The organism is Agromyces indicus (assembly GCF_031432295.1).
Taxonomy (GTDB): Bacteria; Actinomycetota; Actinomycetes; order Actinomycetales; family Microbacteriaceae; genus Agromyces; species Agromyces indicus.
Genome location: NZ_JAVKGS010000001.1, coordinates 1014946 through 1072616, shown reverse-complemented (window position 1 = coordinate 1072616; position 57671 = coordinate 1014946). Strand labels below are relative to the sequence as shown.

The window sequence follows — 57671 nt, the reverse complement described above, 5'->3', positions numbered from 1 at the left end:
GTGGGGTCTCGTCGCGCTCGGCATCGGGCTGCCGGGCCTCGTCGACTGGGCCACGCCGTTCGCCGACGGCTGGGACGAGTTCTGGCGCAACGCCTTCCGCGCGCTCGTCGCCGTGGTGGTCTTCGCCGCGGCCGCGGTGCTCGCGTTCGTGACGTTCACGGCGCTCACCCTCATCGTCGGGGACCCGTTCTACGAGCGGATCTGGAAGCGGGTCGAATCGCACGTCGGCGGCGACGTGCCCGCCGAGGGCCCGAGCTTCTGGAGCGGCGTGCGCGGCGGGCTCGTCCTCATGCTGCAGGGCCTGGTCTCCGCGGCGGCGGTCGCCGCGGTCGGCTTCCTCCCCGTCGTCGGCGGCGTGGCGGCCGCGGTGCTCGGCGCCGTGCTCACCGGCCGGATCCTCGCCCGCGAGCTCGCGGCGCGCGCGCTCGACTCGCGCGGGCTCACCTTCGCGGACCGCCGCGCCCTGTACCGGCGGCACCGCTGGCGCCTGCTCGGCTTCGGCGTCGCCACGCAGCTGTGCTTCCTGGTGCCGCTCGGTGCCGTCGCGACCATGCCGGCCGCGGTCGCGGGCGCGACGATGCTGGCTCGGCGGATGCTCGCCGAGCCCTGATCCGCGGCGCTCGACGGAAAATCTCGGTCGGGGTGCATCCGATCGGGCGGTCCGGTCGGAAGTAGGTGGTGACGGGGTCCCGGTCCTGTCGGGGGATCGGACCGGGAACCCCGTCCACGGCGTCGCCCTGATGGGGCTGCGCGGGGGTGAGCGAGACCGCGGATGCCGCGGGCCGAGACGAGCGGCCCGCGGCATCCGCTCGTCGGTCCCCCCTTGCTTGACAGCCGGTGCGACTCCGCGGCAGGCTCCGAACGAGCCATCCGTCGAGGACCACGTCTGCAGGGGGCCGGATGCCGCATCGTGAACGCGCCCGACCCGGTCGAGGCCTACCAAGCCCTCGCGCCCGCCACGAGACGCGGTGGATCGTCGCGGCGCTGTGCACGGGCACGATCCTGAGCGCGCTCAACTCGGGCATGGTCGCGGTGTCCCTGAGCACGCTGCGCCGGGTGTTCGCCGTCGACGTCGCGACCGTGACCTGGGTGATCTCGGCGTTCTACGTCGCCTCTGCGGTGCTGCAGCCGCTCATGGGCCGGCTCGCCGACCGGTACGGCCCGCGACGCGTGTTCGGGTTCGGCATGGGCGCGGTGATCCTCGCGGGTGCAGTCGGCCCGTTCGCACCCGACCTCGTCGCGCTGTGCGCGGTCCGCGTGCTGCTCGCCGTCGGGACGGCGGCGGCATTCCCGTCCGCCGCTGCCATGCTCCGCGCGATCGCCGCGACCGAGGGCGGCGACGGCCGCCGGCTGATCGCGCGCGTCCAGCTCATCGACACGAGCGCCGCCGCGGTCGGACCGGTGCTCGGCGGGCTGCTCATCGTCACGTCCGGCTGGGAGGCGATCTTCTGGATCAACGTGCCGCTCGCCGCGCTCGCCCTCGTCAGCACGGCCCTGCTCGCCCCCGCCGACCCGCCCCGGGAACGCGTCCCGTTCTCGCAGACGCTGCGGGAGGCGGACGTGCCGGGCGTGGTGCTCTTCATCGCGACGGTGGTGGCGCTGCTGCTCTTCGTGCTCGGCCTGCCGCAGGGGCCGTCGTGGCCGCTGCTCGCGGGGACGCTCCTCGCCGGCGTGCTGTTCGCGTGGCGGGAACTCCGTGCGGCGACGCCGTTCCTCGACCTGCGGCTCCTCGCCCGTGACGTTCCGCTGTTGCGGGTCTACGCCCTGTTCGTCCTCGCCAACCTCGTGCTCTACAGCGCGCTGTTCGGCCTGCCGCAGTACCTCGAGGACCACGCCGGATACCGCGCCGACGTGGTGGGCCTGCTCCTGCTGCCGCTCGCGGCGTTCAACGCGGTCATGGCGCCGGTCGCCGAGCGCCTCATCGACCGGCGAGGGCTCCGCACCGCGATGGTCGTCGGCACGGCCGCGCTCGGAGGCGGCACGCTGATGCTGCCGCTCCTCGCCGTCACGACCACGCCCGTCGCGGTGCTCGCCGCGACGGCGGCGATCGGCATCCCCTACGTGATCGTCCTCGTCTCGATCACCCAGTCGCTCACCGCTGCGTCGCCGCCCGGTCACGCCGGACAGGCGGCGGGGCTGTTCCAGACCGCCCGATCGCTCGGCAGCACCGCGGCCGGCGTCATCGTCGCGCTCGCGTTCACGGGCGGGACCGACCCCGCCGAGTGGTCGCTGCTCGCCACGGTCACCGCGGCGCTTGCGGTGGTGCTGCTGGTGGTCGTGCTGGTGTGGCGCGGCGCCGAGGCGCCCCGCCGCCGAGCACCTCGTCGACCCAGCTCGGCACGAGCTCCCCGGCCCGACCGAGACGCGTCTCGTCGAAGAACTCGGTGATCTCGCTCACCGCCAGGTTCAATTCGAGGGTGGCCGCGCCGAACGCGGCCGCCGTGAGCACGAAGCCCGCCGCCGGATGCACGGCGCCCGACGTGCCGATCGCGACGAACCGCTCGCACCCGACGAGGGCCGCGTCGATCTCGTCGAGGCCGTAGGGCATCTCGCCGAACCAGACCACGTCGGGGCGCAGCATCCGCTCGCCGCACGCAGGACACGGGGGCTCTTCGATCAGGTCACCCGTCGCCTCGGAGCGCTGCTCGCAGGCCAGGCAGCGCGCCCGCAGGAGCTCACCGTGCATGTGCAGCACGCGCCGCGACCCCGCGCGCTCGTGCAGGTCGTCGACGTTCTGGGTGACGAGCAGCAGCTCGTCGCCGAGCGCCGCCTCGAGCCGCGCGAGCGCCTCGTGCGCCGGGTTCGGGGCGACGGATGCCACGGCGCGCCGCCGCCCGTCGTAGAACCGGTGCACGGTCTCGGGGTCGCGCTCGAACGCCTCGGGCGTCGCCACGTCCTCGACGAGGTGCCCCTCCCAGAGCCCGTCCGCGTCGCGGAACGTCGGGACGCCGGACTCCGCGGAGATCCCGGCGCCCGTGAGCACGACGATGCGCGGGGTCGCGGTCACGGGCGCTCCCCCGTCGCGGACGAGCCGGCGGCGTCCGTCACGTGCCCGCCGAAGACGAGCACGCGGGTCGGCCCGAGCGGGAACGACGGCACGCGCACGAGGCGGACGTGGTCGCCCGCGAACCCGGCATCGGCGAGCGCCCGACCCGTGTCGCGGTCCCAGTGGCAGTTGTGGCAGAAGCGCGCGCTGATCGGCGTGACCGCACGCTGCACCGCCCGCTTGAACGTGCGCGGCGGGGCGACGACGTGATCGACGAACACGACGCGACCGCCCGGGCGGAGCACGCGTCGCACCTCGGCGAGCGCCGCAGCCTGGTCGTCGACCGAGCAGAGCACGTAGGTGCCGACGACCGCGTCGACCGAGGCGTCGGGCAGCGGGATGCGCTCGGCGACCGCGTCGAGCACCTCGCTGCGGTGGCCCCAGCCGCGCGCGCGGACGGCGAGCTCGGCGCGGCGGCCGGCGTCGGGTTCGAGGCCGATCCACTCGACGTCGTGGTCGAAGGCGCCGAAGTTCTCGCCTTCGCCCGCCCCGATCTCGAGCACGCGGCCGCGCACCCGCCCGATGGCCTCGCGCTCGAGGTCGTCGAGCGCGTCGTCGGAGATGAGCTCGGGCCGCGCGGCATCCACCCGGCCATGCGACCACGCGCGGGCCCGGCCGTCAAGGCCGCGCGGACCCCGGGGTCGGTGACCGGCCGGGGTCCGCGCGGGGCTCGGTCAGCGGCGCAGCCAGGCCGTCGTCTCGCCGGGGATCGCGCCGTCCGCGAGCGGGCCGCTCGCCACGAGCACCTCGCCGTCGGGGAGCGGCACCGGGTCCGCGCCGAAGTTCATGACGACCTCCCAGCCGCCGGGTCGGCGGAAGCGGACGACGTCGACGGGGCCGCCGGGGATCCACTCGAGCCGTTCGGCGGTCCGCAGCTCGGCGCGGAGGTCGAGGGCTCGCCGGTACAGCGACAGCGTCGAGTCGGGGTCGTGCTCCTGCGCCTCGGCGGCGTGGTCGCCGAACCACGCGGGCTGCGGCAGGTGGGCGCCGCCCAGCCCGAAGCCGAGCGAGGCGCCGGTGGTCGCCCAGGGCAGCGGCACGCGGCATCCGTCACGGCCGAGGTCGACCCCCGGGTTGCGGAAGTACGCCGGGTCCTGGCGGTCCTCCGCGGGGATGTCGGGCACCTCGTGCAGGCCGAGTTCCTCGCCCTGGTAGAGGTAGGCCGAGCCGGGCAGCGCCAGCATGAACAGCGTGGCGGCCCGGGCGCGACGGATGCCGCGCTCGCGGTCGAGCTCGGGCTCGGTGCCGCCCGTCCGCAGCCAGGCCGCGCCGTGCTTCTCGCCCGGCTCGGGTTCCGGCAGCCCGTAGCGCGTGGCGTGGCGGACGACGTCGTGGTTGGAGAGCACCCAGGTCGTCGACGAGCCCGACTGGGCGGCGAGTTCGAGGTTCGCGTCGACGATGGTGCGGAACGCGCGCGCGTCGAACGGCGCCTCGAGGAGGTCGAAGTTGAACGCCTGCCCGAGCCCCTCGACGCTCGCGTAGCGAGGGCGGCGCGACGAGTCGACCCACGCCTCGGCCACGGCGGTGCGCGGCGGCGTGTACTCGTTGAAGACGCGGCGCCACGCGGCGTAGATGTCGTGGACCTCGTCGCGGTCCCAGAGCGGGTGGCCGCCGTCGCGCGGCAGCGCATCGAGCGTCGCCTGATCGGGCAGGACGTCGTCGAGCCGCTTGGCGAGGCCGTGCGCCACGTCGATGCGGAATCCGTCGACGCCGCGGTCGGACCAGAACCGGAGGGTGCGCAGGAAGTCCTCGCGGACCTCGGGGTGCTCCCAGTTGAGGTCCGGCTGCTCGGTCGCGAAGTAGTGCAGGTACCACTGGCCGTCGCCGACGGGCTCCCAGGCGGGACCGCCGAACGCGCTCGTCCAGTCGGCGGGCGGCAGCGACCCGTCGGGCCCGAGGCCGTCGCGGAAGATGTAGCGTTCGCGCGCCGGCGATCCCTTCGGCGAGGCGAGCGCCTCGACGAACCACTCGTGCCGGTTCGACGTGTGGTTCGGCACGATGTCGACGATGATGCGGATGCCGGCGGCGTGGAGGTCGGCGACGAGGTCGTCGAAGTCGTCGAGCGTGCCGAGCCGCGGGTCGACGTCGCGGTAGTCGTCGACGTCGTACCCGCCGTCGGCGAGGGCGGACGGGTAGAACGGGCTCAGCCAGATCGCGTCGATGCCGAGTCGGCGCAGGTACGGCACGCGCGAGCGGATGCCGCGGAGGTCGCCGATCCCGTCGCCGTCGGTGTCGGCGAAGCTGCGCGGGTACACCTGGTACACCGCGGCGTGCCGCCACCAGTCGGGGTCGTCCCGGAGCAGGGTCCGGTCGGCGCGGGCGAGGAGGTCGGTCATCGGGGTCCTTTCGGCGGATGGTTCGGAGGTGGAAACCGGGTCTTGACGTGTCGGCACGGTCGGGTCAGCCCTTGACGGCGCCCTGCGTCACGCCCTCCATCACCCAGCGCTGCGTGAACAGGTAGACGATGATGGCGGGCGCCATGGCCATGAGGTACGACGCGAACGAGACGTTGTAGTTGTTGCTGAACTGGGTCTGGAAGATGGACTGCACGACGGGCAGCGTCTGCTGCGCGGAGTCGGCGATGATCAGCGACGGCATCATGAAGTCGTTCCACGACGCGAGGAAGGCGAAGATCGCGACGGTCGCGCTCATCGGCGCGAGGAGCGGGAAGATCAGCTGCCGGAACGTCTGCCACGTGGTCGCGCCGTCGATGCGGGCGCTCTCCTCGAGCTCGAGCGGGATCGAGCGCAGGAACGCCGTGAACAGCAGGATGCTGAACGACAGCTGGAACATGATGTGCAGGATGGTGACGCCCACCGGGTTGGCGAGCCCGGCGAGGCCCGTGAGCTGGATCTGCGGCAGCGCCACGACCGGGAACGGCAGGAACATCGCCGCGAGCAGGTAGAAGAACGACCAGCGGAAGAATCGGCGCTCCCAGTTGCGGACGATCGCGTACGACGCGAGTGCGGCGAGCAGCACGGTGCCGATCACCGTGCCGGCGGTCACCAGCAGCGAGATCGTGAAGGCGACCGGGAAGTTCGTGAGCTCCCACGCCTGCGCGAACCCGGAGAGGTCGATGGGGTTCGGCAGCGAGAAGGCGTTGCCGTCGACCGCCTGCGAGGTCGACTTCATCGACATCGTCACGGTGACGTACAGCGGCAGGAGGACGGTGAGCGCGCAGAGGAGGAGGATCACCATGGTGGTCCAATTGGTGCGCTCCTGGCCGACGCGGCCCCGGCGGCGGCGCACCGTCGTCGCGGTCGCCTCCGGACGGGCGGGGGTCGTGACGGAAGCGGCGGGCCGCTTCACTGCTGCCTGGGTCATCGGATCGCCGCCTTTCCGCGGGTGAGTCGGAGCTGGAGCACCGAGATGGTCACGGCGATGACGAAGAAGATGGTCGCGTTGGCCATCTGGTACGCGTAGTCGCCGCCGGTGAAGCCGGTGAAGATCGTCATCGCGATGCTGCGGGTGGCGGTGCCCGGGCCGCCGTTGGTGAGGCCGACGATCACGTCGTACACGTTCAGGTAGTTCTTGAAGCCGATAATCATGTTGATCACGACGTAGCCCGCCACGAGCGGGAGCGTGACCGACCAGAGTCGGCGTGCGGCACCGGCCCCATCGATGTCGGCCGCCTCGTACACCTCGCCGGGGATCGAGAGGAGCCCGGCGATGTAGATGAGCAGCGTCGCCGGGATCGACTGCCAGGCGGCGACGATCACGATCGCGAGCCACGCGAGGTCGGGGTTCGCGAGGATCGACTCGGACAGCCACGGGATGCCGGCGTCGGCGCCGAGCGACGGCAGCGAGTTCGAGAACAGGAAGTTGAAGACGTAGGCGATGATGATGCCGGAGATCACCATGGGGATCACGAAGATCGCCCGCAGCGGCGCCTTCAGCCGGATCCGGGAGGTCAGGCCGACGGCGAGGAGGAAGGCTATCGCGTTCACGAGCAGCACCGTCACGATCGCGAACCCGAAGGTGAAGCCGTAGCTGGCGAGGATCGCGGGATCGGAGAACACGGCGATGTAGTTGGTCAGCCCGATGAACTGCCACTCGCCGAACCCGATGAAGTCGGTGAACGAGTAGAAGATGCCGAGCACCGCCGGGACGGTGATCGCGAGCGTGAACAGCGCCAGCGTGGGTACCAGGAACCAGTAGTAGACCGGGTCGACCCTGGCCCCGCCGCGGCGGTCGTGCCTGCCGCCGGCCGGGTGGTCGACGCGGCCGTGCTCGGCCTCGTCGACGAGTGAGCCTGCCGCTGCGGCGGCCGGCGAGATCGGCGTCGTCATGTCGGAGTCCTCTCGGTTCGCCGGGTCAGCCGCGCAGCGCGAGGCGGGCCCAGTCGGCGTCCAGGGTGGCGAGGATCCGCTGCGGGTCGCCGCCGGTCACCATGGACTGGATGTAGTTGTCGGTCGGGATGGTGAGTGGGATGGCGCGCGAGGGGCCCTGGTAGAACCGGCCGTCGTCGTAGTACTCCTGCATGCCGATGATCCGCTCGTCGGTCACGGGCGCGGCATCCGTCGTCGTGCCGAAGCCGAGGAAGGCGGCGTTGTAGTCGTCCATGACGTCCTTCTGCATCAGGTACGAGACGAACGTGCGCGCGGCCTCCTGGTCGGTGCCGGACTCGGGGATCCACAGGGCGAGGTCGAGGTTCACCCGCACCTCGAGGTCGTCGGGGTCGTCGGTCACGGGCAGCGGGAAGGTGCCGAGCTCGAGGTCGGGGTTGGTCTTGGCGATCTCGCCGAGCGCCCACGGCCCCTGGAAGTACATGGCCGCCTCTTCGTTCGCGAAGGCGACGTTGCCGTCGCCGTAGCCGCGGCTCTCGGCGCCGGGCTGCGAGTAGTCGGCGATCTGCAGCATCCGCTCGACCGGTTCGGCGAGGGTCTTCTGGAACGACACCGGCGAGTCCGGCCCGACCTCGGTGCCGAGCTCGTTCATCTGCTCGTAGAACCCGGCGACGTCGATGCTGCCGCCGACGGTGTAGTCGAAGAGCCCCTGCCCCACCGTCCACGGATCCTTGTACGTGCTGTAGATCGGCGTGATGCCGGCCGCCTCGAGGGTCTCGCACACCTCGACGAACTCGTCCCAGGTCTTGGGCACCTCGAGGCCCTGCTCCTCGAACATGGCGACGTTGTAGATGACGGATGCCGCGGCGACCGAGTACGGCAGGACGCTCGTGCGGCCGGGGTAGGTCGCGTACTGGTCGACGAGCTCCTGCACGTCGGGCCGGATGCGGTCGGCCTCGGGCATGTCGGACAGGTCGCTCAGCGCGCCGCGCTCCATGAAGCGCGCCATCTCCATGTTGTAGTTCAGGAGCCCGACGTCGGGCGGGTTGCCGCGGAGGAATCCCGCCGAGAGGTTCGAGGCCGTGTCGAGGGTGACGCGCACGTCGGACTGCTCACTGTTGAACTGGCGGACGAGGTCGCGGAAGTAGGGGATGGCCTCGGGCTTGGACATGTGGAACGTGATCTCGGCGGGCCCGGTCGAGCCGGGGCCGGCGCATGCCGACATGGCGAGCGTCGTGGCGAGGACGCCGGCGAGCGCGACCGCGATACGGGTGCGGCGCCGCGGGCGGCGGCCGGTGGCGGGGCGGGATGCTGGCACGTCGTCTCCTTCGAGTCCGTGGGACCGCCCGGTGCCCTCGCAGCGCGTCGACCCTGACGGAAGTAAATTTAGAGTGTAGATTTACTTGTTGTCGTAAATAATGACGGAGACTCGAGGAAAGGTCAAGCAGTGGATCGGATCGAAGCGGCGACGTCGCCGCAGGTACTCCGTCGGGTGAACGCCCGACGCGTCCTCGAGCACGCCTGGCGCGCCGGCGCCTTCACCGCGACCGACGTCATGGCCGCGACGGGCCTCACGCGCTCCACGACGATCGGCGTGTGCGACGAGCTCGTGCAGCAGGGCTGGCTCGAGGAACTCGGCGACGCCCGGGCCGTCGGCGCGTACACCAAGGGCCGCCCCGCCCGGCGGTACGCCCTCCGCGAGCGCGCCGCCCTCGTCGCCGGGATCGACGCGGGCTACGACCACGTCTCGACCACCGTCGCCGACCTCCGCGGGAACGTCGTCGGCCGCAGCGCCGCCGCCATCCCGGCCGCCGGCCCGGGCCGCATCGAACGGCTCGCGGATGCCGCAGAACGTCGCGAGCTCGCCCGCCGCACGCTGCACGAGGCGCTGCAGGACGCGGGCGCCTCGGAGTCGGAACTCCTCGCGCTCACCGTCGCGGTCCCCGCCCCGGTCGATGCGGACGGCGTCTCCCCCGCCGAGAACCCGTTCTGGAGCCTCACCAATCCCGGTTACGCCGACGAGTTCCGCGGCACGGCGGCGATCGTCGTGGTCGAGAACGACGCCAACCTCGCGGCCATCGCCGAAGCCTCGGTGCCGCTCGGCGGCGGGCTCGACGTCGACTCGTTCATCGCGCTCATCGTCGGCGAGGGCATGGGCGCCGGCCTCATGATCGACCGCCGACTCGTCCGCGGCCGCCGCGGCGGTGCGGGCGAGCTCCGCTTCCTCGACCACGTCGACGGCGTCGGCTCGGCCGACGGCCTCGCCCTGCTCGCCCGCCGCTGGGCGGTCGACGCGATCCGCGACGGGCTGCCGGCCGACGGCCCGCTCGGCAGCCTCGACCCCGACGCCCTCACCGAGGCCGACGTCGCGCGCGCCGCCGACGCCGGCGACCCGGCGGCCGTGGAGATCGTCGACCGCCTCGCCGCCCGCCTCGCCCGGATCTGCCTCGTGCTGAGCGACCTGCTCGACGTCGACCGGGTCATCGTGAGCGGCGCCGCGGCCACCGCCATGCCGATCGTGGTCGACCGGACCGCGGCGCTCCTCGCGGCGAGCGACGACCCCGCCGCACCCGAGCTGCGGCCGTCGCGCCTGGGCGACGCGTGCGTGGCGACCGGAGCCATCCAGCACGCGCTCGACCTGCTCCGCGACCAGGCGCTCGACCTCTCGCCGACGGCCCGCGGCGCCGCGTGACCTAGGCCGGCGGCTCCAGGCCCACCCGATCGGGCACGGCCGTGACGACGCCCGGCAGCCACTCGTGCACGTCGGGCCAGGCTCGCGCGGTCGGCAGTCCCCGGATCAGCGCGGCGAGCGACGCGTCGCCCGGCGCCCACGGGATCACCCGGTTGGGCGACGCCGACGCGAGCACGCCGAGCCACCAGTGCAGCCACGTGCCGCGGATGGACTCGGGCTCGAGCACGACGTAGTAGTCGGGCACGCGGATCTCGTGCCGATCGACCGCACGCACGAGCTGCTCGATCTCGAGCTCCAGCACGCCGAGCGTGGACCGCTCGTCGTAGAACTCGACCCACGCGGAGGCCACGTGCCCGAGCGGATCGCGGTCGTGGACGACATACGGCGCGTGCGACGTCGTGGTCCAGGTGACGACCTCCGCGTCGGTGGCATCCGTCATCGCGGCGAACGACGCGGACTCGACGTTCGGCAGGCCGGCGAGGGACGTGATCGCGGTCGTCGCCTCCTCGCCGACGACGACCAGGGTGGTGCTTCCCGGTGCCTCCATTTTCGGATTGTACGTCCGTTCGGAGAACGGACGGCATCGGTCCGACGCGCGTCGGTGCGGCGGCTCACCGGCACTGCGCCGCCAGCGCGATGACGTCGTCGCCCGGGCGGCCGTAGATCCACTCGCCGCTCCCGTCGCCGGTGTACCCCCGACTGATCGCCCACGCCGTCGCCCACGCCTCGTTGCCGTCGCCGTACGCGAGCTCGTCGGGCACGATCTCGCCGAGGCACCGGCCCGTCATGGCGTGGCCGACCTCGTGCGCGACGAGCGCCCGCACGCCCGGGGCGTCCCAGAGCTCCGCGACGCTGTGGCTGAACGTGAGGGAGGCGATGCCCCCGCCCGCGACGTCCCAGGTCGCCCGCCCGGCGTACGTTCCGTCGGTGCCGTAGCCGAGGACGATCGTCTCCCAGTCGAACTCGAGCGGCAGGCCGCCGGAGAGCTCCCGCGCGAAGGCCTCGACCTGCTTCCTGCGGTCGTAGAGCGGGCCCGCCTTCTCGGCCTCCTCGGCGTCGTGCGAGGCGATCAGCGCCTCGGCGGCGGCGACGTACCGGGCGATGGCGTCGGCGGCGCCGGAATCCCAGCGGGCGGCTTCGACGATCGCGGTGGCCTCGCGCAGCGCGAGTCGCTCGAGGTTCCGCGCCGACTCGTGCGCCGCCTCGAGCGCGCCCGCGGCCGACGGGACGGCGGCGAGCAGGTCGGCCCCGGTCGCGTCGACGTCAGCGACCGCGGTGACGAGGCCGTCTTGCGCCGTGCCGAGGTCGGCCGCATGCTCGGCCAGTCCCGCGGTCTCGGCCTCGAGCAGCCGGGTCGTCGCGTCGAGGTCGCCGGCCGACTCCGCCTCACCCTCGCGCACCGCGGCCGGCACCTCCGGCTCCACGCGGGGCAGTGCCTCGGCCGCGTCGATCCGCGCCGCCAGTTCGGCGACGGCCGCGGCGAACGACGCCTCCGGTTCGGGTCCGACGTGCGCGACAGGCACCTCGGCGACCTCGGCGGCGAGGGAGGCGGCGGTCGTCGCGGCGTCCAGCGCCTCGTCCAGGTCGTCACGTGCCCGCTCGACCTCGCCCGCGGCGGCGGCATGCGCGGCACCGGCCCGCGCGAGCCGCTCCGCCGCCCCGGACTCCGACTCCTGCCGGGCGAGCAGGATGGCCGCGACGACCGCGATCGCGACCAGCACCGCCGCGGCGGCCGCTGCCACCACGGCGCGCGCGCTCGGGCGTCCCGGTCCTCCCGGGCGCCGCGGACGAGGGCCGGCGTCGATCGTCGACACCCGAGCAGTATCGCCCCGGAGGGGGCGGGGCGGAACCTCAGCCGGCGAGCCGCACCAGGTCGGCGGCCGCGTCGAGCGCCTCGCGCACCTCGGCGAACGACCTGCCGCCGACCGTCACGACCTGCCACGCGGCATCCGTTCGCCGCACCTCGGAGACGGAGAGGTTGTCGAGCCGCGGGTAGTGCCGGGCGTCGTGGCCGCTCATCTCGGCGAGCACATGACGGATGAGCGTGCCGTGCGCGACGGCGAGCACGCGCGCACCGGCGTGCTCGTCGGCGATGCGCTCCAGCGCGCGGATGCCGCGGGGTCCGACGTGCTCGTCGGCCTCCTTGCGCGGGAACGCGCGGCCCGGCCAGCGGGCGTCGATCTCGGCGACGAGCGTGCCCTCGGCGGCGCCGAAGTCCTGCTCGACGAGGTCGTCGTACGCACCGGCGACGGGGAGCCCGAGCCGGCGCGCGAGGAGTTCGGCGGTCTCGCGGGCACGCCCGAGGGTGGAGCTCACGACCACGTCCCACTCGGCGGCGTCGAGGAGCGCCGCGGCGGCCTCGGCCTGCGCACGACCCGTGTCGTTCAGCGGGATGTCGGTGCGCCCCTGCATGAGCCCGTTCAGGTTCCAGTCGGTCTGTCCGTGGCGGATGAGGGCGAGGCGCATGGGTTCCAGCCTACGGCGGGGAGACTGAGCGGATGCCGCGCGGCCGGACCGTCGGGGGCCGCGGCATCCGTTCTCGCGGACTCGGGACAGGAGTCCCGTGACAGCGGGACACGGCGGCTGCGACGATGAGCGGATGACGCTCCGCTCGAGTCGCATCGCGACCGTCGTCGCGTTCGTCGTGGCCGCGGTGGCGGCGATCGCGGCGATCGCGATCGACCTGCGGGTGCTGCCCGAGCATCCGGACCCGCCGATGTCGCCGGGCTGGTCGGGCGTGCTGCCGGGCGTGGCGATGCTCGTGCCCGGAGCCCTGCTGCTGTGGCGGTTGCCGTGGCATCCGATCGCCGTCGTGCTCACCGGATTCGGCACGTTGTGGGTCGTCGACGGGCTCGCCTCGGCGGCCGTCAATCTCGCCTGGTACACCGACCGCGACGCGTGGTGGGCGCCGCCGGCCTTCTGGTTCTTCACCCGGCTCGGGTCGGTGCTGCTCCTGCCGATCGTGCTCCTGCTCGTGCTGTTCCCCGACGGCCGGCTGCGCCGCGGCGCATGGCGGGTCGTCTCGGTCGTCGCGATCGGCCTGGCCCTCGTCATGCCGTTCGCGTTCCTGTTCGCGCCCGCCGCGGCACTGGTCGCCGACGAGCTGGAGCGCGCGGCGCTGCTCGGCGCGTTCGGGTCGTGGTCGACCGACCTCCCGCTCCCGGACGCCGCGTGGTCGGTGATCCTCGGCGCCGCCCTCCCGTGCCTGGCGGCGAGCCTCGTGCTCTCGCTCGTCGTCTGCGTCGGTCGACGGTCCCGCGCGAGCGCCGAGGAGCGGGCGCAGCTGCGCTGGCTGGTGTGGTCGGGCGTCGTGTTCGTCGGCTCGCTGCTCATCTACCCGCTCGTGCCGACCGTCGTCGTCGACGTGCTGCTCGCGGTGACGATCGGGCTCATGAGCGCGGCGGTGGTCGTCGCGGTGGCGCGCTACCGCCTCTACGAGATCGACCGACTGCTGTCGTGGACGCTCGTCTACGCGATGCTCATCGCCGCCATCGTCGCGGTGGACGTGCTGGTCGTCCTGCTGGTGGGCAGCGCGATCGACGACCGGGTGGCGATGCTGCTCGCGGTCGTCGCGGTCACGATCGCGTACGCGCCGCTGCGCGGTCGGCTGTTCGCGTTCGCGAACCGGCTCGTCAACGGGCGCCGCGCCGACCCGTACGCCGTGGTCTCCTCGCTCGGCGACCGCCTCGATCGGTCGCCCCACGCGCGGGCGCAGCTCGACGACCTCGCGTCGGCCGTCGCCGAGGCGTTCGCGTCGCCCTACGTGCGGGTCGAGCTCGATCGACCGGCGGGCACGGCGACGGATGCCGTGCCCCTCGTCGCGGAGCACGGGACGCCGACCGCGCGGCCCGTCGAGATCCCGATCGACCACGGCGGGCAGGTGATCGGCCGCATCCGGATGGAGCCGGGCCGGCGGCCCGTGGGATCCGAGCGCGACCGTCGGCTGCTCGGCGACCTCGTCCGGCTCGCCGCGGCGGCGATCCGGAACGCCGAGCTGGGCCGCGAACTGCAGGCGATCCGCGAGCGGCTGGTGGTCGCCCGCGAGGAGGAGCGGTCGCGGCTGCGCCGTGACCTGCACGACGGGCTCGGGCCCCTGCTCGGCGGGGTCAAGCTGCGGCTCGAGGCGGCCCGCAACCTCGCCGGGCGAGATCCGTCGCGGTCGCTCGCGCTCGTCGACGCCGCGATCGACGACCAGTCCGCGGTGATCGACGAGATCCGTCGGATCGTCCATGACCTCCGCCCACCGGCACTCGACGACGTCGGGCTGGTCCGGGCCCTCCGGCAGCAGGCCGACCGCCTCACCGGGCCGGGCTTCGTCGTCCGGGTCGAGGGCGACCTGCTCCGCGACCTGCCGCCCGCGGCCGAGGTCGCCGCCTACCGCATCGTCTCGGAGGCACTGACCAACGCGCGCCGCCACTCGGGCGCCGCGCTCGTCGAGGTCCGCCTCGAACACGACGACCGGATGCTGCGCCTCACCGTGCGCGACGACGGCTCCGGCATCCCCTCCGACGCCGTGCCCGGCGTGGGCCTGCGTTCGCTGCGCGAGCGCGCGGACGAGCTCGGCGGCACGCTCGAGATCGTCGCGGCCGACGGCGGCGGCACCGAGATCCGGGCCGCGCTGCCGCTCACATCGCAGCCCGTCGCCGAGTCGAGCGCCGACCCCGAGCCCCGCCCCGAGCCGGGCGCCGGCCTCGGCTCCGACCCGCGCCGCGCAGGGCGCCCCGCGACCACCCCCGAGCACCTGGAGGCCCCCGCTGATGCCTGACGAGCCCATCCGCGTCATCCTCGTCGACGACCACCCCGTCTACCGGGACGGCCTCGCCATGCTGCTCGAGTCGCTGGACGGCGTCGACGTCGTCGCGACCGCCGCCGACGGCGAGGAGGCGCTCGCGGTCGTCGAGTCCTCCGAGGCGGACGTCGTCGTGATGGACGTGCAGATGCCGAAGCTCGACGGCATCGCGGCGACCCGCGAGATCGCCGCGCGGCATCCGCATTTGGCCGTCGTCGTGCTCACGATGTCGGAGGACGACGAGACGGTGTTCGCCGCGATGCGCGCCGGTGCGCGCGGGTACCTCGTGAAGGGCGCGAGCCAGCACGAGATCCGCTCGGCGATCGATGCCGCCGCGCGCGGCGAGCTCGTGTTCGGCGCGGCGATCGCCCGGCGCGTGATGGAGTTCTTCGCGGCCGGGCCGGCGAGCGCCCCGGCGGCGGAGGTGTTCCCCCAGCTCACCGCGCGCGAACGCGAGATCCTCGACCTCCTCGCCGCAGGTCGGTCGAACCCGCAGATCGCCCAGGCGCTGTTCCTGTCGCCGAAGACCGTCCGGAACAACGTCTCGAACATCTTCGCGAAACTGCAGGTCGCCGACCGCGCCGAGGCGATCGTGCGGGCCCGCGGCGCCGGCCTCGGCCGCCCCTGAGCGCCGAGGCGCCGGGTGTCCCGGGCTCGACTCGGGACATCCGCGGGACGGCGCACCCTGTGGGCCCGGGTCGGCCGACCCGGAGATTGGGATCACCGCACGATCCCGATTCCGAAAGGCACCGCCATGGACTTCACACCCGCCACCACGACCGCGCCGGCCCCCGGCACCGCCCCCGAGGCGGGCCACGCCCCGACGCCCGCGGCATCCGTTCGCTCGAAGCGGACCCGCATCACCTCGGCCGACCTCGGCCCGGTTCGCCCGAACCGGCTGCAGCGCCTCGGCGGCCTCGGCCTGATCGCCGCGCCGCTGCTGTTCACCGGCGGCATGCTCACCTCGCCCGAGCAGACCGCACCGGGCACCGCCGGCTACATCGAGTCGCTCGCGGCCGACCCCGCCCTCAGCCTCTGGTCGGCGAACCTGCTGCACTACGGCTGGGTCGCCCTCGCGTTCGGCGCGATCGCCTCGCTCGGCCTGATCCGCGCCGGCCGCGGGCGGGTCTTCCTGCCCATCGCGGCGATCATCCTCGCCTTCGGCGCCATCCAGATGTCGGGTCTGCTGCTCTCGGACTGGTTCCTCGTCAGCGCCGGGAACACCCTGCCGATCGAGGACGCCGTGACCATGGACGCCGCGGCCAAGGAGTGGACGGTCGCGATCTGGCAGTACACCGGGATGGCGGGCGGCCTGCTCGGCATGGGCCTGCTCTCGCTCGCGCTCGCCCGGGCGAAGGCCGTGTCGTGGTGGATCGCCCCGCTGGGCTTCCTGCCGTGGGTCCTCCCGGCGTTCGGACTCGGCCCCGTGGGCGTGCTCGTCGCGCTCGCCTGCTACGCCCCGCTCCTCGTCGCGGGCGTGCGGCTGGTCGCCGCCCGCTGACGACGTCGACGGATGCCACGAGGCCCGCGGTGCACGTGCACCGCGGGCCTCGCCGCGTCGGAATGCATGAGGATCCGTCCGAAGGGCCCGCAGGGAGCCGCATCGGACGGATTCTCATGCATTCGGGACCCCTCGACGCGGGCCCGCGCGCTCGCTAGCGTGACGCGCGGAAGGGAGCACCCATGGGCATCCTCGCAGTCGACCTGTTCATCACGCTCGACGGGGTCTACCAGGCGCCGGGCGGCCCTGAGGAGGACCCGTCGGGCGGCTTCGCACACGGCGGGTGGCAGGCGCCGTACCTCGATGACGAGTCGGGCACCGTCATCGGCGCGGGCATCGACCGCCTCGACGCCCTGCTGCTCGGCCGCAGGACCTACGACATCTTCGCCGACTACTGGCCGCAGCACGTCGAGTCCCAGGTCGGCGAGAAGTTCGCCCGGGTGCCGAAGTTCGTCGCCTCCCGCACGCTCTCCGATCCGTCGTGGGCGGGCACGACGGTGGTGACGGATGTCGCGGCCGAGGTGCCCGCGCTGAAGGAGCGGTTCGACGAGATCCACGTGATCGGCAGCGGCGACCTGGCCCGGTCGCTGCTCGCGGCCGACCTCGTCGACCGGCTGAACCTGTACCTCTACCCCATCGCGTTCGGCAGCGGGAAGCGGCTCTTCGACACCGGGACGGTACCGGCCGCGTTCACGCTCGCGCAGCCGCCGATCGCCTTCCCGAAGGGTGCCGTCGCGCTCGTCTACGACCGCGCGGGCGTGCCCGTCACCGGCATCCAGATGGAGGACTGAGCCGGATCAGTCGAGCTCCTGGAAGATCGTGAGCTGCACGCCCGCCGGCCCGCGCAGCCGAGCGTTGACCGACCGCCACGGCGTCTCGCGCGCGGACGCCTCGAGGTCGGCACCGGCGTCGACGAGCTCGTCGGCCACGGATGCCGCATCGTCGACCTCGAGCGCGACCCGCAGGTGGTCGCTGCGGCCGCCGTCGGTCTCGACGCGGTCGATGAATCGCACCTGCGCCGGGTTCGAGAGTTCGAGCGTCGCGCGACCCGCGTCGAGGATCACCACCTCCGCGCCATCCGGACCGCTGTACGCCTCGGACTCGGGCATGCCCAGCACGTCGCGGTAGAAGCGCAGCGCCGACTCGAAGTCGTCGGCCTCGACGACGAGCCGCAGCTGGCGCACTCGTCCCGGTCGGTCTGCCATCCGGATGCTCCCCTCGTTCAGCCGCGCAGCAGTCCGCGCAGCGTCTGGATCGTGTCGGCCTCGGCCGCGGGCTTGTCGTCGCGGTAGCGCTTGACGCGCGCGAACCGCAGGGCCACGCCGCCGGGGTAACGGGTCGAGCGCTGCACGCCGTCGATCGCGATCTCGACGACCGTGGTCGGCTCGACGAACACGGTCGACGCGGTGCGCCGCGTCTCGAGCTGCGCGAAGTGCTCGGTCTGCCACCGCAGCAGCTCGTCGGTGAGGCCCTTGAAGGTCTTGCCGACCATCACGAACCCGCCCGGCTCGCCGAACTCGCCCACGGGGTCGAACGCGCCGAGGTGCAGGTTCGACAGCCACCCCGTGCGTCGGCCCGACCCCCACTCGACGCCGAGCACGACGAGGTCGTAGGTGTGCACGGGCTTCACCTTGATCCAGCTCGAGCCGCGCCGCCCGGCCGCATAGGGCGACTCGACGCCCTTCACGAGCACGCCCTCGTGCCCAGCCGCGAGCGCCTCGCGGGAGATGCGCTCGGCGGACTCGGGGTCGGCGGTCACCTCGCCGGGGATGCGGTGCGGCCCCGCGATGCGCTCGAGCTCGCCGAGCCGCGCCGACAGGGGTTCGTCGAGCAGGTCGCGCCCGTCGACGTGCAGCACGTCGAAGAACCACGGATGCAGCAGCACCTCGCGCGCGACGTCGGCGCCGAATCGCGCCATGGTGTCCTGGAAGGGCCGCGGCCCGCCGTCCTCGTCGAGCGAGAGCGTCTCGCCGTCGAGGATCACGTCGGTCACCGGCAGGCCGCGCGCGACCTCGACGACCTCGGGCACGCGGTGCGTGATGTCGGCGAGGTTGCGGGTGAACACCCGCACCTCGTCGCCCGACCGGTGCACCTGGATGCGCGCGCCGTCGAGCTTGTACTCGACCGACGCCTCGCCGACCTGCTCGATCGCCGCGGCCGCGGTGGGGGCGGATGCCGCGAGCATCGGTTGCACGGGCCGGCCCACGACGAGCCCGACCGACTCGAGTTCGCCCGGCGCGCCGGTGAGGGCGAGCCGGGCGGTCTCGCCGAGGTCGCCCGAGAGCATCGCCGCACGGCGCACGACCTCACCGGGTCGGTCGGCGGCCCGCGCGATCGCGTCGGTCACGACGCCCTCGAGCGCGCCCGTGCGCACCTCGCCGAGGAGCACCCGCGTGATGAAGTCCTGTTCGCGGCCGGTCGCTCGCGAGCCGAGGTCGCGCAACGTGGCGGCCCGCGCCGCGGTCGAGCCGGCACCGGATGCCGCGGCGAGCTCGTCGAGCGCGGCGTCGAGGTCGGCGATCGTCAGCGACGCGGCATCCGCCGGCTCGCCCATCGCCCCGGAGAGGCCGCGCCACCCGACGCCGACGCGACCCTGACGGGCCTTGCCCACGAGGAAGCCGACCGCGGGCGCGATCTCGTCGGGCTCGAGACGGCCGAGCACCTCGGCGAGCGCGTCGACCTTCGCCAGGCGCGACCGGGTGGCGGCGACGCGTTCAGCGGTCGCGACGAGCTCATCGAGCAGCACGCGCTCATCCTCGCACCGCCCGCCGACACGCGCACCGGGTTGCGCAACGCCCTCGAGGGGACCCGACACGCCGCGCGTGCTCGCGCGCCGACGGCGTGTCGCGTCCCTTCGAGGAGCGGGACGCCGACGCCGCGCGCGTCAGAGCACGATCCACCCGGTGGCGAGCCCGACCACGCCCACGACGGCCGCCGCCACGGCGAGCGCGAGGATGACCGCCTCGCCCGGGCGCAGCATCCGTCGCCCCTGCTCGCGTCGGGCGAGCAGGAACAGGATCGTCGCGGGCGCCTGCACGATGAACGAGACCAGCACGTACGTCAGGCCGGCGCCCAGCAGCAGGAACACCACGTACACCGTCGCGATCACGCCGATCACCACGTCGCCGGCGCGACCTCGGGCCCCGGGCGCGCGCCGGCCGACGGCGATCTTCAGCATGAACCCCGCCGCGAACAGGTACGGGATGAGCGCCAGCGCGCTCGTCATGTCGAGCGCGAAGTCGAACGCATCGGTCGAGAAGTACGCCACGACGAGGATCGCCTGCGCGAACACCGTGGAGGCCAGGAGCGCCCCGACGGGCACGTCGCGGTCGTTCTGCCGGGCGAGCGCCCGCGGCATGTCGCCGTCGCGGGCGGCCATGAAGACGACCTCGGCGGCCATGAGGGTCCACGCCAGGTAGGCGCCGAGCACCGACACGATCAGGCCGATGCTGACGAGCACCGCACCCCACGTGCCGACCGCGGCCTCGAGCACGCCCGCCATCGACGGCTGGCGCAGCGACGCGAGCTCGGCGGCGGGCAGCACGCCGTACGAGACGATGGTGACCGACGCGAACACCGCGAACACGGCGAGGAAGCCGAACACGGTCGCCCGGCCGACATCCGCTCGCCGCCTGGCGTGCCGCGAGTACACGCTCGCCCCCTCGACGCCGAGGAACACGAACACGGTGACGAGCATCGTGCCCTGCACCTGCTCGAACAGGGTGGCCCCGTCGACGGATGCCGCGCCGCCGGCCGCTCCGCTGCCGAACAGGTTGCCCGCGAACACCTCCGGGTCGAACACGAACAGGGCGAGCAGCACGAACACGAGGATCGGGACGAGCTTCGCGATCGTGACGATGCGGTTCAGCGCCGTCGCCTCGCGCACGCCCCGCCGCACGAGGAGGAAGAACCCCCACAGCCCGACCGACGAGACGAGGATCGCGAGCACCGTGTCGCCGTCGCCGAGCGCGGGCACGACCGCGCCGACCGTCGACATGATCAGCACCCAGTAGGTGACGTTGCCGACGCATGCGCTCGCCCAGTAGCCGAACGCGGAGAAGAAGCCGAGCAGCTCCCCGAAGCCCTCCTTGGCGTAGGCGTAGACGCCCGCGTCGAGGTCGGGCCGCCGGACGGCGAGCCGCTGGAACGCGATCGCGAGCGCGAGCATGCCGAGCCCGGCGATGCCCCAGGCCACGAGCGCGCCGACGACGCCGGTCTGCTCGGCGAAGCGACTCGGCAGCGAGAACACGCCCGCGCCGACCATGGACCCGACGACGATCGCGGCGAGCGTGACGACGCCGACCTTCACCGAGGCCGGGGCTCCCGACGCCGAGGCACCGCCGGCGGATGCCGCGGGCTGCCCGCCCTGCGCGTCGCTGGTCGTCACTCGTTCCTCCCGTCGGCGCCGCAGACGTCCAGCGCCGATGCGGAACACTACCGCGTCGCCGTCATCAGGGCGCGCACGGATGCCGGACCGCGGGCCGCCGCGGTACCCTGCGGGCAGCCCGGACTCCGGATCGGGGGTCGACGATGGATGCGTTCAAGACGGAGCGCGAGAAGCGCGGGCTGCTCGTGTTCGTGCCGGGTCTGCCGAGCGCGCGGAGGCGAGGAAGCCGAGCGCCGCACGACGACCTGTTGGAGCGGCTCCGTTCCGACCTCGGGCCGACCTGGCGCCTCGAGGTGTTCCGTCATGGTCAGACGGCGACGAGCCGGGCCGACCTCGATGCGATCGTCGACGATCTCGCGGCGCATCTCCGCGACTGGTCGGGTGAGCTGAGCGTCGACGTCGAGCGGCCCGAGGAGATCATCCTCGTCGGGCACAGCTTCGGAGGCGTGCTCGCGCGAGCGGCGTACCTCCGCGACGTGGGCGGCCGCGACGGTGCGCCCCGCCCCTGGACGGCGATCGTCCGCCGCATAGTCCTGCTCGGCTCGCCCAACGCCGGCTTCCGCTGGAACGCGAAGGGCACGCCGCTCGCCTGGCGCCTCGCGTACGCGCTGGCCACCCCGTTCGCGGACTACGCGGTGGAACGCGTCGAGGCCGGCGGCTACTGGATCACCGACCTCCGCCTGCGATGGCTGGACGCCTTCCGCCGGCTCGAGGACCGCCCGACCGTCGTACAGGTCCTCGGCACGAGCGACGATCTGGTCACGCGCGAGGACATCCTCGACTCGAGGTACATGCCGGACACCGTCGAGGTCATGGTCCCGGGGGCGACCCACGCGGGCCTCGTGGACCTCTCCACGGCGGCGGACCCGGAGCGACGATTCCAGCAGCTGCAGTCCGCGATCCTCGGGCGCCCGGACGAGGCGTCCGGAGCCCCCGCGGGGCGCTCCACCTCCCCGACGTTCTTCGTCCTGCACGGCATCCGGGCATCCGCCTACGAGCACTGGGTGCAGGACCTGTCGTCGTACATCCAGACGATGACCGGGACCGGCGAGGTGCGCTTCGTCCGGCCCGACACCGGGTTCTTCAGCGCGCTCGAGTTCGCCCTCCCCGGCAGCCGCAACCGGAAGGTGCACCAGTTCCTGAAGCTGTACGGCGACGCGTACGCGACCGGCGACCCCGACCGGTTCACGTTCGCTGGCCACAGCAACGGGACCTACATGATGGCCCGGGCGATGAGCCGCGTCCCGGCGATGCGGTTCCGCCGCATCTACCTCGCGGGGACCGTCCTGCCCCGCGACTTCGACTGGCAGGGCCTCGTGGATCGGCGCCAGATCGGCAGCTATGGGTCCGCCTGGCGACCCGGGGCGGTCCGGAACGACCGGTCGACGCGCGATGTGCCGGTCGGCATCCTCTGCTCGTGGCTTCGCGGCCTCGGCAGTTCGGACGTCGGCACGGCCGGCGTGACCGGCTTCGAGCATGCGCCGTCGATCCTCGACGACGGGGCGCGCGCCTACGCCGGCGGGCACGGCGCGGCGTTGCGCGATCCGGCGCGGCTGCAGGCGGTCGCCGGGTACCTGACGGAGACGGCGACGACGGTGCCGCCTCCCGGCGGCGCGGGTTCGATCTTCCGATGGTTCAGCCGCTTCGTCGGGACGCCGGTGGTCGCGTGGCTGCTGCTGCTCGCGCTCGTCGGGGCGCTCACGGTGGCGTTCGTCGCGCTCGGCGGGGCCATCGGACCGGGGCCCGCTGCCGCGCTCGGTGCGGCGATCGTGCTCGCGCTGGTCGTGCTGCTCCGCACGATCTGACCGCCGGGCCTCGCACGCCCCGCCGGCGCCTGCCCGGGGCCCTACGTCATCATCGTGCGCCCGTCGGAGAGCACGGGCGACAGCATGCCGAACAGGTTGCCGTCGGGGTCGAGGAGGTAGCCGCCGCGACCGATGCCCTCCATGTCCTCGGCGGGCATGGCCTCGGTGGCGCCGAGCTCGATGCCGCGGCGCATCAGGTCGTCGACGCTGCCGTCGACGCCGACGACGATGTTGCAGCCGTTGATCGCCGCGCCCGGCTCGGGTCGCGGCCCCTCGCGCTGCGTGAGCCCGCCGTTGATGCCCATGCCGGCGGTGCCGGACGTGTTGCCGATGGCGCCCTCACCGGTGTCGATGAGCCAGTAGGGAGTGTCGCCGTACTGGCTGAACCGCCAGCCGAACAGCTCGCTGTAGAAGTCGACGAGCCGCTGCGGCTCGGTCGCGTGGATCTCGAAGTGCACGACGAGGTTGGCCATGGTTCCTCCAGGTCTGCGTCGAGCGTCGGCGCCCGGTCGAGCGGATGCCACGCTCCGGATGCCGCCCACGGTACGCCCGCCCGCCGACATGCCGCGACCCCCGACGCCGGGACGCCGATGAGTTGACGGATGCCGCGGCATCCGCTGCAATATATTGCATGCCGCTGCCCGACCGCTCGCCCGCCGAGCGACCGAAGTCGCTGCGCGACTACGCCTACGCGCAGCTGCGCGACGCGATCGTGTCGGGCGACCTCGCACCGGGCGAGCGCCTGCGCGACCCCGAGCTCGAGGAGTGGCTCGGCGTGAGCCGCACCCCCATCCGCGAGGCGATCGCGCGCCTCGAGCTCGCCGGCCTCGTGCACACCCGCCGCGCCAAGCAGACCGTCGTCGCGCCGCTCGACACCCGCACGGCCCTCGCCGCGCAGCGCATCGCGGCGTCGCTGCACGAACTCGCCGTGCGCGATGCGGTGACGCAGCTCACCTGGACCGACCTCGAGGCGATGAGCAACGCCAACGCGCGCTTCGCGGCCGCGCTCGGCGCCGACGACGTCGACGCGGCCATCGCCGCCGACGACGCGTTCCACGCGGTCGCCGTCGAGGCGAGCGCGAATCCGCTGCTGCCCGGCCTGCTCGAACAGGTCACCCCGCTGCTGCGGCGCCTCGAACGCGCACGCTTCGGCTCGCTCGCCGGCCGCGGCTCGGTCGCCGACCACGACCGCATCATCGCGCTGTGCGCCGAGGGGCGAGCGGATGACGCGGCCCGGGCGACGCACGAGAACTGGTCGACGCTCGGCCGCCTCCTCCACCTCGACGACGAGGCCGACTCCGCCACCACCCCACCCACTGAAGGAGCACCATGGCCCTCGCCGACTTCCCCCGCCACCGGCTGACGTTCGGGCCGAGCCCGATCCATCCGGTCGACCGCCTGAGCGCCCACCTCGGCGGCGCCCGCGTCTGGATGAAGCGGGAGGACGTGAACTCCGGCCTCGCCTTCGGCGGCAACAAGACCCGCAAGCTCGAGTACCTCGTGCCCGACGCGCTCGCGAAAGGCGCCGACACGCTCGTCTCCATCGGCGGCGTGCAGTCGAACCACACCCGGCAGGTGGCGGCCGTCGCGGCGCACCTCGGCATGAAGGCCGTGCTCGTGCAGGAGCACTGGGTCGACTGGCCCGACTCGGTGAACGACCGCGTCGGCAACATCATGCTGTCCCGGCTCATGGGCGCCGACGTGCGGCTGTCGCCCGCGGGGTTCAGCATCGGCTTCCGCGAGTCGTGGAAGCAGGCGATCGCGGATGTCGAAGCCGGCGGCGGCACGCCGTACCCGATCCCCGCGGGCGCATCCGACCACCCGCTCGGGGGACTCGGCTTCGCGAACTGGGCCCACGAGGTCGCTGCGCAGGAGGCCGAGCTCGGCGTCTTCTTCGACACGATCGTGGTGTGCTCGGTCACCGGGTCGACGCACGCGGGCATGATCGCGGGATTCGCCGACCTCGAGCACAACTTCGGCGGGCGGCCGCGCCGGGTCATCGGGATCGACGCGTCGGCGAAGATCGACGAGACGCGCGACCAGGTCGCCCGGATCGCGCGGAGCACCGCCGAGACCATCGGCGTCGGCCGCGACCTCCGCGACGACGAGATCACGGTCCTCGAGGGCTGGGCGGGCGACCTCTACGGCATCCCGGTCGCCTCGACCGACGAGGCGATGCGCCTGACCGGACGCCTCGAGGGCGTCATCCTCGACCCGGTGTACGAGGGCAAGAGCATGGCGGGCTTGATCGACCTCGTGTCGAGCGGCGACATCCCGAAGGACTCGAACGTCCTCTACGCCCACCTCGGCGGCCAGCCAGCCCTCAACGCCTACTCCGGCCGCTACCACTGACCCTCGGCGGCGGTGAGATGACGCGAAACGCTGCCCGGGGGGGGGCGCCGTGGAGCAGTTCGCGTCATCTCACCGCCGAGGGGGCGGGGCGGGCCGGGGACAGGGGCGGGCGGGGCGGGGGCTGGCAGAATCGGCGGATGGCCCGTGGCATCCGCTTCTCGTCAGATCCCGCCGAACTCGATCGGCCGCGCGTGCACGCCTGGCTGTCGGAGGACGCGTACTGGGCGCTCGGCCGGCCCCGCGAGGTGCAGGATGCCGCGATCGAGGGCTCGCGCAACTACGGCGCGTACGACGAGGCGACGGGTGCCCAGCTCGGATACGCCCGCGTGGTGACCGACGGCGTCACGTTCGCGTGGCTGTGCGACGTCATCGTCGGCCCCGACGCGCGCGGCCGCGGCGTGGGGGTCGGCCTCGTGGAGTTCGTGCTCGCCGACCTCGACCCGCTGGGGCTGAAGCGCATCGCCCTCGCGACCGGCGACGCGCACGGGCTGTACGAGCGGTTCGGGTTCGAGCCGCTGTCGAACCCCGAGCAGTGGATGGTGCGCGGCGTGAACGCGGTCGAACGCACGCCCTGAGCGTGTCGGTGGGCGGGCGTACGCTCGGCCCATGGCGAAGCCCCATCCCGACCGGGAACGCGCCCTCGAGCGGCTGACCGAGGTCGCCGCCGTGCTCGAGCGAGCGGATGTCACGATGCGGCGCATGTTCGGCTCCGAGGGGCTCGCGGTGCGCGGCAAGCTCTTCGCGTTCGCGTCGACCGCCGGCGACCTCGTCGTGAAGCTGCCCGAGCAGCGCATCGGCGAGCTCGGCCTCGACCCGATGGTCATGCGCGGCCGCCCGATGCGCGAGTGGGCCGTGGTGCCGTACGACGCGGGCGAGGAACGCTGGCGCACCATCGCCGGCGAGGCGTACGCGTTCGTCGACTCCATCAGTCCGTGACGGACGGGCCGGCGACGACCGGCCGGGCACGGCCGCCGGGCTTGCCGCGCGCGCGAGCCGGTGCCACCATGTGCGCATGATGCGGATCGTGGGGGCGATCGGCGTGGCGCAGCTGGTGCTCGGCATCCTCGGGCTGCGCAAGGCCTATCGCGAGGGGCTGCCCGGCGATGTCCCGGGCGTGCGGATCAGGTCGGTCGACGAGATGCGGCGGCGCCACTGGATCGAGGGCACATCGCTCTCGGCGCCGACCGCGATGCTCGCCGTGCAGGGCGCCGCGAGCGTGGCACTGCTCGTCGCGCCGAAGCCGCCGGTGCTCGCGGCACGCGTGCTCGGCGTCCTGGGCGCGATCATGTCGATCGGGTACCCGATCGAGCGGGTCTGGCGCGAGTCGCTCGTCACGCCCGACCGGGAGACCACCCCGCTCACCGTGGGCGGGTTCCTCCTCGCGCTGAAGCTCGCGGTCCTCGGCTGGTCCGTGGGCCGGTGACGGCCGGGCCGCTCCCGGGTCGACCGCCTATCCTCGTCGGGTGACCACGCCAGCACAGCCGACCGCGCTCCGCGCAGCCGTCGCGGTACTCGAGGCCGACGAGTGGCTGGCGCGCGAGCAGGCGCACGCCGACCGCGCCGACGCGCTCACGGCGGCCCACCGCGAGCGGCGCCTCCGCGGCGAGGCCCACCCGATCGAGGACTTCCTCTTCACGTACTACTCCTACTCCCACGGCCTGCTGCGCCGGTGGCATCCGGGTGCGGGGGTCGAGCTGGCGGATGCCGCGGGCTCGCCGCGCGCCGAGTGGCGATGGTACGCCCCGGGTGCGGCATCCGGCAGCCTCGTCGTCGACCATGCGGCGATGCGGCGCGAGAAGGGCGCGATGCTCGGCGTCGTCGAGCGCATCCTGCGGCGCACCGCCGCCCGGCCGGCCCAGTTCGGCTGCTTCGGCCTGCACGAGTGGGCGATGGTGTACCGGCAGGGCGAGCACCGGCATCCGGTGCCGCTGCGGCTCGGGCAGGCGGGCACCGACGACGTGGTCGAGGCGCACGACATCCGCTGCACCCATTTCGACGCGTTCCGGTTCTTCACGCCGGATGCCGTGCCCCGCAACCGCTTCGCACCGACTCGCGAGACGCAGCCCGAGCTCGAGCAGCCCGGCTGCCTGCACGCCAACATGGACGTGTACAAGTGGGCGGTGAAGCTCGGCCCGCTCGCGCCGGGCGAGGTGCTGCTCGACGCGTTCGAGCTCGCACGCGACATCCGTCACCTCGACATGCAGGCGTCGCCGTACGACATGGCACCCTGGGGCGGCGAGGCCGTGCGCATCGAGACGCCCGAGGGCAAGGCCGAGTACGTGCGGCGGCACCGCGGCTTCGCCGAACGGGCGAACGCCCTGCGGGCCCGGCTGCTCGACGCACTGCCGACCGCGTGATCCGAGCGCGCCGGGTCTGGGCGAACGGATGCCGCGGTGCTAGCCTCGCGATCAGCACGCCCGTCGCCTCGCGGCGGGCGTGAATCGGCCGTCGGCCGTCCGCTCCGATCGACACGGGAGGCTCCATGCCCGGATCCGAAGACCTCGTCGCCGGCTCGCCGGCCTGGGTGGACGTGAGCACCACCGACCTCGACGCGACGATCGCGTTCTACGGCGAGCTGTTCGGGTGGGAGGCGGAGCGCGGCGACGAGGAGCGGTACGGCGGGTACGTGACGTTCCGCCGTGACGGCAAGCGCGTCGCGGGCGCGGCTCGCCGCCAGGACACCGATCCGGCGCCGCCGCACTGGACGGTCTACCTGCTGACGTACAACGCCGCCGCGACGACCCGCACGATCGGCGAGGCCGGCGGCACCGTGCTCTTCGAGCCCCTGGACATCCCCGACATGGGCGTCATGGGCCTCGCGATCGACGCGACCGGCGCGGTCGTCGGCTACTGGCAGCCGGGCAACATGGCGGGCTTCGAGTCGTTCGGCGAGGATGACACGGCCGTGTGGTTCGAGCTCGCCGCGAGCGACTTCGACGCGGCCGAGCGGTTCTACGGCCATGCGTTCCACTGGGAGGTGGAGCACGGCGACGGACAGCCGCGTTCCGCGGTCTACCGCCACGGCGGACGCAACTACGCCGGCATCCTGGACGCGGGCAACCTGCTCGACGAGGACCTGCCGCCCGCGTGGAGCGTCGCGTTCGGCGTCGCCGACGTCGAGGCCGCGGTCGAGCGGGCGGTGGCGGCGGGCGCCACGCTCGTGGTGCCGCCGTGGGACCTGCCGTCCGGCCGCCGCGCGGGCCTGATCGACCCGACCGGCGCGTACTTCGTGATCGCGTCGCGCATCGCCGCCGCCCCGGCGGCCGAGTAGGCGACGGGCGCCCGGACCGGGACGCCCGAGTTGAGGATCCGCGAACCATCGCGCATGCTCGATCAATGCGCCCTACCGCACGCCACACCTCGCTGCGACGTCTCCGGATCCCACTCGCAGCCGCCGTCGCGGCGCTCGCGCTGGCGGGCCTCGGCGCGTGCACACCGGGTGGCACCGACCCGGCGCCGGCCACGCCGATGACCGACGTCGAGCGGGAGGAGGCGCTGCGCGACGGGATCGAAGAGCTCGACGGCGTGGCATCCGTCGACATCGGCGGCATGGAGCCGCGCGACGAGAACCCGCGCTACACGACCGTGACCGTCGACGGCGAGGCGGACCCCGAGACGGTGCTCGCGGCATCCGACGGCGTCGCCGACCTCGCGCGCGACCTCGAGTGGGAGGACCCGATCACGATGCGCGCCGAGCCGCCCGGCGGTCCGACCGGCGACGAGGGCGCCGCGGCGGGCACCGCCTGGAGCGCCGACCCGTGGTGGTCGCTCGAGGTGCAGCCCGCGACGGATGCCGCGGCGACCCGCGCGACGCTCGCGGCCCTGCTCGAGGCGGCCGAGGTCGACGGCGTCGTCGGGCTGTCGGTCGTGGACGGCTGGCCGTTCGCGGCGCTGCTCGAACCCGACCGCGTGGAGGAGCGGTTCGCCGCCCTGCGGGAGACGGCGCTGTTCGAGCGGGGCGGCACGTTCTCGGTGCGGTCGGAGCAGCCGTGGCTGAAGTTCACCCACGTCGAGGGTGCGACCTCGCCGCGCCTCATCGAGGAGCTGGTCGCGATCACGCGCGACCACCCGAACTCCGAGGTGCTGCTCGAGGGGCCGCGGTATCCGAAGGTCTACATCGCCCGCGTCACCGTCGCGGAGGCGGAGGCCATCGCCGCCCGGCTCGCCGATCCGGCGCTGCGTGACGGCACGGACGCGCAGGCGGGTGCCGTCCCGTGGCAGATCACGTCGCCCGAGGGCGACGGCACCGGCTACTGGGAGGGCGAGGTCGGCGTGGGCTGACGGGTCGCGGCCGCCGGCCGGCCGCCCGGCCGCGGTCAGCCCCCCGCACCGCGCACGTGCGCGCGCTCGCCCTGCGGACTCAGCAGGTTCAGGATCTCGGCGGGCTCGAGCGACGCGCTCGCCATGCCGTGCGGCGTGCGCGTGTCGAACTCGGCCGCCTCGCCGCGCTCGAGCACGAGCTCGTCGTCGCCGAGGGCGAGGCGGATGCGTCCGCTCAGCACGTACACCCAGTCGTAGCCGTCGTGGACGCTCTGCGCGACGGGCTCGTCGGGCGAGTGACCGGGCAGCACCATCTTGAACGCCACCACGTCGGGGTTGCTGCGGGTGAGCGGGATGATCGCCTTGCCGTCCCGGTAGAACGGCTTGGGGTGGATGCGCGGGTCCGCGATCTGCGGCGCGCCGACGAGGTCGTCGAGGCTCGCGCGATAGACGGCGGCGAGTCGGATGAGCAGGTCGAGCGTCGGTCGCCGACCTCCCGATTCGAGCCGGGACAGGGTGCTGACCGAGATGCCGGTCTGCTCCGAGAGCTCGCCGAGCGTGAGCCCGCGTCGGGTGCGCAGCGCGCGAAGGCGCGGCGCCACCCCGTCGAGCATGCGCCCCAGGTCGTCCGCGTCGGTCATGCGCCCTCCCTTTGCCACTCCGGCAAACCATCTTGCCATTGCGGCGAGAACCGGCGCACCATCGAGCCATGCAGCACACCACCTGGGACGTCCTCATCATCGGCGGCGGCAGCGCCGGACTCAGCGCCGCGCTCATGCTCGGCCGCTCGCGTCGCCGCGTGCTCGTGGTCGACGAGGGCCGGCCGCGCAGCCGGTTCGCCGGCCACATGCACGGCGTGCTCGGCCGCGACCACACCTCGCCGATCGACCTGCTCGCCGCGGGCCGCGCCGAGCTCGCGCGGTACGACGGCGTCGAGATCCGCGAGGGCGTCGTCACGGCCGCCGCCGCACAGGGCGACGGCTTCACGATCGCACTCGGCGACGGCTCGGAGCACGTCGCACGCCGGCTGCTCGTCGCGAGCGGCCTCCGCGACGAGCTGCCCGAGATCCCGGGGCTGGCCGAGCAGTGGGGTCGCGGCGCGTTCCTCTGCCCGTACTGCGACGGGTGGGAGGCGCGCGACCGCCGCGTGGTGGTGCTCGCGACCAGCGAAGCCAACGTGCACCAGGCGCAGCTCATGCGGCAGCTCACCTCCGACGTCGTGTTCCTCGGCCACGGCGTCCAGCTCTCGGATGCCGCACGCGCGGGCCTCGACGCCCGTGGCATCCCGATCGACACGCGGCGGGTCGTGGCCGTGGTCGCCGACGGCGACGGTCGCCTGAGCGGCATCCGCCTGGAGGACGGCGCCGAACTGGCCGCCGACGTGATCTTCGTCGGGCCGCGGCCCGTGCCGAACGACGACGTGCTGCGCGCCCTCGGTGCCGAGCTCGCCGACCACCCGCCGGTCGGGCGCTTCGCGACGGTGGACCCGATGGGCCGCACGAGCGTGCCGGGCCTGTGGGCCGCCGGCAACGTCGTCGACGGCCGCTCGTCGGTGTCGTACGCGATGTCGGCGGGCAGCATGGCGGGCGCGGCGATCAACGCCGACCTCGTCGAGGAGGAGGTCCGTGACGCGGTGCGGGCGGCGTCGGCTGCCGCCGGAGCCCCCGAGCCGGCGACCGCGTAGCGCGCGGCGGCCGCGTCGCCCGGGCAGGCTACGTCAGGCGCACGAGCCGACTACGTCAGTTGCTCGGCGAGGAACGCCCGCACCTGGTCGAACGCCGTGTCGCCCTCGGGGTGCACGCCGGGAAAGAAGTAGAACCCGTGCGGCATCCCCTCGGGCCAGTACCCGACCGCCGCGACGCCGTGCCCGTCGAGCAGGTCGACGAACGCCTTCGCCGAGTCGACGATCGGGTCGTGCGTGCCCGCCGCGAGGAAGGCCGGCGGGTACGTCGACAGGTCGCCGTAGATGGGGCTCGCCAGCGGCTCGGTCCACGGGGTGGTCGGCAGGTAGGCGCTGCGGATGAACCCGAAGAAGGGGCTGTCGTAGACGATCCCCCGCGGGGCGAGCCTCTGGAACGAGTCCCACCGCTCCTGCACGAAGTCGACGAACGCTCCGAGCATCACGACCGCGGCGGGTGCCGGGAGGTCGTGGTGCGCCGCGTACAGGGGCAGGGCGGCGGCGAAGTTCGAGCCGGCGGAGTCGCCCGCGACGGCGATGCGGTCGGCCCGTCCGCCGAGGCGGGCGGCATCCGTCGTCAGCCAGCGGTACACGTCGAGCACGTCGTCGAGCGGCGTCGGGAACGGGTACTCGGGCGCCAGGCGGTAGTCGGCCGAGACCACGAGCGCCCCGTTGTCGTGCGCGAGCCTGCGCGTGAGGTAGTCGGTGTCGTCCGACGAGCCGACGGTGAACCCGCCGCCGTGGAAGTACAGGATGACCGGGAGTTCCGCCGCGGCATCCGCCGACTGGGGCCGGTACACCTGCGCCCTGGCGACGCCGTCGCGCACCGGCAGGTAGACGACCGTGACGTCGACGTCGGGCACCGCCTCGGCGCCGGTCGGCGGCACGAGCGCCGGGTCGGGCTTGGGGTGGTTCGCGCCGATGTAGCCCGTGCGCACGGGCTCGATCATCATGTCGCGCAGCGCGACCGGCTGCCGGTTGTTCGCGATCACCCGGTACGACGGCATCGCCGGATCGTTCGGGTCGATGTAACTGAGCCCGTCGATGGCCTCGACGACGGTGACGTCGTGCGCGCCGTCGGGCACGCTCAGCAGGGTCGGATCGATCACGGCTCCCCCTCCGGCCGTCGGCGGTCGTCTCGGATCGAGCCTAGGGTCGACGGATGCCGCGGCGACAGGGTCCACGCCGAGTCGGCGGGCTCACCGGCCGATGAGGTCGTTCAGCCAGCCCGGCCCGGCCGTCGCGACGGGTTCGGGCAGCCGTGCGCGGAGTCCTCGGTCGGCGGTGACGACGAGCACCCGCTCCCCTGCGCTCGATGCCGCGACGGCGACCTCGACGATCGTGGTGTCGCCGTCGGCGGGAGCGGCGACCACGTCGATGCCGGCCGGCGCCGCGGCATCCGTCGCCCGCCCCTCGACGACCGCGACGACCCGCGCGATCTCGACCCGCTCGCCCTCGACGTCGAGCTCGCGCCCGACGAGCGGCGCGATCCGCTGCAGCAGCGTCGTCGCCGCGGCGGCCCGGTCGCGCCACCAGCCGTCGGGCCGCGACCCCATGACGTTCGCGACGTCGACCACGAGCGTGAGGGGCCGAGCGGATGCCTCGCGGCCGACCACCCGGCTCACTCGCCCTTGAGCGGCAGCAGCTCGCCGCCGGTCTGGCAGTCGGGGCAGTACTGGGCGGTCGTGCTCGCGAAGCTGAAGTCGCGGATCGTGCCGCCGCACCCGGGGCACGGCTCGCCGGTGCGCCCGTGCACGCGCATCGCGGCGACCTTCGCGGCCTTCTGCTCGGCGATCGGGATGCCGCGGCGGGCCTCGATCGCCGAGCGGATGACGCCGACCGTCGCCTCGTACAGCCGGTCGAGCTCGTCGGCGGCGAGGGTCGACGCGTGCGCGACCGGCGAGATGCGCGCCGCGAAGAGGATCTCGTCGGAGTAGGCGTTGCCGATGCCCGCGAGCGACTCCTGCTCTTGCAGGACGGCCTTCACCTGCTTGCGGCGACCCACGAACGCGCGGTCGAAGTCCGCCCGGGCGAACGCGGGGTCGGCGGGGTCGGGGCCGAGCTTCGCGATCGCGGGCACCTCGGCGGGGTCGTCGACGACCCAGGCGCCGAGCGACACCCAGTCGCCGGCATCCGTGAGCTCGAGGGTCGAGCCGTCGTCGAACGCGAGGGCGGCGAGCGTGGGCGGGGGCGCGACGTCGGCAGCGGGGTCGGCATCCGCAGCGTCGGCCGTGCCGGCGGCATCCGTCTCGCCCTCGACCGCCCAGCGCGCCCACCCGTGCCGGCCGAGCGAGACCACGAGGTGCGCACCGCTCGCGGCCTCGAGGTCGATGAGCTTGCCGTGCCGCGTGATGCCCGCGACCCGGTCGCCGACGAGCGTCTCGAGCGGCCGCGCCCGCGTCTTGGTCACCCGGAACTCGACCACGTCGACCTCGGCGAGCGCCCGCCCGGACAACCGCCAATCGAGCTCGTCGGCGAGCGCCTGCACCTCCGGTGACTCGGGCATGCGGCCAGCATGGCACGACCCGCCGACGCCGTCACGGGCCGCACCGTCCGTCCCCCGGGTTCTTCGGCGGGCGGACCGAGCGAGTAGGGTGGCCGTGCTCCATGCCCACCCCGCCCGTGGCGGAGAGCCGCCCGGGCGACGACCCCCGAAGGACGGCGATGTCCGACCAGGCATTCCTCTACATCGCCCTCGGCGCGTACTTCGTCGGCATGATCGCGATCGGCGTGTTCGCCGCGCGACGCACGAAGGACCACGAGGACTACATGCTCGCGGGACGCAAGCTCCCGCCGTGGGCCGCAGCGCTCTCCGCGGGCGCGTCCGACATGTCGGGCTGGCTCGTCATGGGCCTGCCCGGGGCGATCTACGCCGCCGGCCTCATCGAAGCGTGGATCGCGATCGGCCTGACCATCGGCGCCTACCTCAACTGGCGGCTCGTGGCGCCGCGCCTGCGCGCGTACACCGAGGTGAGCAACAACTCGATCACGGTGCCGAGCTTCTTCGAGAACCGGCTGAAGGACCGGACGCGCCTGCTGCGGATCATCTCCGCCGTGATCATCCTCGTCTTCTTCACGCTCTACATCTCGGCGGGCATGGTCGCGGGCGGCGTCTTCTTCGAGAGCGCCTTCGGCGGCGAGTACCTCGTGGGCATGCTGCTCGTCTCCGCAGTCACGCTGTCGTACACCCTCTTCGGCGGGTTCCTCGGGGCGTCGCTGACGGATGTCGCGCAGGGCCTGCTCATGATGACCGCCCTCATCCTCGTGCCGATCGTCGCGATCGCGAACGTGGGCGGGTTCGGCGAGGTCGGCGCCGCCATCGCGGCGGCATCACCCGACGCGGTGTCGCTCACGGGCGGCGAGGGGCTGACCGGACTCACGCTGATCGCGATCATCTCGGCGATGGCGTGGGGGCTCGGCTACTTCGGCCAGCCGCACATCCTCGTGCGCTTCATGGCGCTGCCGAGTGCGCAGGCGGCGACCCCCGCCCGGCGCATCGGCATGACCTGGATGGTGCTCTCGATGGCCGGCGCGGTGCTCGCGGGCCTCGTCGGCATCGCCTTCTTCGACCAGAACGGCGGCCTCGACAACCCGGAGACGGTCGTGCTGCAGATGTCGCAGGTGCTGCTGCACCCGATCATCGCGGGCCTCGTGCTCGCGGCGGTGCTCGCGGCGATCATGAGCACCATCTCGAGCCAACTCGTGGTGTGCTCGTCGGCGCTCGTCGAGGACCTCTACCGGGTCGTGCGCAAGACCCCGCCCGGCGGCCGCTCGCTCGTCGTGCTCGGTCGCGCGTGCGTGCTCATCGTCGCCGTCGTGGCGGCGGTGCTCGCGATCACGCCGAACGACACGATCCTCGGTCTCGTCGGGTTCGCCTGGGCGGGCTTCGGTGCCTCGTTCGGCCCGCTGATCCTGCTCAGCCTGTTCTGGCGTCGCCTCTCGGCGTGGGGCGCGCTCGCCGGCATGGTCACCGGCGCCGTGGTCGTCTTCACCTGGCCGCTGCTCGGCACGCCCGTGTACGAGCTGCTCCCCGGCTTCGTGCTCGCGCTGATCGTCTCGGTCGTCGTCAGCCTCGTCACCTACCGCGAGGACGACGAGATCCAGCAGGAGTTCACCGACACGACGACGATGACCGTCGCGGTGCAGAAGGGCGAGGAGCCGGAGCCGACGCGCACGTCCTGACCCGCGGCTGCCCCGCGGCCCCGCGGCACCGCGAGGGTCGAGCGTCTCTTCGCCGCGGGCTGGACGCTGTGCCAGAATGCTGTACATACGTACAGCCTCGGTGGAAGATCGCGACCTCACGGCGCGCGCGCGCATCGTCGGCAGTGCACTCGAGCGATTCGCCGCGCACGGCTACGAGGCGGCGACCATGCGCGACATCGCGGCCGGCGCGGGCGTGAGCACGGCCCTCGTCACGCATCACTTCGGCACGAAGCAGGCCCTCCGTGCCGAGTGCGACGCGCGGGTCGTCCGGTTCATCGTCGAGAAGCAGCGCGTCGAGAGGGCCGCGTCCGACGTGCTCGGCGACGTGCTCGGCACCTTCGGGCCGTACCTCGCGCGCATGCTGGGCGAGGGCGGCGAGGCATCCGACGCGCTGTTCGAACGTCTGCTCGAGGTGTCGCGCGCGATGATCGCCGACGGTTCGGCGAGCGGATGGCTCCGCGCCTCGCGCGACCCGGAGGCGCAGGCCGCCGCACTCGTGCTGCTCGGGGTCGCCCCCTTCCTCATGCTCGATCGGCTCGCCGCCTGGGCGGGCGGCGACGCCGAGACCGGCCTGCGTCGGGTCGCGGTGCCGCTGGCCGAGCTCTACACCCATGGGCTCACGACCGACGACCGGCTCCTCGCCGCCGCCGGGCTGGCCCCGGAGGAGGCACGATGAGGATCCTGCTGGTGACCGCCGGCTCACGCGGCGACGTCGAACCCTTCGCGGCCCTCGCGCGCCGAGCCGTGGGCGCGGGTCACGAGGTGCGCCTGGCCCTCCCCGACCGCTCCGGCGTCGACCTCGACGGGCTCGACGTGCGCAGCCTCGGCGTCGACTTCTCCGCGATGATCGAGTCGCAGGGCGTGTCGCCGCTCGCGGCCATGCGGAACCTCCGCGAGGTGGTCCGGCCGGTCATGCGCGGGGTCATCGTGAACGCGGCGCACGCGGCCCGCGAGTTCCGGCCCGACGTCCTCGTGTGGCATCCGAAGGTGCTGTCGGCGCCGCTCATCGCGGATGCGCTCGGCATCCCGCACGCGGCCGTGGAGATGGTCCCGGTGATGACGCCGACGCGCGAGTTCCCCGCCGCGGGGACCGTCACGCGGAGCCTCGGCCCGCTGAACCCGCTGACGTACCGGATGGCGGGCGCGGCCGGCGCCATGTTCCGCGGCGAGGTCGCCGAGGCGGCATCCGTCATGGGCGTCGCGCCCCCACGGCGATCGTCGCCGCCGTCGGCGACGCTGCTGCCGATCAGTCCCGCGATCCTGCCGGCCCCGTCCGACTGGCCCGACACGACGGTGCTCACCGGCCCCTGGCGCTCGACGTCGACGGATGCCGCAGCACCCGACCCGGCGGTCGAGGCGTTCCTGGGGGCCGGCCCCGTCGCGTACGCCGGATTCGGCTCGATGGCCGCCGGCGACCCGGCCGAGCGCGGTCGGGCCCTCGTCGAGGCGGCGCGGTCGCGCGGGCTGCGGCTCCTCGTCGCGACGGGGCTCGGCGGCATCGCCGTGCCCGACGGCCTCCGTGGCGACGACGTGCTCGTGACGCGCTCGGTCGACCACGCGGCCGTACTCCCGCGCGCCGCCGTCGCGGTGCACCACGGCGGCATCGGCACCGTCCAGGCTGCGATGGGCGCGGGAACGGTCTCGGTGATCGTGCCCTTCATCGCCGACCAGCCGTTCTGGGGTGCGCAGCTGGACCGCCGGGGCCTCGGCCCGGCGCCGATCCCGCAGCGGCGCCTGACGGCCGAGCGGCTGGCGTCGGCGCTGGCCGAGGCATCCGCCCACGAGGCATCCGTCGCATCCGTCGCCGAGCGGATGTCGCACGAGGACGGCACGGGCGCGGCGCTCGCGGTGCTCGAGCGCGTCACCTGAGCCGACCGGTCGCCGCAGGGAACCCGTCCGAACCGAGCGGATGCGGCATCCGCCCTCGCGCCGGGGTGCCGGTCAGGAGCATGCTGGACCCATGAACGACCGCGAGGAGTTCCTGAACTGGGTCTACACATCGCTCGCGCAGGCCGAACGGGCGATGTTCGACGGTGACGCCGGCCCCCGGCGTGAGATCTGGTCGCGCGAGGAGCCGGTCACCGTGCTGGGGGCGTGGCGCACCGCGTCGAACCGCCAGGAACTGGTCGAGGTGTTCGACGTGCTCGCGTCGAGCTTCTCGAACTGCACGGCGTACGCGCTCGAGCTCATCTCGTGGGACGTGCGCGGCGATCTCGCGTACACGCTCGGCTACGAGCGCGTCACGACGACGATGGACGGCAGACCGCGCGAGTTCTCGCTGCGTGCGACGCAGATCTACCGCCGAGAACTCGACGGGTGGAGGGTCGTGCACCGGCACGCCGACGCGACGTCGACGGGCCCCTGACGAGGGTGGATCGATCGGTCCGGCCCGAGTGACCTTGGTCACCGACGCCTCCGGCCGTGCGGCGTAGCGTGCCCCATTGGAACGCACGAACCGCGACGAAGGAGGGATCGCGATGAAGGTGCTCGTCGCGTACGCCAGCAAGTACGGCGCCACCGAGGGGATCGCGCGGCGCATCGGGGAGACGCTCACCGGACACGGCCTCGAGGTCGACGTCATGAGGTGCACGGACCTGGACGCGGCATCCGGGTACGACGCCTACCTGGTCGGATCGGCCACCTACGCGTTCAACTGGCGCAAGGCGGCCAGGAAGTTCGTCGAACGCAACGCCGACGTGCTCGCCGCGAAGCCGACGTGGCTGTTCTCGAGCGGCCCGCTCGGCACCGAAACGGTCGACAACGAGGGCAACGACGTGCTCGAGGGCGCGAAGCCCAAGCAGTTCGAGGAGTACGAGAAGCTCATCCATCCGCGCGGCATGCAGGTGTTCCGCGGTGCGTACGACCACGACAAGATCCGCGGCGCCGACCGGATGATCGTGTGGATGCCCGCGATCCGCGACCTCATGCCCGAGGGCGACTTCCGCGAGTGGGACGCCATCGACGCGTGGGCGTCGTCGATCGCGGCCGAGCTGCAGGCGGCATCCGCTCGCCCCTGACGCCGCGCGGGTCGCACGGGGTGTCACCTGACGGACACGATGGCGTGATCCTGCCTCGCCGGGCAGGTGTCCCGTTCCGGCGAGACGGTTTCGCGCCGGCTCCGCCGGTACTTCGGTACTTCGGTACCGGATCTCGCGGACGGATCATGCGTGCCGATGCATCGAGTCCCGCCGCGCAATTCCGGGAGCGGCGTCGCGGTCGCGATGACCGGCGGAACCGGCGAGAGGTCGGCGCGCATCGGCCGATCGGCTGAGGAAGCTCGGGCCGGGCGGCCGATGTGGGCGGCCCCGCCCGGCGCGACCATCGAGGCATGACGCAGACCTCACCGCCCGCACCCCGCACCGGCCGCCGCCCGCGCCCCCAGTGGCTCGCGCCGGCCGGGCTCATCGCGCTCAGCCTCGTGCCGATGGCCGCCGGCGCGTTCCGCCTCACCGAGCTCGCGAGCGGCGCGGCCGTCACGCCCGAGAACGCGCGGTTCTTCGACTCCCCCGTGCCGGTGGTCGTGCACATCGTCGGTTCGGTCGTGTTCCTCGTGCTGGGGGCGCTGCAGTTCGCGCCGGCGCTGCGCCGTCGGCGCTGGCACCGGTACGCCGGGCGCGTCCTGGTGCCGGCCGGCGTGCTGTCCGCCCTGTCGGGCATGTGGATGGCGGTCGCCTACGACCTCCCCGAGCCCAGCGGCACGGCGCTGCTCGTGATGCGGCTCGGATTCGGCACCGCCATGGCGGCCGGCATCGTCGTGGCGTTGCTCGCGATCCGTCGGGGCGACGTGCGCACGCACAGCGCGTGGATGACGCGCGCCTACGCGATCGGGCTCGGCGCCGGCACGCAGGTGTTCACGTTCCTGCCGTGGACGCTCGTCTTCGGCCCCCCGAGCGAGCCGGTGCACGCGGTGCTCATGGCCGCCGGCTGGGTCATCAACCTCGCGGTCGCGGAGGTCGTGATCCGGCGGCGGGCGGGCCGCGGCATCCGTCGTGCCCCCGTCGCTCGCACGGCGGCCATCGACGAACGCGATGACGCCCGGTCGGCGGCCGCGCGTGCGCACCTATCATGAGGCCATGACGAGCCCGGTGCGCGCACTCTGGTCGGCGCCGCCCGCGCAGCCGCCCGCGCCCCGCCGGGTGTGGCGCGACTGGGTGCTCGTCGCGGCGCTGCCGCTGCTCATCGTGATCGAGGCGGCGGCGCGTCCGGATGTGCCGTGGCGCTGGGCGTGGGCGGCCGTGCTCGTCGTGCTCGTGCCGACGCTGCTCTGGCGTCGCATCCGCCCGTTCACGATGCTCGCGATCGCCTTCGCAGTCGGAACGGCCGTCGGCCTCGCGACCGGCGGCGACCCGCAGCTGATCACGACGGCGTACTTCCTCGTGCTCGTCTACGCGGTGATGCGATGGGGGTCGGGCCGGGCGATGGTCGGCGGAGCGGCGCTCGTCCTGGCCGGGATCGTGATTCCCGCCCTGTTCGCCCCGCCCCCGCTCGCCGATCTCATCGGGGCCCTCGCGGTGGTCGTGACCACGTCCACGCTCGGCATCGCCTTCCGATGGCGGGCCGGCGCCCGCGAGCGCGAGCTCGAGGGCGTGCGACTGCTCGAGCGCGAGCAACTCGCACGCGACCTGCACGATACGGTCGCACACCACGTCTCTGCGATCGCGATCCAGGCGCAGGCCGGCACGGCCGTCGCGCCGCACGACCCGGCGGCGGCCGCCGAGGTCCTGCGCGTGATCGAGGGCGAGGCGTCCCGAACCCTCGACGAGATGCGCGCGATGGTCCGGGTGCTGCGACGAGCGGATGCCGCGGAGCTGGCGCCCGCCCAGGGCATCGCCGACATCCGGCGGCTCGCCCAGCCGGCGGCGCCCGACCCCGGCAGCCCGGTCGTCGACGTGCGCGTCGACGACGAGCCTGCCGCGGCGGCGCTGCCGCCCGCGGTCGGCGCTGCGGTGTTCCGCATCGCGCAGGAGGCGGTGACGAACGCCCGCCGGCACGCGCGCGATGCGACGCACGTCGACGTGCACGTGCGGGTCGAGGCCGCGGGCGTGCGGCTCGAGGTGCGCGACGACGGCGAGCCCGCGGCATCCGCTGCACCGGGGTTCGGCATCACCGGGATGGCGGAGCGGGCGGCACTGCTCGGCGGCACCTGCCAGGCCGGGCCGGCACCGGGCGGAGGGTGGCTCGTGAGCGCCGTGCTGCCGAAGGCCGGGTGGTCGGCGTGAGCGTGCGCGTGCTGATCGCCGACGACCAGGACCTCGTGCGGACCGGGCTGCGGATGATCCTCGACGCGCAGCCCGACATCGAGGTGGTCGGTGAGGCGTGTGACGGCGCCGAGGCGGTGGCGATGGCCCGTGAGCTGCGGCCGGACGTGTGCCTGTTCGACATCCGGATGCCGGCGATGGACGGCCTGCAGGCGACGCGCGAACTGGCGGGTCCGGATGTCACCGATCCGCTGCCGGTGGTGGTGATCACGACGTTCGACCTCGACGAGTACGTCTACGCCGCACTGCGCTCGGGGGCGCGCGGGTTCCTGCTGAAGAACGCCGGCGCGACGATGCTGCGCGAGGCCGTGCACGCCGCGGCTCGCGGGGACGCGCTGATCGACCCGAACGTGACGGTGCGGCTCATCGAGGCGTTCGCGGGATCGGCGCCGGTCGCGGGGTCAGCGTCCGGGCCGGCGCCCGACAAGGGTCCGGCTGCGCCATCCGCCCCGCTCACCGACCGCGAGGAGGACGTGCTCGCCGCAGTCGCGCGTGGCCTGGGCAACGTCGAGATCGGCCGCGAGCTGCACGTGTCGCTCAGCACCGTGAAGACGCACATCGCGAGCATCATGGCGAAGATCGGCGCCCGCAACCGCGTCGAGCTCGCGATCTGGGCGCACGAGCGTGGGGCGCGCGGAGGCCGCTGACCCCTCTCGTGCACCGGGTGGGGACTCGACGGTGTGCCAAGGCCCGGTTGGTGCACGAGATCCCTCTCACTCGAAGGCCGCGAGGGTGCGGCCCTCCCGCTACCCGCCGATGCAGTTCGGGTCGCCCTCGCCGTAGCAGCTGGAGCCGCCGGGGCCGGGCGCGGGCTCCGGCGCGGGTCCGGGAAGGAACCGACCGGCGGGGACCTGCAGGACGAACGCGAGGATCAGCCCGACGACGCCGACGACGACCGACGTGACGACCAGCCAACGGCGTCGGCTCAGCACCGCGCTCACGACGGCGCCCGCGAACGCGACCACGGTGAGTCCCGCGGTGACGAGGTACCGGTCGCCCTGCTCGGGCGTGACGACGACCGGCGTCCCGCCGAGGGTGAAGTACGCCTCGATCGCCTGCCACGCGAGGATCAGCACCAGCAGTCCGCCCAGGGCGAGCAGCCCGCCGGCCACGGGTGCCGCCCAGCGACGCGCCCCGGCGACGGGCGCGGTGCCGGCCGCCGCGGCGACGGCGACGCCGAGCGCGACGACCACGGTGAGGATGCCCGCATCGAACCACGAGACGCCGTTGCCGAGCAGGCCGATCAGGCCGGACTGCGGCAGCATCGGCAGGGCGCGCACGGTGCCGACGAGCAGCACGGCGACGGGGGCGGCGATCACGACCAGCGCCATCCGCCCGGGCCGCGGCATCGACCGCAGCCCGAACTGCACGGCGGCGGCGAGCGCGACCCACACCAGCAGGTTGGGGTCGACCACCATCGCGACGAACGGCAGCAGCATGCCGAGCGGGTCGCTGCCGGGGCCGGACGTCGACAGCACGATGAGCACCAGCCCCACGATGCGCAGTGCCACGACGGATACCACGAGCACGACGGTCTCGAGGAGGCGGGTCCGCACGTCGAAGACGGGTGCGGGCGGTGCGGTCGCGGCGTCGGGCTCGGCATCGGGCTCGGCATCGGGCTCGGCGGGGGCGTCGGATCCGTAGGGTGCTCCGGTCATCCGCCCAGCATCCCCGTCGGCGGAGCCGGCACGCGTCAGGGGTGGCCCTGAGGCGTGGCGGCGCCGGGCGGGCAGCGCCGGGGGCGACCGCGTTCGGTCAGGCGGCGGCGGTCAGGCGGCGGCGCGGTCCGGGTCGGCCTCGCGTCGGGCTCCGGGCGCAGCCGCGGGCCGCTCGGCGGCACGCTGCTCGGCGAGCTCGGCCGTGGTCGGCGCGAACACGCTGCGGATCACGAGGTCGAAGACGCGGTCGGGCAGCACGCGCCGCAGGCCGACGATGAACTTCGCGCTCACCGGCGTCGCGTAGCGGGTGCGGGGCCGGCGGGCGGTCGCGGCCTTCGCGATGGTCGCGGCGACGACGTGCGGTTCGGATGCCGTGGAGGAGGCATCCGCGGCCTCGAGGGCGCGCACGAGCGCGCGGGCCTGGGCGGCGTACGCGGTGTCGCCCGAGCGCTCGATGGCGCTGCGGCGCGAGATGCCGTTCCATTCGGTGCGGATGGCGCCCGGCTGGATGACCACGACGCGGATGCCGTGCGGCTCGAGCTCGACGCGGAGCGAGTCGCTGAGCCCCTCGACGGCGAACTTGGTGGCGTGGTACCAGCTGCCGAGCGGCTCGTAGATGCGCCCGCCGATGGAGGAGATGTTGACGATCGTCCCGGAGCGGCGAGCGCGCATGCCGGGCAGCACGAGCTGGGTGATGCGCGCGAGGCCGAACACGTTGACCTCGAACTGGCGGCGGGCCTCCTCGATGGGCACGTCTTCGAGGGCGCCGTACGAGCCGTAGCCGGCGTTGTTGACGAGCACGTCGATGCGGCCCTCGTCGGCCATGATGCGGTCGACCGCGGCGCTGACGGATGCGTCATCCGTCACGTCCATCGCGATGGCGTGGCCGCCGGCGTCGACGATGGTCGACATGCGGTCGACGCGTCGCGCAGCACCGTAGACGGTGAAGCCGCGGCGCAGCAGTTCGAGGGCGGTCTGCTCGCCGATGCCCGACGAGGCACCGGTCACCAGGGCGACGTGACGTTCCATGAGGATGTTCCTAACCGTTTGGTTACTTGCGATGGAACGAGTGTCGCATGCCTCGGACAAGAATGCAACTAACTGGTTATATACTGACACCATGGCCCGCAACGCTGAGCAGACCCGCGCCCGCATCCTCGAGGCGGCGACCGCCGAGTTCTCGGCGCGCGGCATCGCCGGCGCCCGGGTCGATCGCATCGCCCACGCGGCCGCGTGCAACAAGGCGCTGCTCTACTCGTACTTCGGCAACAAGGAGCAGCTCTTCGACGCCGTGTTCGCCGCACTCGTGGCCCGGCTCGTCGCAGCACACCCCATCGATGCAGAGCACCTCGACGAGTACGCCGCCGCCCTCGTCGACTCGTACGTCGCGAACCCCGAGCTCGTCCGCCTCGCCCTGTGGGACCGCCTCGAGCGCGGCGGTGCGGGCATGCGCTCCCCCGAGTTGCTGGCGACGGATGCCGCGAAGGTGGCCGCCATCGCGGACGCCCAGGCGTCGGGCGCCGTGTCGACGCGGTTCTCCCCCGCCGAGGCGCTCGCGATCGTCACGGTCCTGACATCTATCCTCCCGCTCGTGCTCGGCGACGCACCCGCGGCCCGGGTGCGCGACGTGGTCACGACCGCGGTCGCGCGACTGCTCGGCTGACCGCGCCCGGCGGCGCCCGCGCCACCCCCTGCCGCGTGCCGCACGTCGCCCCTCGAGCGACCGCTCATGGCGATGCGGCCGTCAGTTCGCGACGGCCTCGAGCGGCGCCACAGGCGCCGCCGCGTTGCCGGCGGCCCGCCACCGCACCGCGATGAGCGTGCGGCTGTCGCACTGCAGCGCGGCGAACAGGTCGCCGACGTGCTTGCGCACCGTCCGCTCGGTGAGGCCCAGGCGTGCGCCGATCTGGGCGTTCGTCAGGCCCAGCTCGACGAGCGCCGCGACCTGGCGCTGGCGCGGTGTGAGTCGGGCCGGCGCGGCATCCGATCGCGATGCCGATGTCGACGACCCGTCGGCTGCCGCACTCGCCCTCGCCTGCAACGACGCGATCGCCGCGCGGTACACGAAGGCCGCGGCGAGCGCGGTGCGGAACTGCTCGAGGTCGGCGAGTTCGGCGTCGGTGAAGTCGGACTGATCGCGCCAGAGCGAGAGCAGCACCATCCGCTGCGGCGAGCGTTCGAGCGGAAGCCCGACCTGGTATCGCGACCCTCGCGGGTGCAGCAGCCGACGGTAGACCTCGCTCTGCTCGAACCGGCGCAGGTCGACGACATCGGTGAGCCGGGAAGCGTGCGGCGGACCGGTCACGACGTGGAGGAAGTAGGGGTGCGTGCCGATGAGCCGTCGCCATTCGGCGGACTCGGCGGTGGTGATCGGCGGGGCACCCCTGAGCGCGACTTCGGCGTCGACGTCGCTGCCGAGCGACATCATCGAGACGCTGAGCACGGCCGCGCCGATGTGACGGTCGAGCAGCGCGAGGGCGTCGGGCATGATCTCCACGCCCTCGGCGGCCGCGCGAGCGAGGCTGATGACGTCGGATTCGAAGCGGCCCCCCACCATGAGCAGATTCTGCACCCGATCCGGCACGTCCACCCTCAGGGATGGCACTGAGTGCGGTCGTGTCGGGCATGGCGGCGCGTGCGCCGTCGCGCCGCAGACGACGCCCAGGCCGCCGCCGATCCGTCGCCGACGCTGGAGACGGATGCCATCGTGCGCCGGCACGGCCGGGGAATCAGGCGGCAGTGGGGGACAACGCATCACCGCGGGTCGAGCACCGGAGCGAGGTTCATGACGTGGATCGTCCCGCTGCCTCCATCGATGTGCGTGCGATCGACGGAGAGCTGTCCTGCCTCGATCTGCTGGAAGTCGGATCGATCCCACTGGGTGAGGATCTGCGTGCGGGCCGGCTCGTCTCCCTGTGCGATCGAGCGGAGACTCGTCGCCGTGAGCGCGACGCGGAACGTTCCACTGCGCGAGTCGGCGTGCGTCCTGGACGAGGACCACTCCAGGCTGAGGCCGGTCCCCGGCACGGCAAAGCTCGCGCCGAGGCTGCTCGCCACCTCGACCTCCTTCCCGTGGACCACCGCCGTGAACTCGGAGCGGTGCAGATGCGATGCCGACGGTCCCTCGCCCTCCAGCCAGGATCGGTACTCGTACTGCGCCTCGAACTTCAGCGTCCGCCCCCAGACCGGCGTGATCTCGAGTACGCGCCAGCTCGAACGCAGGGGGAACAGGACTCCACTGGGCGTCGTCGCCAGCGCGAGTCGCCATTGGAGACGGCCGATGAACCGCGGTCCGGTGTCGGAACTGGCGTAGAGGTCCGTGGCCGCGCCGACCGCCTTCACCGTTGCGGCCCACGGTTCGTCCGTGCCGGGGTGCTCCCCCGGGTCGCCGCGGGGCGTGGTCTGCGTGGGAACGGTCCGGGGGCGTGGCCGGTGCGTCGATCGCCGACGCGGGCGGGCGTCGCTCGCGGAGCCGGCCGGCGCAGGTGCCGCCCCGGAGGCGGAGGGGATCGCGCTGGAGTCGCTGGGCGTGGTCGACGGCGACCCCCCGCCCGTCGAACCGGTCGCGCCGCCGGAGCCGCCATCTGAGTTCGGAGCGGCGGACCCCGCCGTTCCGGTACCGGAGCCTGCCGAGCCGGAGTCGCTCGTCCCGGTGCCCCGCGTCAGGATCCGCTCGGCGATACGACCGGCCGTGGGCCCGTCGACGAGTCCCGACCGTCGGGCCTGCTCGAGCGTGGCGATGTCGCGCTGCGTCGCCTCGGCCTGATGGCGCTGCGTCTGCGCTTCGGTGTACTTCGAGAACGCGGTCGTGGCGTTCTCCCCCGCCTTCTCGCCGAGCGCCTGAGCGGTCTGCACCGCCTGGCGCAGGGCGTCGATGCTGTTCTGGGTCACGCGATCCACGGCCGTGACGTCGCGGAACGCGTCTCCACGCGCGATCGCTGCCAGCGCTGGTGCGAGGCCGCTCGGATCCGGCGCCGCCGAGGGCTGCTGCATCGAGATCAGCGATGGGCCGGCCGGGGTGATGTCGAGGTGCATGTCGCTCGCGCGCGAGTCCAGGCTGACTGGCTGCAGCTCGCTCGGCAGGTCGAGGGGATGCTCGTCCCACTTCCAGAACCGACTGTCGTCGATCTTCTCGGCTGCTTCGCTCGTCCCGAGCACCGCCTCGGCGAACACGCCCCCGGTCGGGAGCGTCACGCGCTGCTCCGCGATCGCGACCCGGTATCGGTCGATGAGGTCGTTGCCGCCGATGCCGTCCATGTCGACGCCGGGAACCACGGGGAACACCATGCTGTTGCCGATGAACGCGACGGGCTCGGGGCGCACGACGCTGGCGAGGGAGCGCGACGTACTGCGGTCGCCCGGCATCAGCCGCTCGTCGAGCATCGCGAACAGCTCGTCGCGGTCGAAGCCGGCCCAGATCGCCTTGTGGAATCGGATCCGCTGCTGGTTGAGGTGCCCGAGCAGTTCGCGGACCGCCAGGGCGTCCTCCGCCTCCGTGGTGGGCGTCCGGGGGACGACGATCGGCGTCACCACGCGCGCGTTCCGCAACGCGGTCGTCCCGACACTTCGGGCGAGCGAGACCTCGCCGTCCTCACCGGCGCCGGACACTTCGAGCTCGGCGATCCGGAACGGCCCCGACGCGCTCGGCGCACGGTCGAGGAACCGGATCTCGAGCGACCGGATCCCGTTCACCGGGATCGCCGAGTCAGACATCGACTGGAACGCGAACAGCCAACGGCGGTCACCGAGGTGTTCGCTCGCCAGGTCCACGTCCATCGGAAGGGACCGTCGCCCATCGGTGAGCACCGCGCGAAGCTCGAGTCGAGCGTAGGGAGGCGTCTCCGCGTCATCCGGCTCCTGCTGGGGCTCGTCCTCGTCGGCCTCCTTCGGCGACGACGCGATCGTCGCCAGCTCGAATGAGCCCCGGATGACTCGGAGCGGTGCCGGCGGCGCGGGCGGGAGCAGCAGACGCCGGGCAGCATCGTAGCCGCCGCGGTACTGGGGGTCGGTGATGGGTTCCAACCTGGCCCGGTGGGCCAGGGCCGACTCGGCCGTGAACGGCACGGTGGGGAGCGGGACGAACAGGCAGGGAGTTACCTCGGCCACCTCGGTGCTGACGACGAGGTGACGGAGCACCTCGAAGTACAGGACGGTCATCGCGTGGTTGCGGTTGTGGTTCGCGATCACCTCGGTGACCGCCTGCGATCGTTCGGTCTGGCTCACGGTCCGCACGACCGTCGTCCGCTGCTCGCGCACTGCCGTAGCCGCCTGCGCCGTCCGATCGCGAAGTCCCTGCTGCATGCTCGCCGCCAGTGAGCGATACGAGTCCTGCTCGGCTGATGCGGTCGCATATCCGACGCCGATGCCGATGCCGCCCGATCCGGATGCGCCGGTTCCCCCGGGCGCCCCGGTCGCGCCGCCGCCGCCCGCAAGCCCGCCGCCGACCGAGAACGACGACGAGGTGCCGCTGAGCGTCTCCCTGAGCACCGAGTCGACGTCCTCGGTGACCGTCCGGCTCCGGTCGATCTCGGCGGTCAGCGTGTCGCGCGTCATCACGCTGTCGCTCTTGCTTCCCGTCTCGTCGCGCCGCCAGTCCACGACGGCGATGCTCTTCGCCTGGCCCGGCGCCAGCGCGAGGCTGTGCAGCAGCCGTCCGAAGGAGTAGCCGTCCGCACGCCAGCGCTGCACGAACCGGACCAGGTGCCCGCGGACGATGGTGCTCGACTCCTGTCTGCTGGCGGGATCGAACCAGCGGATGGGGTCGGCGCCGCGGACGGGGCGCCGACGGGCGACGGAGAGCGTGTCGAGCGCGATGTCGTACAGGTCGGACCGGTCGGTGAGCTCGCGAGCGAACAGTTCCTCGAACCGCTTCGCGGGCACCTTGAAGCGCGAGGTCGCCGCGGGTCTCGGAACGGCCGTCTCTCCTCGCAGCAGGCGCCTCACGTCGAGCTTCGAGGACGCGACGACCGGCTTCGCCGGCTCTGGCGGGAGGTGACTCGCCTGTCGGTCCGGGAGCGCGGCACCAGTGTCCGCCGCGGCCTCGAACGACCGGTCCTCGGAGTAGAGCTCGAGGTCCGCCGGTCGGAGCGGCGGTGAGATCGCCGGCTCCTCGAGTCGCACGACGACGAGGGCAGACGACTCCTGGACCGAACGATCGGGGGTGAACAACGGGGTGCCCGATGCGCCGAGGTCCTGGCTGAACTCGCCGGAGGTCACGAACGCCTGCTCGCTGGGCAGCCGGGGAGTCACGTCAATCGCGCCCGGTTCGAGGTTGGCGAGCACGACGTCGAAATCGCCGACGTGAGCCGGAACCTCGACCACGGTCGACTCGTCGAAGAGTCGTACCTCGACGAACAGGTCGGCGCGGGAGACGAGCAGTTCGAGCCTGCCGTGATCCTCCGTGACCCCCGCGACCGTGGTGCCCAGCACGCGGACCTCGGCGCCGCCGATCGGTCTGCCCTCCTCATCCTCGACGCGGACGACGAGCGGCTTCACCTCTGAGCCCGAGGCGACGGCGAGCGCCGCGGTGTCCACCGTGACGACGATCTCCTCCGCGAAGGCGAGATCGGGGCCGGCGGGCTTCAGATCGACGTCGATCGCCCGCCCGTCGAGCGCGCGCACCCGAACTGCCCGAACGGCCATGTCGTCCGAGAGCGGGATGTCGCGGCGCCCGCCCGAGGGGCCGAGATCGAGTGCATCCAACCTGCCTGACCCAGGGTTCGCCTTGGGTGAGCTCCCCTCCTCGATCACGAGGGTGACGGTCACCCGTCGAGCCAGCGGTTCTCCGCCTTGGTCGACGACGTTCAACTGGACGACACGCACGGCGCTCTCCCATCCCCCCAGGTGGCGCGATCACCGTACGATCGGCCGGTCATCCGACGACAGTGGCGGATGCGACACCCCGGGCGACGGCTGGGATCCACCCTGCGGCCCCGCGGGTCAGCCCTCGGTGGACCTGCCCGACTGAGATCCCACGGGCCCGATCCCTGGACCCGGGGGCGCAGTACGCTGTGGGGGTCGAGCACGATGCGAGGACCCATGTCGACGAAGCAGCCCGCGATGTCACCGTCGGACCAGCCGGTGGCCGAGGTGCTCAACCGCGCCACCGGTCCGCGTCGTGCCGAGGCCGATGAGCTGCTCGCGATGTTCGGCGAGGTCAGCGGTGAGCCACCTGTCATCTGGGCGGGTCGCATCATCGGGTTCGGCGAGTACCGGTACCGGTACGAGAGCGGGCGCACGGGGCTGAGTCCCCGGCTCGCGTTCGCACCGGGTTCGACGAAGCACACGATCTACCTCCCCGAGCACTTCGCGGAGCGCTGGCCCGACCTGCTGTCGCGGCTGGGCCCGCACGACGCGAGCAAGGTCTGCCTGTACCTCAAGCGACTCACGGGCGTCGATCGCGGCGTGCTGCGCGAGCTGCTGGAGCGCACGCTCGCCGACACGCCGTCGACGACGTCATGAGCATCCGGCGCCCCCGGCGCGGCCGGCGCGTCCGTAACTCCCGGACGGCGCTGATGATCGTCGGCGGCAGCCTCGTCGCCGGCCTCGCCGCCCTCGCCGCGTGGATCCGGTTCGGCGGCCCGCGGCTTCCGGTCGACACCGACGCCGTGATCGACCGCGTCGCGGCCAGCGATCTCGCGGGCGTGATGACGGGCACCACCGGTGAAACGGATGCCAGTGGCATCCGTCTCTGGTTCGAGTCGATACCGCCCGCGGGGCCGGAACGCGGCACGGTGCTGCTCCTCATCTCGCTCGGGGCCGATGGGCTCCTCTGGCCGCCCGCGTTCCTCCGCGCGCTGACCGGCGCGGGCTATCGCGTCATCCGGTTCGACCAGCGCGGCACCGGCGCGTCGGACTGGTTGCCCGGGTGGAGTCCCGAGCACCCGTACACGCTCGTCGACCTGGCGCGTGACGCGGTGGCCGTCCTCGACGCAACCGGCACCGAGCGTGCGCACCTGGTCGGGCTGTCGTTCGGCGGGATGGTGGCCCAGGAGGTGGCGATCGTCGCGCCCGACCGGGTCGCGTCGCTCACGTTGATGTCGACTTCACCCGATCCGACGGATCCGACGCTGCCCGAACCGCGGGTGGGGCGGCTGGCGCTCCTCGCCATCCGGAACCTGCCGCTGCTGAAGTACCGGCTCCGCGGCGGCGACCGCGCGCTCGTCAAGGAGCGCATCGCGAAGATGATCAACGCGTTCGGTCCGGACGGCGTCGACGTCGAGGAGAACGCCGCGCTGGTCCTGTACGACCTCCGCCACCGCAACGGACTGAATGTCCGGGCGTTCCGCCAGCATCAGGCGGCGGTCGCCGCGACCCGGTCTCGGGCGGCGGCCCTCGGCACGATCACGGTGCCGACGCTGGTGGTGCACGGCACCGACGACGACTTCATCCCGTTCGAGCACGCGCGGCGGCTCGCCGCGTCGATTCCGGATGCCGCGCACCTCTGGCTCGGCGGCGTCGGCCACGTCTTCCCGTATCCGCCGTGGGCCGACGTCGAGGGCGCGATCCTCGCGCATCTCGACGCGGCGGCACGCTAGCGCGCCCGCCCGCCCGCAGCCGTGGGCGCCGGTGCGCCGCTCTCGTGCAGAAACGGTGCCTTCCGCGGGAGGCGGAGGCACCGTTTCTGCGCGATTGCGCCGGTGAGTCGGGTGGGTCAGGCGGCGTCGGGCAGCGCCACCGTCGCGTTGGGCACGGATGCCACGACGAACTCGCCGTCGGCGGTATCCACCCGTACCGCCTCGCCGTCGCCGAGGGCGCCGGTGACGAAGAGGTCGGCGATGCGGTCGTCGATCTCGCGCTGGATCAGGCGACGCAGCGGACGGGCACCGTACTCGGGCTCGTAGCCGCGCTCCGCCAGGAGCGCCACCGCGGCATCCGTCACCTCGAACGCGATCTCGCGCGCGGCCAGCCGCGCCGACGTCGCACCCAGCATGAGGCGCACGATCTGCGCGATCTCGGCATCGGTGAGCTTCTGGAACAGCACGATCTCGTCGATGCGGTTCAGGAACTCCGGCCGCATGGCCTCGCGCACCTTGCCCATCACGCGAGCACGCACGTCATCCGAAGACGAGAACCCCGAGCTATCCGCCGACGCCACGAACCCGAGCGCACCCGACCGCGACGCGAGGAACTCCGACCCGAGGTTCGAGGTCATGATGACCACCGTGTTGCGGAAGTCGACCGTGCGACCCTGGCCGTCGGTGAGGCGTCCGTCGTCGAGCACCTGCAGCAGCAGGTTGAATACGTCGGGGTGCGCCTTCTCGATCTCGTCGAACAGCACGATCGAGTACGGGTTGCGCCGCACGCGCTCGGTGAGCTGTCCGGCCTCGTCGTAACCGACATAGCCGGGAGGGGCGCCGACGAGCCGCGACACGGTGTGCCGCTCGCCGAACTCGCTCATGTCGAAGCGGATGATCGCACCCTCGTCGTCGAACAGCGACGACGCCAGCGCCCGCGCCAGCTCGGTCTTGCCGACGCCGGTCGGTCCGAGGAACAGGAACGAGCCCACCGGCCGCTTCGCGTCGCCCATGCCGGTGCGGTTGCGGCGCACCGAGCGGGAGACGGCGGTGACCGCGTCATCCTGCCCGATGACCCGGGCGTGCAGCTCGCCCTCGAGGTTCGCGAGGCGCTCACGCTCGCCCTCGGTAACCCGATTGACCGGGATGCCGGTGGCCCGCGAGATCACGGCGGCGATCTGCGGCTCGTCGATGACGGTGCTGGTCGCGGTCGCGACATCCGACGAACCGGATGCCACGGCACGGCCCTGCGCGGCGGCCTTCTCCGTCGCCTCGTCCAGCCGCCCCTGCACCTTCTCGATCTCGTCGCGGATGCGCGACGCCTCCTCGTAGTGCTCGGCGCGGACGGCCGCGTTCTTGTCGGCCTCCAGGTCGGCGAGGCGGGCGATGAGCCCCGAGACATCCACCTTCACGCCCAGCTTGAGGCGCAGGCGCGCGCCGGCCTGGTCGATGAGGTCGATGGCCTTGTCGGGCAGCACGCGGTCGGTGAGGTACCGCGCGGAGAGCTCTACGGCGGCGCGGAGGGCGTCGTCGGTGTAGGTGACGCCGTGGTGCTCCTCGTACGCGGGGCGCAGACCCTGCAGGATCAGCACGGAGTCCTCGATCGAGGGCTCCCCCACGCGAACTGGCTGGAACCGGCGCTCGAGCGCGGGGTCCTTCTCGACGGTGCGGTACTCCTTGAGCGTGGTCGCACCCACGAGGTGCAGCTCGCCGCGGGCGAGGCGGGGCTTCAGGATGTTGCCCGCGTCCATGCCGCCCTCACCGGCACCGCCGGCGCCGACGACCGTGTGCACCTCGTCGATGAACACGATCAGCTCGCCCTTGTGGGCGGCGATCTCCTCCATCGTCTTGGTGAGGCGCTCCTCGAAGTCGCCGCGGTAGCGGGTGCCGGCGAGCATGCCGGGCAGGTCGAGCGCGACGACCCGCTTGCCGAGCAGCGCCTCGGGCACGTTCTCCTCGACGATCGCGCGGGCCAGGCCCTCGACGATCGCGGTCTTGCCGACGCCGGCCTCGCCGATCAGCACGGGGTTGTTCTTCGTGCGGCGGCTGAGGATCTCGATGGTCTGCTCGATCTCGTCGGCGCGCCCGATCACGGGGTCGAGCTCGCCGTTCATGGCGCGCTCGGTGAGGTCCATGGCGAACTTGTCGAGCATGGGGGTGCTCGACTCCCCCTCCGTCGGTCGAGTAGGCGCGCCAGCGCCGTATCGAGACCCAGTTTCGTCCGCGTCAGACTCCACGTGCTCCCCCAGTCCCGCTGCCAGCGCGTCAGCAGTCACGCCAGCCCGAGCCAGCACCTGCCCAGCCGGGGCGTCCTGCCCCAACACGAGCGCGAAGAACACGTGCTCGGGGTCGATGTACGTCGACCCGCTCGAGCGTGCGACCTGGTACGCGTGGAACAGCGCGCGGCTCGCACTCGGCGTGATCACCGCCGCGTTCGCCCTCTCCTGCTGGTCGAGCTTGTCGAGACCTGCGGATGCCGCGGGCAGCCGCGCCTCGGTCGCCGTGATGATGCGCTCGGGGCTCGCGCCGACGCGCGTGATCGCCTGCGCGACGGACTCGTCCTCGACGATGACGCGCAGGATGTGCAGCGCGTCGAGCTCGGTCTGCCCGCGCTCGAGCGCGAAGCGTCCGGCGCGCTGCAGGATGCTCTGGGTGCGCGAGGTCAGGAACCGGCTGAGGTCGATCGACCGCGCCTGCCTGGCCTGCTCACCCGCGAGGTAGCGGGCGAGGAACTCGTCGAACGAGCTCGCGCCGGCCTCGTTGAAGTCGTCTGGCACCTAGGTCCTCCTGGGAACTTGAGTTGGGTACGCTCAAGTTCAACAGGACGGGAGGGAACTTATTCCGCGCCCGGGCAACTCGCTAGGTCCGCCCGCCGACTCTCGGGCGCCGCCTCCAGTCATGGCACATAGCGTCTGAGCGTCTCAGCTTGTAGGCATCGCTGAGTCGAAGACCCTCGCAGCTTTCCTCCCTCGGAGGACACGCGGGTGTCTGCCGCTTCCTCGATCGGACACCGACCAAACGATGACGCGACGAGTACGGAGCCACGGAAGCAACGGCCGTTGCCAGCTCACGTCGAGGACTAATCCCGAGGGCCGCTTGAGCGGAATGCGCGTCTCTCGCTCGCCCTTCGGGCCAGCGAAGACCACATTCTCCGGATCGAAGATCTCGAAGTAGTAGCTTGCGCCCGGGACGAGCTCGAGATGCCATGGACTCGAGAGATCGCCGGACCGTGCCGCACCAACATCGTCGAGGATTCCGATGCCGTAATAGAGATTGCGCGCTGGCCTGGAGCCGCCGACATGCGTCACGTAGACCTGCGCAGAATCGGCTCCTCGCGCCGTCGCCGTGACAGACACCCGGGGTCGAGTCAGCCAGGAGGACATGGCTCCGGAAATGGCGAGCAGCGCTGCCACGATCGTCAGTAGGTCCGCGGCCTGCCCGATCGAACTCCATGCCTGCATTAACTACCTCCTCGGTATGCGGCCTCGGCCCCAGTCGAGCCGGGCGAGCACAATGCCGCCACGCAGATCCGGAGGTGCGAGAAGCTACGCAATTGCGTTTCTCGTGGTGTTTACGACGCCCGAGGCAAAGCGACCCCCTCTCCTCCGGCGTTCGAGAGCATCTTGTCGCACTCGACGCGATGCCTGCGCCTGACATGCCGGCCACCGAGGGCAGAGACAGATGGACCAGAAGGCAATCCAAGGCGGGCGAAGCTTGTGAGCGACCGAACCCCTGCGATGATGATCGAGGCGGTTGGCTTTCTCCCCCTCTTCGCGAAAAGTCAGCGACCTCATTTCAGGAGAGCTTCGCTCGATCGGCCGCATCTGAATCACGACTCCGCCTGAGTCATTGCATGTGGGTCGCCGTTTTCGTCGTACGCTGCCGTTCATGACGCCTCGCGACCCGCACCCCGAGCCCGAGCCCGAGCCCGAGCCCGAGCCCGAGCCCGACGATCCCGGGAGCCCAACCGAACCGAGCTCCGCTGGGTCGCAGTCTGGCAGCTCGGACACCACCGACAGCGAGCCAGAAGATGTGCCTAACGGGGAGGTGGATCTTGAGGCGACCGAGAGGGAACTGACACCGGATGAAGTGCTCTGGTACCGCCTGAAGCGGAGCATCAGTCTACTTGCGGGTCGGCAGAGTGAGATTCTTCGGCTTGGCCGCTACGTCCACGAACGCGAAGCCGAGATCGACGATGCGAAGAAGCGTGCAAAAGAGCTCATCGAGCAGCGCCTCCACGAAGACGTAGATGAGACGGCGGTCGAACAGCTCGTGACCCTCTTCCGGTCCGTGACCGAGTCTGACCTTGGTGACACATCTCTATCAGAAGAGGAACGGCGCGAAGCCTTCCGGGACGCTCTTGTCGAGGTGTCGGAGGCTTTACCCGACGGTGCGATGGGTACGTACCTCGACAGCGTCTCGAAGGCAATGGGCGCCCCCGCAGGAGTGGGAATGCTTCTCTCTTCTCTTCTCGTCTCGCTCGTAGGTGAGCTGGAAATGATGGTCGGTCACGCCGCACGCGCACTATACGAACGCCGGCCGAGCATGCTCGACGATAGTGAACGTAAATTCACCTGGTCCGAGGTCTCCGCATTCGATGATCTCGACGAATTCCGTGACCACGTGGTGGATAAGGCGGTGGACGACCTCCTGCGTGGCTCACTGTTGGATTGGCTGGACTACTTCGAAAAGAAGTTTCAACTGAAGCTTCCAACGTCGGTGAGGTCGTTCGCCTCAATCGAGGTCGTACAGCGGCGTCATGCAATAGTGCACAACGCAGGCACGGCGTCAGCCCAGTACCTCGAGAAGCTCAAGGGCTACAAGCACGATGTGAATCTCAATGATCGATTGCCAGTCTCTTACGAGTACCTCGCACGTGCCGCGGACGAGCTGTTCCTCATCGGCTTTGGTATCGCCGTTGCCGCTGGACTCAAACAGTGCAGCGAGGACGATGTCATCCAGTCCATCGAGTCTGAGATTGGCAACCGTTGCTTCTACCTGCTCCATGAAGGGCGGCTGGAACTCATCGAGAAGATCGTCGAGAGCACCAACCTCGAGCGCATGAAGTCCGATCGGACGAAGTTCGTCGTCCAAGTGAATGGCTGGCTCGCCCTAAAGTCGTTGGGGCGATTCGAGCAGTGCAGAGCAACCATCGAGGATCTGGATGTGAGCAGTCGCAGCCGCGACTTTGCCCTCGCTCGATTGGCGCTGCTGGACCAGGTCCCGGAGGCCCACGCGCTGGCGAAGAAGATGCTGGCTGACGGCGAGCTCTCGCCCGAGTTCTGGCTCACGTGGCCCCTCCTGAAGGAGGTCCGCGCCTATGACGCGACACTCGACGACCCTGTTGACGATTCGAGCGGTGCTGAGTAGCCTCGCATCAGGCGCGAAAGGATAACGCTATGTGCAACCCAGACCTGTAGCATCTACCCACTTGGCCCCCCTCCACTGTCAGTGGAGGGGGGTTTCTCATGCCGGGTGATCGCGAAGAGCGAGCTTCCTCGTTCTCCCCAGATCGCGGGCCCCCAGCACACGCAGTCGGTCGCGCGATCGAAGCACGCATGACTGGCGCTCGCCGACTACTCAAGACCAGGGCCCGTCACAGGGAGGTCATCATGAGCGATTCGTACATTGGCAGCGGCTTCGGCAGCGGCTCGAGCAACTGGGGCAAGGGCGGCCCCGGCCAGGTCCTCTAGGAGGCCATGGCGCAGCTTCGCGGCAATGTTCGAGCAGAAGGTCGCGCCGCGCATGGGCAAGGCCCGACGTCCGCGCGGCGGTGCTCGCGCTACTCGCCGAGAAGCCGATGCACGGGTACCAGATCATCAACGAGATCGCCGAGCGCAGCGGCGGCGCGTGGAAGCCGAGCGCGGGCTCGGTGTACCCGACGTTGCAGCTGCCCGCCGACGAGGGACTCATCAGCGCCGAGGAATCGAGCGGACGCAAGACGTACACGTTGACCGAGATGGGACGGGCCGAGGCCGCGACATCCGCTGACCGCCCTGCACCCTGGCCGACTCTGAGCGGCAGCCGCAGTCACGACACCGGTGCCGCCGGCACGATCGCAAAGGCCGGCTTCGAACTCGCTCAGCGGGTGGCGCAGGTCGGGCACACGGGCACTCCAGAACAGGTCGAGAAGGCGGTCGAGGTGCTCGACGACGCGCGTCGTTGTCTCTACTCGATCCTCGCCTAGGACTGACTGAGTGCCCTCAACACGTCGGCATCCGGCAGGCGGGATGCCCGATGTGGGGAACACGCGCGCGCGATGCCGGCGGATCCTGCAGTTCGCCGCGCGGTTCATGGGCTGACGCGCCCATCAGAGCGCCCCGGTCGCCGCCGTCTCACGCACCCTCGGCCCGCCGTCGAACACGAGCGGCCGGTCGGCGAGCTTGTCGACGAAGAACCGGTCGTGCGAGACCACGATCACCGCGCCCGGGAAATGGGTGAGCGCCCGCTCCATCACCTGGGTCGAGGTGATGTCGAGATGGTTGGTGGGCTCGTCGAGCACGATCATCGCCACCCCGGAGAGCAGGCACTGGGCGATCGCGACGCGGGCGCGCTGGCCGCCGGAGAGGGTGCCCATCTTCTGCTGCAGGTCGGCCCCCGAGAACTGCAGCATCGACAGGAACCGGTTCACGCTCTTCTTCGTCGCCGTGAACGCCAGCGAATCCGGGTAGGCGTTCACCGCGTGGCCGACGGTGTCGTCCAGATCCAGTTCGCCGTAGACCCGGTTGTACGAGACGAACCTGACGCCCTTCGCCCAACGGACGGTCCCGGCATCCGCTTCGGTCTCACCGGTCAGCACGTCCAGCAGCGTCGACTTGCCCGACCCGTTCGAGCCGAGCACCGCGACCCGGTCGCCGCGCTGCAGGTCGAACGAGAGCCCCTCGAACACTTGTCGAGCTTGGCGACCACTGAGAACCACCCGGATATAGTTCACACCGTGCAGTGGTGTGCGGTCTCAGTCGGTTGGTTATGCATCACACCCACGGATGAGTTCCCATTCTGGGAGGCCATGAGTTCGGCGCTTGTTACAGCTCTGGTCACGGGATTGACGATCTGGTTCAGCGTTTCAGAATCGAGGCGAGCGACGCAGAAGGCTTTGGAGGCCGACCAGCGGGCGCGCGATGAGGAAGAGGCGCGGCGCGCGCGGGCCCGACGTTCTGACGACGCCCTTGCTGCCGTTGACGCGATCGTAAGCCGTCTGTGGTGGGGCGCAATCGGACGAAGTGAGACCGAACCAAGC

General features: G+C 72.4%; 53 protein-coding genes and 1 pseudogene (2 of these 54 only partly in view). 31 read left to right on the top strand and 23 right to left on the bottom strand.

The features are described 5' to 3' along the window. Positions 1-610 carry the 3' portion of an EI24 domain-containing protein gene (locus RH861_RS05145; protein WP_310520064.1) on the top strand. It extends 122 nt beyond the left edge of the window, so the window shows 610 of its 732 coding nt (coding positions 123-732); its start codon lies beyond the left edge, outside the window; its stop codon occupies positions 608-610. A 290-nt stretch (positions 611-900) separates the two neighbouring features. Further along, positions 901-2163 (top strand): annotated as a pseudogene (locus RH861_RS05140) (MFS transporter); the annotation flags it as partial. Positions 2164-2242: 79 nt separating this feature from the next. On the opposite strand, the gene RH861_RS05135 reads toward RH861_RS05140, so the two are convergent. From RH861_RS05135 to RH861_RS05110, 6 genes are all read right to left on the bottom strand, one after another. Continuing rightward, on the bottom strand, positions 2243-3007 hold the full coding sequence (locus RH861_RS05135; protein WP_310520063.1) for an NAD-dependent deacylase: 765 nt from the start codon (positions 3005-3007) through the stop codon (positions 2243-2245). Beyond that, entirely contained in the window at positions 3004-3633 is a 630-nt protein-coding gene (locus tag RH861_RS05130) for a class I SAM-dependent methyltransferase (RefSeq protein ID WP_310520062.1), read from the bottom strand. Before RH861_RS05130 ends, RH861_RS05135 begins: the two co-directional genes overlap by 4 nt. An 87-nt stretch (positions 3634-3720) precedes the next feature. Next, the gene (locus RH861_RS05125; RefSeq protein ID WP_310520061.1) at positions 3721-5382 is read right to left on the bottom strand and encodes a glycoside hydrolase family 13 protein; all 1662 of its coding nucleotides are present in this window, start codon (positions 5380-5382) and stop codon (positions 3721-3723) included. Between the two features lie 64 nt (positions 5383-5446). After that, positions 5447-6370, bottom strand: a complete 924-nt coding sequence (locus RH861_RS05120; protein ID WP_310520060.1) for a carbohydrate ABC transporter permease — start codon at positions 6368-6370, stop codon at positions 5447-5449. Then, entirely contained in the window at positions 6367-7335 is a 969-nt protein-coding gene (locus RH861_RS05115; protein ID WP_310520059.1) for a carbohydrate ABC transporter permease, read from the bottom strand. Before RH861_RS05115 ends, RH861_RS05120 begins: the two co-directional genes overlap by 4 nt. Positions 7336-7360: 25 nt before the next feature. Next, the gene (locus RH861_RS05110) at positions 7361-8650 is read right to left on the bottom strand and encodes an ABC transporter substrate-binding protein (RefSeq protein ID WP_310520058.1); all 1290 of its coding nucleotides are present in this window, start codon (positions 8648-8650) and stop codon (positions 7361-7363) included. 129 nt (positions 8651-8779) lie between these two features. On the opposite strand from RH861_RS05110, the gene RH861_RS05105 reads away from it, so the two are divergent. Beyond that, positions 8780-10024 (top strand): ROK family protein, encoded by a 1245-nt coding sequence (locus RH861_RS05105; protein WP_310520057.1) that lies wholly within the window; start codon positions 8780-8782, stop codon positions 10022-10024. Between the two features lies 1 nt (position 10025). Here RH861_RS05105 and RH861_RS05100 read toward each other — a convergent pair whose 3' ends face one another. From RH861_RS05100 to RH861_RS05090, 3 genes are all read right to left on the bottom strand, one after another. Beyond that, positions 10026-10571, bottom strand: coding sequence for a hypothetical protein (locus RH861_RS05100; protein WP_310520056.1), 546 nt, complete (start codon positions 10569-10571; stop codon positions 10026-10028). 64 nt (positions 10572-10635) lie between these two features. Continuing rightward, complete coding sequence (locus RH861_RS05095) at positions 10636-11838, bottom strand: hypothetical protein (RefSeq protein WP_310520055.1); 1203 nt, start codon at positions 11836-11838, stop codon at positions 10636-10638. Between the two features lie 37 nt (positions 11839-11875). Further along, entirely contained in the window at positions 11876-12490 is a 615-nt protein-coding gene (locus RH861_RS05090) for a histidine phosphatase family protein (protein WP_310520054.1), read from the bottom strand. 133 nt (positions 12491-12623) lie between these two features. On the opposite strand from RH861_RS05090, the gene RH861_RS05085 reads away from it, so the two are divergent. The 4 genes from RH861_RS05085 to RH861_RS05070 all read left to right on the top strand — a co-directional run bounded on the left by RH861_RS05085 (position 12624) and on the right by RH861_RS05070 (position 17105). After that, the gene (locus tag RH861_RS05085; protein WP_310520053.1) at positions 12624-14789 is read left to right on the top strand and encodes a sensor histidine kinase; all 2166 of its coding nucleotides are present in this window, start codon (positions 12624-12626) and stop codon (positions 14787-14789) included. Beyond that, entirely contained in the window at positions 14782-15441 is a 660-nt protein-coding gene (locus tag RH861_RS05080) for a response regulator transcription factor (protein ID WP_310520052.1), read from the top strand. Before RH861_RS05085 ends, RH861_RS05080 begins: the two co-directional genes overlap by 8 nt. Before the next feature lie 126 nt (positions 15442-15567). After that, entirely contained in the window at positions 15568-16314 is a 747-nt protein-coding gene (locus tag RH861_RS05075; RefSeq protein WP_310520051.1) for a hypothetical protein, read from the top strand. A 182-nt stretch (positions 16315-16496) separates the two neighbouring features. After that, positions 16497-17105 carry a dihydrofolate reductase family protein gene (locus RH861_RS05070; RefSeq protein ID WP_310520050.1) on the top strand — a complete coding sequence of 203 codons (609 nt, stop codon included), beginning with the start codon at positions 16497-16499 and terminating at the stop codon, positions 17103-17105. A 6-nt stretch (positions 17106-17111) separates the two neighbouring features. On the opposite strand, the gene RH861_RS05065 is transcribed toward RH861_RS05070, so the two are convergent. From RH861_RS05065 to RH861_RS05055, 3 genes are all read right to left on the bottom strand, one after another. After that, on the bottom strand, positions 17112-17519 hold the full coding sequence (locus RH861_RS05065; RefSeq protein WP_310520049.1) for a VOC family protein: 408 nt from the start codon (positions 17517-17519) through the stop codon (positions 17112-17114). 17 nt (positions 17520-17536) lie between these two features. Further along, the gene (locus tag RH861_RS05060) at positions 17537-19060 is read right to left on the bottom strand and encodes an ATP-dependent DNA ligase (RefSeq protein ID WP_310520048.1); all 1524 of its coding nucleotides are present in this window, start codon (positions 19058-19060) and stop codon (positions 17537-17539) included. Between the two features lie 138 nt (positions 19061-19198). Then, on the bottom strand, positions 19199-20701 hold the full coding sequence (locus tag RH861_RS05055) for a basic amino acid/polyamine antiporter (protein ID WP_374760947.1): 1503 nt from the start codon (positions 20699-20701) through the stop codon (positions 19199-19201). A 143-nt stretch (positions 20702-20844) separates the two neighbouring features. Between RH861_RS05055 and RH861_RS05050 the strand changes: the two genes are divergently transcribed. Beyond that, positions 20845-22506, top strand: coding sequence for an alpha/beta hydrolase (locus tag RH861_RS05050; RefSeq protein ID WP_310520047.1), 1662 nt, complete (start codon positions 20845-20847; stop codon positions 22504-22506). 41 nt (positions 22507-22547) lie between these two features. Here RH861_RS05050 and RH861_RS05045 read toward each other — a convergent pair whose 3' ends face one another. Beyond that, entirely contained in the window at positions 22548-22979 is a 432-nt protein-coding gene (locus RH861_RS05045; protein ID WP_310520046.1) for a VOC family protein, read from the bottom strand. 122 nt (positions 22980-23101) lie between these two features. On the opposite strand from RH861_RS05045, the gene RH861_RS05040 reads away from it, so the two are divergent. From RH861_RS05040 to RH861_RS05005, 8 genes are all read left to right on the top strand, one after another. Further along, entirely contained in the window at positions 23102-23869 is a 768-nt protein-coding gene (locus RH861_RS05040) for a GntR family transcriptional regulator (protein ID WP_310520045.1), read from the top strand. After that, positions 23836-24858 (top strand): 1-aminocyclopropane-1-carboxylate deaminase, encoded by a 1023-nt coding sequence (locus RH861_RS05035; protein WP_310520044.1) that lies wholly within the window; start codon positions 23836-23838, stop codon positions 24856-24858. Before RH861_RS05040 ends, RH861_RS05035 begins: the two co-directional genes overlap by 34 nt. A gap of 137 nt (positions 24859-24995) precedes the next feature. Further along, entirely contained in the window at positions 24996-25433 is a 438-nt protein-coding gene (locus RH861_RS05030) for a GNAT family N-acetyltransferase (protein WP_310520043.1), read from the top strand. Between the two features lie 31 nt (positions 25434-25464). After that, positions 25465-25794, top strand: coding sequence for a TfoX/Sxy family protein (locus tag RH861_RS05025; RefSeq protein WP_310520041.1), 330 nt, complete (start codon positions 25465-25467; stop codon positions 25792-25794). A 76-nt stretch (positions 25795-25870) separates the two neighbouring features. Further along, positions 25871-26281 (top strand): hypothetical protein, encoded by a 411-nt coding sequence (locus RH861_RS05020; protein WP_067946357.1) that lies wholly within the window; start codon positions 25871-25873, stop codon positions 26279-26281. A gap of 40 nt (positions 26282-26321) precedes the next feature. Continuing rightward, the gene (locus tag RH861_RS05015) at positions 26322-27215 is read left to right on the top strand and encodes a 3-methyladenine DNA glycosylase (RefSeq protein WP_310520040.1); all 894 of its coding nucleotides are present in this window, start codon (positions 26322-26324) and stop codon (positions 27213-27215) included. Positions 27216-27340: 125 nt separating this feature from the next. Beyond that, a complete protein-coding gene (locus tag RH861_RS05010) occupies positions 27341-28129 on the top strand; it encodes a VOC family protein (RefSeq protein WP_310520039.1) in 789 nt (262 codons plus the stop codon). 65 nt (positions 28130-28194) lie between these two features. Further along, the gene (locus RH861_RS05005) at positions 28195-29139 is read left to right on the top strand and encodes a hypothetical protein (protein WP_310520038.1); all 945 of its coding nucleotides are present in this window, start codon (positions 28195-28197) and stop codon (positions 29137-29139) included. 35 nt (positions 29140-29174) lie between these two features. Here RH861_RS05005 and RH861_RS05000 read toward each other — a convergent pair whose 3' ends face one another. Continuing rightward, positions 29175-29759: a helix-turn-helix domain-containing protein gene (locus RH861_RS05000; protein ID WP_310520037.1), complete on the bottom strand. Its 585-nt coding sequence runs from the start codon at positions 29757-29759 to the stop codon at positions 29175-29177. A gap of 68 nt (positions 29760-29827) precedes the next feature. Between RH861_RS05000 and RH861_RS04995 the strand changes: the two genes are divergently transcribed. Further along, positions 29828-30802 (top strand): NAD(P)/FAD-dependent oxidoreductase, encoded by a 975-nt coding sequence (locus RH861_RS04995; protein WP_310520036.1) that lies wholly within the window; start codon positions 29828-29830, stop codon positions 30800-30802. A gap of 50 nt (positions 30803-30852) precedes the next feature. Here the strand turns inward: RH861_RS04995 and RH861_RS04990 are convergent, their stop codons facing one another. From RH861_RS04990 to RH861_RS04980, 3 genes are all read right to left on the bottom strand, one after another. Then, positions 30853-31905: an alpha/beta hydrolase gene (locus tag RH861_RS04990; RefSeq protein ID WP_310520035.1), complete on the bottom strand. Its 1053-nt coding sequence runs from the start codon at positions 31903-31905 to the stop codon at positions 30853-30855. A 90-nt stretch (positions 31906-31995) separates the two neighbouring features. Continuing rightward, positions 31996-32421 carry a hypothetical protein gene (locus RH861_RS04985; protein WP_310520034.1) on the bottom strand — a complete coding sequence of 142 codons (426 nt, stop codon included), beginning with the start codon at positions 32419-32421 and terminating at the stop codon, positions 31996-31998. Then, positions 32418-33302: a DNA-formamidopyrimidine glycosylase family protein gene (locus tag RH861_RS04980; RefSeq protein WP_310520033.1), complete on the bottom strand. Its 885-nt coding sequence runs from the start codon at positions 33300-33302 to the stop codon at positions 32418-32420. Before RH861_RS04980 ends, RH861_RS04985 begins: the two co-directional genes overlap by 4 nt. Positions 33303-33460: 158 nt before the next feature. Between RH861_RS04980 and putP the strand changes: the two genes are divergently transcribed. The 8 genes from putP to RH861_RS04940 all read left to right on the top strand — a co-directional run bounded on the left by putP (position 33461) and on the right by RH861_RS04940 (position 40904). After that, the gene (putP, locus tag RH861_RS04975; protein ID WP_310520032.1) at positions 33461-34978 is read left to right on the top strand and encodes a sodium/proline symporter PutP; all 1518 of its coding nucleotides are present in this window, start codon (positions 33461-33463) and stop codon (positions 34976-34978) included. A gap of 100 nt (positions 34979-35078) precedes the next feature. Further along, the gene (locus tag RH861_RS04970) at positions 35079-35675 is read left to right on the top strand and encodes a TetR/AcrR family transcriptional regulator (protein WP_310520031.1); all 597 of its coding nucleotides are present in this window, start codon (positions 35079-35081) and stop codon (positions 35673-35675) included. Beyond that, entirely contained in the window at positions 35672-36868 is a 1197-nt protein-coding gene (locus RH861_RS04965; protein WP_310520030.1) for a glycosyltransferase, read from the top strand. The genes RH861_RS04970 and RH861_RS04965 overlap by 4 nt, the downstream gene beginning before the upstream one ends. Positions 36869-36959: 91 nt before the next feature. Then, the gene (locus RH861_RS04960) at positions 36960-37364 is read left to right on the top strand and encodes a YybH family protein (RefSeq protein WP_310520029.1); all 405 of its coding nucleotides are present in this window, start codon (positions 36960-36962) and stop codon (positions 37362-37364) included. Between the two features lie 76 nt (positions 37365-37440). Further along, positions 37441-38016 carry a flavodoxin domain-containing protein gene (locus tag RH861_RS04955; protein ID WP_310520028.1) on the top strand — a complete coding sequence of 192 codons (576 nt, stop codon included), beginning with the start codon at positions 37441-37443 and terminating at the stop codon, positions 38014-38016. A 311-nt stretch (positions 38017-38327) separates the two neighbouring features. After that, positions 38328-39068 carry a DUF2306 domain-containing protein gene (locus RH861_RS04950; protein ID WP_310520027.1) on the top strand — a complete coding sequence of 247 codons (741 nt, stop codon included), beginning with the start codon at positions 38328-38330 and terminating at the stop codon, positions 39066-39068. 4 nt (positions 39069-39072) lie between these two features. Continuing rightward, positions 39073-40218, top strand: a complete 1146-nt coding sequence (locus RH861_RS04945) for a sensor histidine kinase (RefSeq protein ID WP_310520026.1) — start codon at positions 39073-39075, stop codon at positions 40216-40218. Further along, a complete protein-coding gene (locus RH861_RS04940; RefSeq protein ID WP_310520025.1) occupies positions 40215-40904 on the top strand; it encodes a response regulator in 690 nt (229 codons plus the stop codon). The genes RH861_RS04945 and RH861_RS04940 overlap by 4 nt, the downstream gene beginning before the upstream one ends. Before the next feature lie 99 nt (positions 40905-41003). Here RH861_RS04940 and RH861_RS04935 read toward each other — a convergent pair whose 3' ends face one another. Together RH861_RS04935 and RH861_RS04930 are read right to left on the bottom strand one after the other, a co-directional pair. Next, on the bottom strand, positions 41004-41915 hold the full coding sequence (locus RH861_RS04935) for a hypothetical protein (RefSeq protein ID WP_310520024.1): 912 nt from the start codon (positions 41913-41915) through the stop codon (positions 41004-41006). A gap of 111 nt (positions 41916-42026) precedes the next feature. Further along, the gene (locus tag RH861_RS04930) at positions 42027-42944 is read right to left on the bottom strand and encodes an oxidoreductase (RefSeq protein WP_310520023.1); all 918 of its coding nucleotides are present in this window, start codon (positions 42942-42944) and stop codon (positions 42027-42029) included. Positions 42945-43035: 91 nt separating this feature from the next. On the opposite strand from RH861_RS04930, the gene RH861_RS04925 reads away from it, so the two are divergent. Continuing rightward, positions 43036-43578 (top strand): TetR/AcrR family transcriptional regulator, encoded by a 543-nt coding sequence (locus RH861_RS04925; protein WP_310520022.1) that lies wholly within the window; start codon positions 43036-43038, stop codon positions 43576-43578. A gap of 81 nt (positions 43579-43659) precedes the next feature. Here the strand turns inward: RH861_RS04925 and RH861_RS04920 are convergent, their stop codons facing one another. Continuing rightward, positions 43660-44472 carry a helix-turn-helix transcriptional regulator gene (locus tag RH861_RS04920; protein WP_248597721.1) on the bottom strand — a complete coding sequence of 271 codons (813 nt, stop codon included), beginning with the start codon at positions 44470-44472 and terminating at the stop codon, positions 43660-43662. A 197-nt stretch (positions 44473-44669) separates the two neighbouring features. Next, on the bottom strand, positions 44670-48617 hold the full coding sequence (locus RH861_RS04915; RefSeq protein ID WP_310520021.1) for a hypothetical protein: 3948 nt from the start codon (positions 48615-48617) through the stop codon (positions 44670-44672). Between the two features lie 357 nt (positions 48618-48974). Here RH861_RS04915 and RH861_RS04910 point away from each other — a divergent pair, with 357 nt between their 5' ends. Together RH861_RS04910 and RH861_RS04905 are read left to right on the top strand one after the other, a co-directional pair. Further along, positions 48975-49376, top strand: coding sequence for a DUF1801 domain-containing protein (locus tag RH861_RS04910; protein WP_310520020.1), 402 nt, complete (start codon positions 48975-48977; stop codon positions 49374-49376). 53 nt (positions 49377-49429) lie between these two features. Next, positions 49430-50452, top strand: coding sequence for an alpha/beta fold hydrolase (locus RH861_RS04905; protein ID WP_310520019.1), 1023 nt, complete (start codon positions 49430-49432; stop codon positions 50450-50452). 116 nt (positions 50453-50568) lie between these two features. On the opposite strand, the gene RH861_RS04900 is transcribed toward RH861_RS04905, so the two are convergent. After that, entirely contained in the window at positions 50569-53208 is a 2640-nt protein-coding gene (locus RH861_RS04900) for an ATP-dependent Clp protease ATP-binding subunit (RefSeq protein ID WP_310520018.1), read from the bottom strand. 1111 nt (positions 53209-54319) lie between these two features. Between RH861_RS04900 and RH861_RS04895 the strand changes: the two genes are divergently transcribed. Continuing rightward, positions 54320-55801, top strand: coding sequence for a hypothetical protein (locus RH861_RS04895; RefSeq protein ID WP_310520017.1), 1482 nt, complete (start codon positions 54320-54322; stop codon positions 55799-55801). A gap of 289 nt (positions 55802-56090) precedes the next feature. Next, complete coding sequence (locus RH861_RS04890) at positions 56091-56618, top strand: PadR family transcriptional regulator (protein WP_374760958.1); 528 nt, start codon at positions 56091-56093, stop codon at positions 56616-56618. Positions 56619-56741: 123 nt separating this feature from the next. On the opposite strand, the gene RH861_RS04885 is transcribed toward RH861_RS04890, so the two are convergent. Continuing rightward, positions 56742-57320, bottom strand: coding sequence for an ATP-binding cassette domain-containing protein (locus RH861_RS04885; protein ID WP_310520016.1), 579 nt, complete (start codon positions 57318-57320; stop codon positions 56742-56744). A gap of 48 nt (positions 57321-57368) precedes the next feature. Between RH861_RS04885 and RH861_RS04880 the strand changes: the two genes are divergently transcribed. Then, positions 57369-57671, top strand: the 5' portion of a protein-coding gene (locus RH861_RS04880) for a hypothetical protein (protein ID WP_310520015.1). Its footprint extends 291 nt past the window's final position; the window shows 303 of its 594 coding nt (coding positions 1-303); its start codon is at positions 57369-57371; its stop codon lies beyond the right edge, outside the window.

Coding starts and splice junctions, on each gene's coding strand:
- RH861_RS05125 (WP_310520061.1), bottom strand. CDS start 5,382: ATGACCGACCTCCTCGCCCGCGCCGACCGGACCCTGCTCCGGGACGAC.
- RH861_RS05120 (WP_310520060.1), bottom strand. CDS start 6,370: ATGACCCAGGCAGCAGTGAAGCGGCCCGCCGCTTCCGTCACGACCCCC.
- RH861_RS05115 (WP_310520059.1), bottom strand. CDS start 7,335: ATGACGACGCCGATCTCGCCGGCCGCCGCAGCGGCAGGCTCACTCGTC.
- RH861_RS05100 (WP_310520056.1), bottom strand. CDS start 10,571: ATGGAGGCACCGGGAAGCACCACCCTGGTCGTCGTCGGCGAGGAGGCG.
- RH861_RS05090 (WP_310520054.1), bottom strand. CDS start 12,490: ATGCGCCTCGCCCTCATCCGCCACGGACAGACCGACTGGAACCTGAAC.
- RH861_RS05085 (WP_310520053.1), top strand. CDS start 12,624: ATGACGCTCCGCTCGAGTCGCATCGCGACCGTCGTCGCGTTCGTCGTG.
- RH861_RS05080 (WP_310520052.1), top strand. CDS start 14,782: ATGCCTGACGAGCCCATCCGCGTCATCCTCGTCGACGACCACCCCGTC.
- RH861_RS05075 (WP_310520051.1), top strand. CDS start 15,568: ATGGACTTCACACCCGCCACCACGACCGCGCCGGCCCCCGGCACCGCC.
- RH861_RS05070 (WP_310520050.1), top strand. CDS start 16,497: ATGGGCATCCTCGCAGTCGACCTGTTCATCACGCTCGACGGGGTCTAC.
- RH861_RS05065 (WP_310520049.1), bottom strand. CDS start 17,519: ATGGCAGACCGACCGGGACGAGTGCGCCAGCTGCGGCTCGTCGTCGAG.
- RH861_RS05050 (WP_310520047.1), top strand. CDS start 20,845: ATGGATGCGTTCAAGACGGAGCGCGAGAAGCGCGGGCTGCTCGTGTTC.
- RH861_RS05045 (WP_310520046.1), bottom strand. CDS start 22,979: ATGGCCAACCTCGTCGTGCACTTCGAGATCCACGCGACCGAGCCGCAG.
- RH861_RS05035 (WP_310520044.1), top strand. CDS start 23,836: ATGGCCCTCGCCGACTTCCCCCGCCACCGGCTGACGTTCGGGCCGAGC.
- RH861_RS05030 (WP_310520043.1), top strand. CDS start 24,996: ATGGCCCGTGGCATCCGCTTCTCGTCAGATCCCGCCGAACTCGATCGG.
- RH861_RS05025 (WP_310520041.1), top strand. CDS start 25,465: ATGGCGAAGCCCCATCCCGACCGGGAACGCGCCCTCGAGCGGCTGACC.
- RH861_RS05020 (WP_067946357.1), top strand. CDS start 25,871: ATGATGCGGATCGTGGGGGCGATCGGCGTGGCGCAGCTGGTGCTCGGC.
- RH861_RS05010 (WP_310520039.1), top strand. CDS start 27,341: ATGCCCGGATCCGAAGACCTCGTCGCCGGCTCGCCGGCCTGGGTGGAC.
- RH861_RS05005 (WP_310520038.1), top strand. CDS start 28,195: ATGCGCCCTACCGCACGCCACACCTCGCTGCGACGTCTCCGGATCCCA.
- RH861_RS05000 (WP_310520037.1), bottom strand. CDS start 29,759: ATGACCGACGCGGACGACCTGGGGCGCATGCTCGACGGGGTGGCGCCG.
- RH861_RS04995 (WP_310520036.1), top strand. CDS start 29,828: ATGCAGCACACCACCTGGGACGTCCTCATCATCGGCGGCGGCAGCGCC.
- RH861_RS04980 (WP_310520033.1), bottom strand. CDS start 33,302: ATGCCCGAGTCACCGGAGGTGCAGGCGCTCGCCGACGAGCTCGATTGG.
- putP (WP_310520032.1), top strand. CDS start 33,461: ATGTCCGACCAGGCATTCCTCTACATCGCCCTCGGCGCGTACTTCGTC.
- RH861_RS04965 (WP_310520030.1), top strand. CDS start 35,672: ATGAGGATCCTGCTGGTGACCGCCGGCTCACGCGGCGACGTCGAACCC.
- RH861_RS04960 (WP_310520029.1), top strand. CDS start 36,960: ATGAACGACCGCGAGGAGTTCCTGAACTGGGTCTACACATCGCTCGCG.
- RH861_RS04950 (WP_310520027.1), top strand. CDS start 38,328: ATGACGCAGACCTCACCGCCCGCACCCCGCACCGGCCGCCGCCCGCGC.
- RH861_RS04945 (WP_310520026.1), top strand. CDS start 39,073: ATGACGAGCCCGGTGCGCGCACTCTGGTCGGCGCCGCCCGCGCAGCCG.
- RH861_RS04935 (WP_310520024.1), bottom strand. CDS start 41,915: ATGACCGGAGCACCCTACGGATCCGACGCCCCCGCCGAGCCCGATGCC.
- RH861_RS04930 (WP_310520023.1), bottom strand. CDS start 42,944: ATGGAACGTCACGTCGCCCTGGTGACCGGTGCCTCGTCGGGCATCGGC.
- RH861_RS04925 (WP_310520022.1), top strand. CDS start 43,036: ATGGCCCGCAACGCTGAGCAGACCCGCGCCCGCATCCTCGAGGCGGCG.
- RH861_RS04920 (WP_248597721.1), bottom strand. CDS start 44,472: ATGGTGGGGGGCCGCTTCGAATCCGACGTCATCAGCCTCGCTCGCGCG.
- RH861_RS04910 (WP_310520020.1), top strand. CDS start 48,975: ATGTCACCGTCGGACCAGCCGGTGGCCGAGGTGCTCAACCGCGCCACC.
- RH861_RS04905 (WP_310520019.1), top strand. CDS start 49,430: ATGATCGTCGGCGGCAGCCTCGTCGCCGGCCTCGCCGCCCTCGCCGCG.
- RH861_RS04895 (WP_310520017.1), top strand. CDS start 54,320: ATGACGCCTCGCGACCCGCACCCCGAGCCCGAGCCCGAGCCCGAGCCC.